Raw genomic sequence first — 57671 nt, forward strand, 5'->3', positions numbered from 1 at the left:
CCGGGATGAAGCGCGCCAGCACCAGGGTCTTGCCGCCGTGGCGCTCGTAGAAATCATGGGTCTTCTGCAGCGCGGCGCGATCGAGGAAGCGCTCCAGCACGGGGATGTGCGTATCGAACACCTTGGGCCCGATAGCACGGCCGATCAGGTAGTTCACGGTATTGCCGGCGGTGGCCGCCACCAGCAGCAGCACGATCAGCCCCGCCAGGCTCATCTCGCCCGAGGCCGCGAAGGCGCCCGCGATGAACAGCAGCGAATCGCCGGGCAGGAAGGGCAGGATCACCAGGCCGGTTTCGCAGAACACGATCAGGAACAGCACCAGGTACACCCAGGCGCCGTATTGCCGGATGAACTGGCCCAGGAACGCATCGATGTGCAGAACCAGACCGAAAAAGTGAATCAGCGTATCCAAATGCGTTTCCTTCGATTTCGAGACATGACGGGAACGATGGCGCCGGGCTGCGGCGCGACCGCGGAATGATACCGAAAGAACCTGAGGGTTCCGTGAAAAAAGCCCCCGGAGGCGGCGCCCGGTGCGGCGGCGACAGCCTCGCTATAATCGCGGCATGTCCGAATTCACCGATTCCGCCGCCGACGACGCCAGCGCTGCCGCGCCCGCCCCCAGCCCGCGCCCGCTGCGCGCGATCCAGCCGCTGCCCGACCAGCTGATCAGCCAGATCGCGGCCGGCGAGGTGGTCGAGCGCCCCGCCTCCGTGGTCAAGGAGCTGCTGGAGAACGCGATCGACGCCGGCGCCAGCAGCCTGCGCATCGTGCTCGAGGAAGGCGGCGTCAAACGGATCTCGATCACCGACGACGGCTGCGGGATTCCCGCCGACGAACTGCCGCTCGCGCTGATGCGCCATGCCACCAGCAAGATCCGCTCGCTGCACGAGCTCGAGTCGGTCGCCACGCTGGGCTTTCGCGGCGAGGCGCTAGCCTCGATCGCCTCGGTCGCCGAGATGTCGATCACCAGCCGCACCGAGGACGCCGCGCACGCCACCCGCATCGACGCCGATACGGGCGCGCTCTCGCCCGCGGCCGGCACGCGCGGCACCACCATCGAGGTGCGCGAACTCTACTTCAACACGCCGGCGCGCCGAAAGTTCCTGAAAAGCGAGCAGACCGAATTCGGCCACTGCCTGGAAATGATCCGCCGCGCGGCGCTGGCGCGGCCCGAGGTGGCGATCTCGGTGCTGCACAACGGCCGTGCCGTCGAGCACTGGAACGCCAGCGAGCCGGCGGTGCGTGTCTCGAAGATCCTCGGCGAGGGTTTCGCCACCGCCCACCTGCCGCTCGACGAGCGCGCCGGGCCGCTGGCCGTCTACGGCTGCGCGGGCCTGCCGACCGCCAGCCGCGGCCGCGCCGACCAGCAATATTTCTTCGTCAACGGCCGCTTCGTGCGCGACAAGCTGCTGACTCACGCGGTGCGCGCCGCCTACGAGGACGTGCTGCACGGCGATCGCTACCCGTCCTACGTGCTGTTCCTCGACCTGCCGCCCGAGGCGGTCGACGTGAACGTGCATCCTTCGAAGATCGAGGTGCGTTTCCGCGATTCGCGCTCGATCCACCAGTATGTGTTCCATGCCGTGCAGCGCGCGCTGGCGCGGCACGCCGGTGCCTCGCCGGAAACCACCGCGGGCGGGCACGCCGCGCACCTCGCGCCGGCCCAGCCGGGCAGCCCGGCCTCGTTCGAGCGCACGCCGCTTGGCGCGGGCGCCGGCTCGGAAGGCGGCGAGGCGGGCAGCGAGGCTGGCGGCACGGCATCGGCCGACGGCGCGGGCGGCTTCGGCGGCGGCGCCTCGGGCGGCTTTGGCGCCTCCCGCTTCGGCGCTGGGGCCTCCAGCAGCGGTGGTTTCGGCGGTGGCGGTGCTGGCGGCGGCAGCGCCCGCCCGGTTTCGGGCAACACCTGGATGCGCCAATCGCGCATGACGCAAGGCACCCTGCCCGTCGCGCAGCCGCTCGCGCTCTACGACGCCCTGTTCGGCCGCAAGGCCGGCAAGGCCGGCGACGGCAGCGCGGGCGCGAGCGTGGCCGAGCCGGCCCCGGCACCGTTCGGCGCGACGCCGGGCAGCCTGCCCGCCGGCGGCGCGCACGACCAGCAGCCGCTCGGCTTCGCACTCGGCCAGGTCCACGGCATCTACGTGCTGGCGCAGAACGCGCAGGGCCTGGTGATCGTGGACATGCACGCGGCGCACGAGCGGATCCTCTACGAGCAGTTCAAGACCGCGCTGGCCAACCGCAGCATCGCGGTGCAGTCGCTGCTGCTGCCGGTGACGATCACGGCCACGCCGGTCGAGATCGGCACCGCCGACGAGGAGCGCGAGACGCTCGACGCGCTCGGCTTCGACCTGGCGATGCTCTCGCCCACCACGCTGGCGATCCGCGCCGTGCCGGCCCTCCTGAAGGATGCGGACTTGCCGACGCTGGCGCGCGCGATCCTGGCCGACCTGCACGAATTCGGCGGCTCGCGCGTGCTGACCGAGCGCCAGCACGAGTTACTGGGCACGCTGGCCTGCCATCACGCGGTGCGCGCGAACCGGCGTCTCACGCTCGACGAGATGAACGCGCTGCTGCGCCAGATGGAGGCGACCGAACGCGCCGACCAGTGCAACCACGGCCGCCCGACCTGGTACCAGCTCACGCTCGGCGATCTCGACCGCCTGTTCATGCGCGGACAATGAACATGACGAACCGTCGCGCGCCGCTCACGGTGGCGTGCCTGCTGGGCCCGACCGCCTCGGGCAAGACCGCCGCGGCGCTGGCGCTGGCCGAGCACCTGCCGATCGAGATCGTCAGCGTCGACTCGGCCCTGGTCTATCGCGGCATGGACATCGGCACCGCCAAGCCCAGCCGCGAGGAACGCGAGCGCGTGCCGCACCACCTGATCGACATCATCGACCCGGCCGCCGCCTACTCGGCCGCCGAATTCCGTGCCGACACGCTGCGCCTGGTCGAGGAGATCATCGCGCGCGGGCGCATCCCGCTGCTGGCGGGCGGCACCATGCTCTACTACAAGGCGCTCACGCAAGGGCTCAACGCCCTGCCGGCCGCCGATCCCGAACTGCGCGCGCGACTCGACGAGGACGCCGCGCGCGAGGGCTGGCCGGCGCTGCATGCGCGGCTCGCCGGGGTCGACGCGGCCACCGCCGCGCGGCTCGCGCCGAACGACGCGCAGCGCATCCAGCGCGCGCTCGAGGTGTTCATGCTGAGCGGGCAGCCGATGTCGGCGCTGCTGGCGGCGCCGCGCGAGGACGCGGCGGCCGCTCGCTACCGTTTCGTGCCGGTGGCGCTCGAACCGTCGGACCGGGCGGTGCTGCACGCGCGCATCGCCACGCGCTTCGACGCGATGCTCGCGGCCGGTTTCATCGACGAGGTGGAACGGCTGCGCCGCCGCGAGGACCTGCACCTGGGCCTGCCCTCGATGCGCTGCGTCGGCTACCGGCAGGCCTGGGAATACCTGGACGGCGCGACCGATCACGCGACCATGCGCGACAAGGGCGTGTTCGCGACGCGCCAGCTCTGCAAGCGGCAGCTCACCTGGCTGCGCTCGATGCCGGAGCGGGTGGTGGTCGACTGCTGCGCCGAGGATGCGCCGGCGCGCGCGGTGGCCGCGCTCGAGCGCGTGCTGGAGGCGAACGCCGGCTAACGCCCGGCTCCGCTCGATTCGATCCGCCAAACGAAAAGGGCCGCGATTCGAAATCGCGGCCCTTCGTATTCCTGCCGGGTGGATGGACGATCGGCGGCACCGCAACGCGCCGCCCGGTTCGTCCTTCCGCTACCTCAGACAACCACCGTCTGCGCCTCGCCTTCGCGGCTCGCGCGCACGCGGCCGATCTTCCAGACCTGCTCGCCGGCGGCGCTCAGTTCCGCCACGGCCGCGTCGGCATCGGCGGCCGACACGATCACGGCCATCCCGATCCCGCAGTTGAACACGCGGTGCATTTCCGCGTCGGCCACGCCGCCGTGCTCCTGCAGCCACTGGAACAGCGGCGGCAGGGTCCAGGCGCGCTGGTCGAGCTCGGCCGTCAGGCCTTCGCGCAGCACGCGCGGGATGTTCTCGACCAGGCCGCCGCCGGTGATGTGGGCCATGCCCTTGACCGTCAGCTTGGCCATCAGCGCGAGCAGCGGCTTGACGTAGATGCGGGTCGGCGCGATCAGCGCGTCGGCCAGCGTGCGGCCGTCGAACGGCGCGTTCAGGTCCGGGTTGGCGCGCTCGATGATCTTGCGCACCAGCGAGAAGCCGTTCGAGTGGATGCCGCTCGAGGCCAGGCCCAGCACCACGTCGCCCTCGGCGATGGTGCTGCCGTCGATGATCCTGCTCTTCTCCACCGCGCCGACCGCGAAACCGGCCAGGTCGTATTCGCCGTCCGGGTACATGCCCGGCATTTCCGCGGTCTCGCCGCCGATCAGCGCGCAGCCCGACAGTTCGCAGCCCGTCGCGATGCCCTTGATGACGGTGGCCGCGGTATCGACGTCGAGCTTGCCGCAGGCGAAGTAGTCGAGGAAGAACAGCGGCTCGGCACCCTGCACCAGGATGTCGTTGACGCTCATCGCCACCAGGTCCTGGCCGACCGTGTCGTGGCGGTTCAGGTGGAAGGCCAGCTTGAGCTTGGTGCCCACGCCGTCGGTACCCGACACCAGCACCGGCTCCTGGTAGCGCTTGGGCACCTCGAACAGCGCGCCGAATCCGCCGATCCCGCCGAGCACGCCGTCGCGCAGCGTTTTCTTCGCAAAGGGCTTGATCTTGTCGATGAGGGCATCGCCCGCGTCGATGTCGACGCCCGCGTCACGGTAGGAAAGACTTTGGGCGTCGGGAGCGGATTTCGGAGAAGTCATGGGGGAATGCGAGAAGGTCGGTAAAATGCGATTTTACCCGAAGCCGGACGCCCGGCCGAATTCCCGCGCCGATCTTTCGACGGAAACCATCGTGTCCGAATCGTCCCCGTTTTCATCGCCGTTCGCGCGGCCGCCGGCCAGCACCGGCGCGATGCCGCGCCAGCCAGGGCCGGCCCGTGCCGGCGGCATGTCGACGACGACGGACGCGGCCGCGAAACGAAGCCCGGCACGTGCCTGCCGCCGTCGCCCGGCACCCGCCCGGCCCGCCCGACGTTGGGCCGCCACGACAGCCGCGCGGCGCCACGGCTCCGATCGCTTCCCCCTGCCTGCCGCCGCACGGCGCGAGCCCGACCTCAACCGCCCCGCATCGTGACCGCCACCCGTCAACTGACGCTCGACCTCGGCACCCCGCCGCCGCGTACCTTCGAGAACTTCACCATCGGGGCCAACGACGAGCTCGTCTCGCGGCTGCGCCGGCTCGATCTGGCGCTCGCGGCGGGCCCGGTGGCCGACCGCTCCTTCTATGTCTGGGGCGAGGCCGGCAGCGGCCGCAGCCACCTGCTGCAGGCGCTGGTCTACGACACCTCCTACGGCAGCGCGCGCTACCTGACGCCGCAAAGCCCGCTCGGCGCGATCGCCTTCGACCCGCGCGTCTCGCTGTACGCCGTCGACGACATCGACGCGATGAGCGACAACCAGCAGATCGCCCTGTTCAACCTGTTCAACGAGGTGCGCGCCCACCCGTCCAGCGCCTTCGTCGGCGCGGGGCCGGCCGCGCCGCTCGCGCTCGACGTGCGCGAGGACCTGCGCACGCGCCTGGGCTGGGGCCTGGTGTTCCATCTCGCGCCGCTGTCCGACGCCGACAAGGCGGCGGTCTTCAAGCGCGCCGCGCGCGACCGCGGCATCGCCATCGCCGACGACGTGCCCGCCTACCTGCTCACGCACTACCGGCGCGACATGCCGAGCCTGATGGCCCTGCTCGACGCGCTCGACCGCTTCTCGCTCGAACAGAAACGCGCCGTCACGCTGCCGCTGCTGCGCACGCTGCTGGCCACGCTGGAGCGCGAGGCGGGCGGTTCCGGCCAGATCAAGTAGCTTCAAGTAAAATGCCCCTCCATGACAAATCTGGCACTCTTTGACCTCGATCACACCTTGATCCCGACCGACAGCGACCACGAATGGGGTCGCTTCATGATCAAGCTCGGTCTCGTCGACGCGGAAAGCTTCAAGCGTCAGAACGACCGTTTCTACGCCGACTACAAGGCCGGCACGCTCGACATCCACGCCTACCTGGCCGCCGCGCTGGCGCCGCTGGCGAAGCACCCGCGCGCGCAACTCGACGCCTGGCACGAGCAGTACATGCAGGAAGTGATCCGCCCGGCGATGCTGCCGGCCGCGCTCGAGCTGGTGCGCCGGCATCGGGAGGCGGGCGACCTCTGCTGCATCGTCACCGCCACCAATGCCTTCGTGACGCGCCCGATCGCCGATGCCTTCGGCGTCGAGACCCTGATCGCCTGCGAGGTCGAGACGGTCGACGGCCACCCGGCCTCCGACCTCACCGGCCGCGCCACCGGCATGCCGAGCTTCCGCGAGGGCAAGATCGCGCGCACCGAGGCCTGGCTCGCCTCGCTCGGCAAGAGCCTGGCCGATTTCGAGCGCAGCTACTTCTACAGCGACTCGCACAACGACATCCCGCTGCTCGCGAAAGTCACCGACCCGGTCGCGACCAACCCCGACGACACGCTGCGCACGCATGCCCGCGAGCAGGGCTGGCGCATCCTCGATCTATTCCAACCTTCGTGATCAAGAAACTCATCCGCAAGCTGCTCGGGCAGGACGATAGCGCCGCCCGCGACGATTCCGCCCCCGCCGAGGCCGCGCCGTCCGAACGCGCCGCCCCGCGCGCGCCGGCCACCGCCACCAAAAAAGCGAGCGCGCAGAAGCAGGCCGCGCGTGACGCCGCGAAAGTGGCCGAGCGGCGCACCGACCCCACCATCGTGCCGGCCGCCGTGCACGGCATCGATCCCTCGCTGATCTCGCGCAACGCGGTCCGTGTGACCGACACGCTGCAGCAGGCGGGTTTTCGCGCCTTCATCGTCGGCGGCGCGGTACGCGACCTGCTGTTCGGCATCGCGCCCAAGGATTTCGACGTCGCCACCGACGCCACCCCGACCGAGGTGCAGCGCCTGTTCCGCCGCGCGCGCCTGATCGGGCGCCGCTTCCAGATCGTGCACGTGCAGTTCGGCCAGGAGCTGATCGAGGTCTCGACCTTCCGCGCGCTGGTCGACGCACCGGCCGAGGCACCGCCCGCCGACGCGCCGCCGCCGCGCCGCATGAAGCGCGACGAGCTGGACCGGCGCACCCACGCGGTGGACGCCAGCGGCCGCGTGCTGCGCGACAACGTCTGGGGCGAGCAGCACGAGGACGCGGCGCGCCGCGACTTCACGATCAACGCGATGTATTACGACCCCGCGACGCAGACCGTGCTCGACTACCACGACGGCATGGCCGACATGCGCGCACGCTTGTTGCGCATGATCGGCGATCCGGCCACGCGCTACCGCGAGGATCCGGTGCGCATGCTGCGCGTGGTGCGCTTCGCGGCCAAGCTCGGCTTCAACATCGAGCCGCACACGCGCGATCCGATCAAGCCGCTGGCCGACCTGATCAACAACGTGCCGGCCGCGCGCCTGTTCGACGAGATGCTCAAGCTGCTGCTCTCGGGCCACGCGCTGGCCTGCCTGAAGCAACTGCGCGGCGAAGGCCTGCACCACGGGCTGCTGCCGCTGCTCGACGTGGTGCTCGAACAGCCCCAGGGCGAGAAGTTCATCACGCTGGCGCTGAACAACACCGACGCGCGCGTGCGCGCCGGCAAGTCGGTCTCGCCCGGCTTTTTGTTCGCGACCCTGCTCTGGCACGACATGCGCCAGCGCTGGAACCAGTACGTCGCCAACGGCGAGTTCCCGGTGCCGGCCCTGCAGCGCGCGATGGACGACGTGCTGGAGATGCAGACCGAGAAGCTGGCGATCCACAAGCGCTACTCGGCCGACATGCGCGAGATCTGGGGCCTGCAACTGCGCCTCGAGAAACGCTCGGGTCGCAGCGCGATCCGGCTGCTGGAACACCAAAGATTTAGAGCGGGGTATGATTTCCTCCTGCTGCGCTGCGAGTCCGGCGAACTGGACGAATCGGTGGCGCAGTGGTGGACGGATTTCATCGACGGCGATGCCGCGGCACGCGAGACGCTGCTCACCCAGGGCACGTCGCGCGACAAGGCGCCTGGCTCACCAGGGGCCGCCGGGCCCCGCAAGCGCCGCCGCCGCGGCGGCGCGCGCAACCGCCGGCCGGAAGACGGCGCCGCGCAGCCGCAACCGGCCGAAGCGCCGGATGCGGACGACTGAGCCGTCGGACGACGCAGGAAGTGGATGCCATGACGCTTGCTTATCTCGGCCTCGGCGCGAATCTCGGCGATGCGCGCCAGACATTGAAGGATGCGGTGGTCTGCCTCGCGCAGCAATGCGCGGTCACCGTGCTCGGCAAATCGAGCCTGTACCGGACGGCGCCGATCGACGCCGGCGGTGACGACTACTACAACTGCGCGGTCAAGATCGAGACGCGTCTGGCGGCCCGCGAATTGCTCAGGCTCTGCCAGCAGATCGAGCACCACTTCGGCCGCGAGCGGCCGTTCCACAACGCGCCGCGCACGCTCGACATCGACATCCTGCTGTACGGCGATCACACCATCGACGAACCCGACCTGGTGGTGCCGCATCCGCGCCTGACCGGGCGCGCCTTCGTGCTGGTGCCGCTGGTCGAGCTCGACCCGGCGCTGGCGATCCCGATCCACGGCCACGCGCAGGCCTTCCTGACCGCGGTGGCCGACCAGCGCATCGAGAAGGTGCAGACCTGCCAGTGCCTGATGGCGATGAAGGCCGCGAACGACAAAAGCCGCTGCCGATGAACGCGACCCCGCTGACCGTCACGCCGCCCGACCCGCGCCCGCCGCACCGCTACATCGCGATCGAGGGGCCGATCGGCGTAGGCAAGACCTCGCTGGCGGCATTGATCGCCGAACGCTGGGCGATGCGCCCCCTGCTCGAGCGACCGCAGGACAATCCTTTTCTCGAACGCTTCTATCGCGAGGGCGCGCGCTACGCGCTGCCCGCGCAGCTGTCGTTCGCGCTGCAGCGCGCGCAGCAGGCGCAGGAGCTGGCGGCCGCCCAGGCGGCGGGCCTGGCGATCGTGGCCGACTACATGCCGCAGAAGAACGAGATCTTCGCGCGCCTGACGCTGGGCGACGACGAATGGCAGCTCTATCGCGCACTGGCCGAGCGCGTCGACGTGCCGGCCCCGGCGCCGGACCTCGTGGTCTACCTGCAGGCCAGCCCCGAGGTCCTCTACGCGCGCATCCAGAAGCGCGGCATCGCGATGGAGCTGCAGATCGGCGACGCCTACCTGCGCTCGCTGTGCGACGCCTACAACGAATTCTTCTATCACTACGACCGCACGCCGGTCCTCACCGTCGCCGCGGAACACCTGAATCCGCTCGACTCGCCGGACGACCTTGCACTGCTGATGACGCGCATCGAGACCATGCGCGGCCGCAAGGAATCCTTCGTCAAGGGCGGCGCCGACCGCTGATCAGCGTCGTCGCGCCGCCTGTCTTTCCTCACGAACCGGATCTCCCATGACCTATCTCCAGGAATCGAGCCGCGCGGCCATCACCGTGCCCAAGCTGCAACAGATGCGCGCGGCCGGCGAGAAGATCGCGATGCTGACCTGCTACGACGCGAGCTTCGCCTCGCTGCTCGATCGCGCCGGCGTCGACGCGCTGCTGATCGGCGATTCGCTCGGCAACGTGCTGCAAGGCCAGACCACCACCCTGCCCGTCACGCTCGACGAGATCGCTTATCACACGGCCTGCGTGGCGCGCGCCCAGCCGCGCGCGCTGATCGTCGCCGACCTGCCGTTCGGCACCTACGGCACGCCCGAGCAGGCCTTCGAGAGCTCGGTCAAGCTGATGCGAGCCGGCGCGCAGATGGTCAAGCTGGAGGGCGGCGAATGGCTGGCCGAGACGGTGCGCTTCCTGGTCGAGCGCGCGGTGCCGGTCTGTCCGCACCTGGGGCTCACGCCGCAATCGGTGCACGCCTTCGGCGGCTTCAAGGTGCAGGGCAAGACCGAGGCGGGCGCGGCCCAGCTGCTGCGCGATGCCAAGGCACTGGAGCAGGCCGGCGCGCAGCTGATGGTGCTCGAGGCGGTGCCGACCCTGGTGGCCTCGGAGCTGACCGAACTCGTCAGCACGCCGACCATCGGCATCGGCGCCGGTCTCAACTGCTCGGGCCAGGTGCTGGTGCTGCACGACATGCTGGGCATCTTCCCCGGCAAGCGCCCGCGCTTCGTGAAGGACTTCATGCACGGCCAGCCGAGCATCCTGGCGGCCGTCGAGGCCTATGTGCGCGCGGTCAAGGACGGCAGTTTCCCCGGGCCCGAGCACTCGTTCTGAGTTCTCGGCAGGCCGGCACGGCGGCGATAAAAAAGCGCGGCACCCTCGAAAGGTGCCGCGCTTTTTCCTTGGCCGGTCGGCGCGTCGCGCCGCGCGTTCAGATCCGACGCAATCTCGCCTCGACCGCGCCGCGCAAGGCGTTGCAGATCAGCAGGCCATCGGCGCGCGCCAGCTCGTCCGGCCTCAGGACGCGCTCGCTCGCACCGAGCGCCGGGTCCGCCAGCAACGCACCGCGCATCACGCCCGGCAGCAGGCCGCTGGCCAGCGGCGGCGTGAACCAGCGGCCGTCGAGCTTCACGAAGACGTTGCTGCGGCCGCCCTCGGTCAGCTCGCCGCGCTCGTTGACGAACAGCATGTCGAAGGCACCGGCCGCCTCGGCCTCGCGCCAGGCGCGATCGTATTCGGCGCGGCGCGTGCTCTTGTGCGCGAGCAGCGGGTCCGAGGAGGCGGTCGGCGCGAAACCGTGCTCGGATGCCAGCAGCACCTCGATCACCGAAGCCGCCAGCGGCGCGAGCGGCGCCGACGTCAGTTCGAGCGAGCCATCCTTCGAGAGCGCCGCGCGCAGGCGATGCGGGCCGTCGGCGTCGAAACCGTCGACGCGCGCGCGGACCTGCTGCTCGATCGCGGCCGCGTCGAAGGCGAAGCCGAGCGCCTCGGCGCTGCCGCCCAGCCGCGCGAGATGGCGATCGAGATGACGCACGCCCTCGGCACGCGTCGCATACAGCGTTTCGAACAGTTGCAGGCCGGGATCGGCGTCGGTCAGGAAACGAGCCTTCAATTCGCACTCCGCGTATTCGTCAGGGGCACGGCTGTCGAGCACGATGCCCGCGCCGACGCCCATTGTACCGGCGCGATATCCATCGACGCTTGGCGCCTCGAGCGTCAGCGTGCGGATCGTCACCGCCAGGCAGAAGTCGCCGCAAGCGCCCGCCGGCGCCGCGTCGAGCCAGCCCAGCATGCCCGTGTAGAGCCCGCGCGGCGTCGATTCGATCGCGTCGATCAGCGCCATGGTGCTGTGCTTGGGCGCGCCCGTGATCGAGCCGCAGGGGAACAGCGCGCGCAGCATATCGGCGAAACCCGTCTCGGGCCGCGCCTCGGCCTCGACGGTCGAGGTCATCTGCCAGACCGAGGCATAAGGCTCGACCGTGAACAACGCCGGCACGCGCACCGAACCGGTACGCGCCACGCGCGAGACGTCGTTGCGCAGCAGGTCGACGATCATCAGGTTCTCGGCGCGATTCTTCGCATCGCCGGCCAGGAATTCGGCAGCATGCGCATCGGCGGCCGGGTCGGCCGAGCGCGGCGCGGTGCCCTTCATCGGCCGCGTGCGCAGCCGCGTGCCCTGCTTCTCGACGAACAGCTCGGGCGAGCAGGACAGGATCCAGCGCCCGCCCGGCAGCGCGACCAGCGCGCCGTAGCGCACCGCCTGGCGCGCGCGCAGCCGCCGATACAGCGCCGGCGGCGAGCCCCAGGCGTCGAAGCCGAGCCGGTAGGTGTAGTTGACCTGGTAGGAATCGCCGGCGCGCAGCGCGGCGTGGATCGCGTCGATCGCCGCATCGAACTCGGCGCGCGTGACGCTCTTGCGCAGGCGCGCGATGCCGGCCGGCGAAGGCTCGGCCGCCGCGCCGTCGCGCGCGGCGAGCCAGGCATCGGCCTCGTCGCGCGACAGTCGCGTGAGCGTGGAGAACAGCAGGAAGCGCAGCGGCGCGTCGCCGGCCTGGCCGCGTTCGAGATTGCGGCCGAACTCGTAGTCGCCGAGCACCACTGCATGCAGGCCGCGCGCGAGATCCTCGGCCACCGCCGCGCAGCAGGCGTCGAGCCGCGCCGGATCGGTGCACACGTGCTCGTGCGAGAAGCCCATGTACAAACGACTCGACCGCGCAGCCGCGGTCGAGTCGCAATCGTCGAGGAGCGCGAACGGCGCGCCCTCCCGCACGTCCATCATCTCGCCGGCACCGCTGTCGTCACTCGAAGAAGCTCTTCACGCGATCGAACCAGCTCTTGCTCTGCGGGCTGTGGCGCCCGCCGCCCTCGGCCAGCGACTGCTCAAACTGACGCAGCAGATCGCGCTGTCCGTCGGTCAGCTTGACCGGCGTCTCGATCTGCACGTGCACGTAGAGATCGCCGGCGATGCTCGAGCGCAGGCCCTTGATGCCCTTACCGCGCAGACGGAAGGTCTTGCCCGACTGCGTGCCTTCCGGCACCGTGAACGAGGCGCGGCCGGCCAGCGTCGGCACCTCGATCTCGCCGCCCAGCGCCGCGGTGGTGAACGGAATCGGCATCTGGCAGTGCAGGTCGTCGCCATCGCGCTCGAACACCGAGTGCTGCTTGATGTGGATCTCGACGTAGAGATCGCCGGAGGGCCCGCCGTTGATGCCGGGCTCGCCGTTGCCGGACGAGCGGATCCGCATGCCGTCGTCGATCCCGGCCGGGATCTTGACCTCGAGCGTCTTGGTTTCCTTCACCTTGCCCGAGCCGTGGCAGTGCACGCAGGGCTCGGGGATGTAGGTGCCGGTGCCATGGCACTTCGGGCAGGTCTGCTGGATGCTGAAGAAGCCCTGCGACATGCGCACCGTGCCCTGGCCGTGACAGGTCGGGCAGGTGTCGGGCTTGGTGCCCGGCTTGGCGCCGCTGCCATGGCAGATCTCGCAGGAGACCCAGCTCGGCACGCGGATCTGCGTGTCGTAGCCGTGCGCGGCCTGCTCCAGCGTGATCTCCATGCTGTAGCGCAGGTCGGCGCCGCGATACACCTGCGGGCCGCCCCGGCCGCCGCGGGCGCCGCCGCCAGCGGCCTGCCCGAAGATATCGCCGAAGATGTCGCCGAAGGCATCGGCGAAACCGCCGAAGCCCTGCGCGCCGGCACCGCCCATGTTCGGATCGACGCCCGCGTGGCCGTACTGGTCGTAGGCGGCTCGCTTCTGCTCGTCCGAGAGCATTTCATAGGCTTCCTTCGCCTCCTTGAAACGCTCTTCCGCATCCTTGCTGTCCGGATTGCGGTCCGGGTGGTACTTCATCGCGAGCTTGCGATATGCCTTCTTGATTTCGTCGTCGCTCGCATTCTTCGCGACGCCCAGAACCTCGTAGTAATCCCGTTTCGCCATATCGGTTCAATGCCGCCACGCGCTCGGCACGGGCGGCTCCTCTCGCTTCCAGTAAAGTCTTGCGACCGTGGAACGGCGCTCGCGCGCCGCCCCGCCATAAAACGAATGTGCCCGGAGGGCCGCGAGGCCCGCCAGGCGCAGGGTGATCCGGTCCGTCCGGCAGTGACGGACCGAATCGGTAGCGGCCGTGCCGCGCGGCACGGCCGCGGCCCGACTCAGTCCTTCTTCACTTCCTTGAAGTCCGCGTCGACCACGTCGTCGGCGGCGTTCGCGGCACCCGCCTGGGCACCCTCGGCCGCGCCGGCACCGGCGGCGGCGCCTGCCTGCTGGGCCTGCATGTCGGCGTACATCTTTTCGCCGAGCTTCTGCGAGGCCTGCGACAGCGCTTCCACCTTCGCGTCGATCGTCGCCTTCTCGGCCGAGCCGTCCTTCAGCACGTCTTCCAGCTCCTTGAGCGCGGCCTCGATCTTCTCCTTCTCGCCTGCGTCGAGCTTGTCGCCGTACTCGGCCACCGCCTTCTTGGTGCTGTGGACCAGCGCATCGCCCTGGTTGCGCGCATCGGCACGCTCACGCAGCTTCTGGTCTTCCGCGGCGTTCGCCTCGGCGTCCTTGATCATCTTGTCGATCTCGGCGTCCGACAGGCCCGAGTTCGCCTTGATGGTGATCTTGTTTTCCTTGCCGGTCGCCTTGTCCTTCGCGCCGACGTGCAGGATGCCGTTCGCGTCGATGTCGAAGCTCACCTCGATCTGCGGCACGCCGCGCGGTGCCGGCGGGATACCTTCCAGGTTGAACTCGCCGAGCAGCTTGTTGCCGGCCGCCATCTCGCGCTCGCCCTGGTAGACCTTGATGGTCACCGCGCCCTGGTTGTCGTCCGCGGTCGAGTAGACCTGGGCGTGCTTGGTCGGGATCGTGGTGTTCTTGTTGATCATCTTGGTCATCACGCCGCCGAGCGTCTCGATGCCGAGCGACAGGGGGGTCACGTCGAGCAGCAGCACGTCCTTGCGGTCGCCCGACAGCACCTGGCCCTGGATCGCGGCGCCCACGGCGACGGCTTCGTCCGGGTTCACGTCACGGCGCGGTTCCTTGCCGAAGAACTCCTTGACCTTGTCCTGCACCTTCGGCATGCGGGTCTGACCGCCGACCAGGATCACGTCGTCGATGTCCGAGACCTTCACGCCGGCATCCTTGATGGCGGTACGGCACGGCTCGATGGTGCGCTCGACCAGGTCCTCGACCAGCGCTTCCAGCTTGGCGCGCGTGATCTTCAGGTTCAAGTGCTTCGGGCCCGAGGCGTCGGCCGTGATGTACGGCAGGTTGATCTCGGTCTGCTGGCTCGAGGACAGCTCGATCTTGGCCTTTTCCGCGGCTTCCTTCAGGCGTTGCAGCGCGAGCACGTCCTTCGACAGGTCGACGCCCTGCTCCTTCTTGAACTCGCCGATGATGTAGTCGATGATGCGCTGGTCGAAGTCCTCGCCGCCGAGGAAGGTGTCGCCATTGGTCGACAGCACTTCGAACTGCATCTCGCCGTCCACGTCGGCGATCTCGATGATCGACACGTCGAAGGTGCCGCCGCCGAGGTCGTACACGGCGATCTTGCGGTCGCCCTTCTCGGCCTTGTCCAGGCCGAAGGCCAGCGCGGCCGCGGTCGGCTCGTTGATGATGCGCTTGACCTCGAGGCCGGCGATGCGGCCCGCGTCCTTGGTGGCCTGGCGCTGGCTGTCGTTGAAGTAGGCCGGCACCGTGATCACGGCTTCCGTGACCGGCTCGCCGAGGTAGTCCTCCGCGGTCTTCTTCATCTTGCGCAGCACCTCGGCCGACACCTGCGGCGGCGCCAGCTTCTCGTCGTGCGCCTCGACCCAGGCGTCGCCGTTGTCGGCCTTGATGATCTTGTAGGGCATCAGGCCGATGTCCTTCTGCACTTCCTTCTCTTCGAAGCGGCGGCCGATCAGGCGCTTCACCGCGAACAGCGTGTTGCGCGGGTTGGTCACCGACTGGCGCTTGGCCGGCGCGCCGACCAGCACTTCGTTGTCGTCCATGTACGCGATGATCGACGGCGTGGTGCGGGTACCTTCCGAGTTCTCGATGACCTTGACCTGGTTGCCTTCCATCACGGCCACGCACGAGTTCGTGGTGCCGAGGTCAATACCGATGATCTTTCCCATTTTTCGTAATCTCCAGAAATGCTGTTTGCTGCGGTTTTCGGGCCGTTTTTGCCCGGTTTGCCGCGCCGAATTCGACTCTGCACACGAAATAGGTGCGACCGCGCCGTTTTCAAGACCCCGAAAGCGATGCGGCCATTCAATTTTTTCAATCGCCGGCGGCGGCCGGCCAGGGAGCGGTAATCCGATGCCCGCGGGAGCGAATCCCCGGATCGAACCCCGTTATTGACACCCCTGAGTCGATACTTGTCTGATGCTTTCCTGGCGCGGCTCGCGGCGGCCATCATGGACGCGGCCCGCCGGGATGCCGGAGGGCCGTGGACAGGAGGCGGCGGGCGCGGCGCCCGGCCGGCGCCTTACTTCGGCTGCGCGACCGTCACGAGCGCCGGTCGCAGCACGCGGTCGGCGATCGTGTAACCCTTTTGCAGCACGCTGACGACGGTATTCGGCTCCTGCTCGGCCGGCACCATCGAAATCGCCTGGTGCTGATGCGGATCGAATTTCGCGCCAACCGGATCGATCACGTTGACGCGGCCCTTCTCGAGCGCGCTCTGCAACTGGCGCAGCGTCAGCTCGACGCCTTCGCGGATCTTGGCGATGTCGTCGGACTTGTCGCCGACGGCGGCTTCCAGGCTGTCGATCACGGGCAGAAGGTGCTCGGCGAAGCCCTCGATGGCGAACTTGTGCGCCTTGGCGACGTCGTCCTGCGCGCGCCGGCGCACGTTCTCGGTCTCGGCCTTCGCCCGCAGGAAGCTCTCCTGCAGCTCGGCGACCTTGGCTTGCGCTTCGGCGAGCGCGGCGTCGGCGGCCGCTGCCTGCGGCGCGTCGCCGGCCGGTGCCTGGGCAGCCGTTGCGTCGCGGCCGGTCTCGTCGGCCGGTTGACCAGCCGGATTCTCTTGCGTGTTTTCCATGTCGCTGAAATCGAATTGAATGATGAAAGCCGGATCGACGATACGCGCCACGTGACGGGCACGCGGCACGCATCGCCGGACAACGGCGACGTAGTTGGGGCCGAAGACAACAACTTCAAGAGGGTCTTTCGGCCAGGGGTGCGGCGTCGAGCCGCGGATCGGCCCGGCATCGGGCTTGGGCGCCGCCCGCTCGGCCAATCGTGGCGGGCTGTCGCGCCGTGGCGCCGAAACTGCCGGTAACAACCGTTACCGCGGCCCCACTGGATCGGCTTCGGGCGCTGCACTACACTGCCATCAGGCTGCCCGAACGCAGGTTAACCCTGAGCTATCGTCAGACTTTCCACTGCCTGACGATCGGCGCGAAACCCGCCCCGGCCGCCGCCCATCGCCCTCGGCTCACGCCGGCCTCGTTCCCCAGGGGAGTACCGTGAAACTGACCTTTGCCATATCGGTGGTCGCGCTGGTACTCGTGGCCGGCACCACCACCATCTGCCTGTCGGGTGCCGTCACCGACCGCACCACCGAATACGGCAGCGCGCGCGCCACCTTCGAGCAGATCTTCAGCGTTCACCCGAAAGTTTGTCGATGATGCGGCGATCGCGCTTGGTCGGCCGGCCATGCAGCTCGGCGGCCGGCTCGCGATAATGCCGCCGCCGCTCGAGTTCGGCAAGCCGTTTCGCCCGCCCTTGCGCGGTTTCCGCATACAGCGTCTGGGCGATGCTGGCCGGCCCGCGCGTGTCGCAGATGCCGAGCACGTCGAGCTCCCAGACCGCGGTCTCGATGGTGATTTCCACGCGGTCGCCCACCCGCACGTCCTTCGAGGGCTTGACCGCCGCGCCGCCGATTCGCACCCGCCCCTTCTCGACGGCATCGGCCGCCAGCGAGCGCGTCTTGAAGAAGCGCGCGGCCCACAGCCACTTGTCGATGCGCAGCTTGGCGCCGGGTTCGGTCGAAATCCGGTAATTCATCAGCTTAATCCCGTTTCGTGACGCTCATGCGGCCGTCTCCGCGGGCGCGGCCACGCGCACCGGCCAGCCCTGCAGGTTTTCCGCGACGATCTGGCCCAGCGCCGAAACCCAGGCGGGCGAGGCGTTCAGGCAGGGAATCCGGTGGAAGCTCCCACCGCCGCCGTGCAGGAACTCGTCGCGCACCTCCATGCCGATCTCCTCGATGGTTTCCAGGCAATCCGAGGTGAAGCCGGGGCAGAACACGTCGGCCCGCTTCACCCCGGCCGCGCCCAGCTCGCGCAGGGTGGGCGCGGTATAGGGCTGCAGCCACTCGGCCTTGCCGAAGCGCGACTGGAAGGTCACCCGGCATTCGAGCGGCCCCAGGCCCAGCTCGGCCATCAACAGCGCGGCGGTTTGCTGGCACTGGTCGTGGTAGGGATCGCCCAGGTCGAGCGTGCGCTTGGGCACGCCGTGGAAGCTCAGCACCAGCTTGTCGCCGGCCGCGAAATCGGGGCTGCCGTGCTCGGCCCAGTAGTGCCGCACCTGCTCGGCCAGCGCGTGGATATAGGCCGGGTGGTCGGCGTAGTGCCGCACCGTGCGGATCTCCGGCTGGTTGCGCATGCGGGCCAGCGCGGCGAAGGCCGCGTCGAAGGCGGTGGCCGTGGTCGAGGCCGAGTATTGCGGATAGAGCGGCATCAGCAGCACGCGCTCGACGCCCAGACGCTTCAACTGCCCGAGCACGGTGCCGATGTCGGGCGTGCCGTAGCGCATCGCGTAGTCGACCAGCACCTGGTAGCCGTTGGCGGCGAACAGCGGCCGCAGCCCCTCCACCTGGCGCTCGGTGTGCACGCGCAGCGGCGAGCCTTCCGGCATCCAGACCGTGGCGTACTTCTTGGCGGAGGCGCGCGAGCGCAACGGCAGGATCAGGCCGCGCAGGATCGGCTGCCAGGCCAGGGCCGGAATTTCGACCACGCGCGGGTCGGACAGGAATTGCGCGAGATAGCGGCGCACCGCGCTCGCGGTCGGCTCGTCGGGCGTGCCGAGATTGATCAGCAGGACCGCCGTGCGATGCGCCGCGGCCTGCTGCGAAGGGGGTTCGAGATCAAAACGCATGAACGGGGATGTGCATGGGCACCGGATCGAACGGCCCCCATTATAACGAGGGCACTCGTCGCGGCACCGCAGCCGGCAGAATGCCCGCCGCGCCGATGAGGACAATAGCCGGGCTCGATCGGCCCGGCCGGCGGCCACCGACCTACTGGTTGCCGCTCAAGGTCAGCGACAGCAGGCGCGCGGTGATGTCGACGATCGGGATCACCCGGTTGTAGGCCATCCGGGTCGGCCCGATCACGCCGAGCGTGCCGACGATCTGGCCGTTCACCTCGTAGGGCGCGGTCACCACGCTCATTTCGTCGATCGGCACCAGGGTCGACTCCCCGCCGATGAAGATCTGCACGCCCTGGGCATGGCTGGACACGTCGAGCAGCTGCAGCAGGCTGGTCTTCTGGTCGAACACGTCGAACAGCTTGCGCAGCCGCGCCATGTCGGAGGACAGGTCGGCCACCTCCAGCAGCTTGCGCTCGCCGGAGATCAGCACCGTGTCCTCGTCGTCGGACGTCTCGGTGCTGGCCGTGACGGCCGCGTGCATCAGCGCCGTCATGTCGTCGCGCAGGGTGTCGATCTCCTCGCGCAGCCGGCGCCGCACCTCGTCGAAGGACAGCCCCGCGAAGTTCGCGTTGATGTAGTTCGAGGCCTCGGTCAGCTGGGACGGGGAGTAGTCGCGCTGGGTCGCCATCATGCGGTTCTGCACGTCGCCCTCGGGGGTGACGATGATCAGCAGGATCCGCTTGTCGGACAGCCGCATGAACTCGACCTGCTTGAACACATGGCTGCGGCGCGGCGTGAGCACCACGCCGGCGAACTGGGACAGGTTGGACAGCACGCTGGCGGCCGCGGCCACCACCTTCTGCTGCGGCTCGCCGGCCTGCAGGGTGGTCTGCACCAGGCGCGTGACGGCCGCGTCGTCGATCGGCGACTCCACCGTCAGCATGGTGTCGACGAACAGGCGATAGCCGCGCGGGGTGGGAATCCGCCCCGCCGAGGTATGCGGGCTCGACACCAGGCCGAGCTCCTCGAGGTCCGACATCACGTTGCGAATGGTGGCCGGGCTCAGTTCGAGGCCGGAATACCGCGACAGCGTGCGCGAGCCGACCGGCTGACCGTCGGCGATATACCGTTCGATCAGGGTCTTGAGGAGGGTTCGGGCGCGGGGATCTAACATGGTCGAAAATTCTAGCCTAAGCGGGCGGCGCCCGCGAGCGTTCCGGCACCAGGCCATGCCTGGCCTCCCGGACGGTTCCTTTTCGTCATCCAGCTATGGTGTAATGCCGCCATGACTACCGGCAACCAGTTCCAGACCGTCGCGCTCGTCGGGCGCAGCAATACGCCCGGCATCGCCGAACCGCTCGCCGCGCTCGCCGCCGCCATCGCGCAGCGCGGGCTCGAGGTCGTGTTCGAGGCCGCCACGGCGACAGAATACGGCATCACCGGCCATCCGGCGCTGACCCCCACCGAAATCGGCGCGCGCGCCGACGTCGCGATCGTGCTCGGCGGCGACGGCACGATGCTCGGCATCGGCCGCCAGCTCGCCCCCTACAAGACCCCGCTGATCGGCATCAACCACGGCCGGCTCGGCTTCATCACCGACATTTCCGCCTCGGAGATGCTCGAGCTGGTGCCGTTGATGCTGGCGGGCAGCTTCGAGCGCGAGGAGCGCACCCTGCTGGAGGCGCGCATCGTGCGCAACGGCGAGCCGATCTATCACGCGCTGGCCTTCAACGACGTGGTGGTGAACCGCAGCGGCTTCTCCGGGATGGCCGAGCTGCGCGTCTCGGTGGACGGCCGCTTCATGTACAACCAGCGCTCGGACGGCCTGATCGTCGCCACCCCGACCGGCTCGACGGCCTATGCGCTGTCCTCGGCCGGCCCGATCCTGCATCCGCAACTGCAGGGCATCGTGCTGGTGCCGATCGCCCCGCACGCGCTGTCGAACCGGCCGATCGTGCTGCCCGACGACGTCAAGGTCGGGATCCAGATCATCGGCGGGCGCGACGTCAACGTGAATTTCGACATGCAGTCGTTTACCGCGCTGCAACTGAACGACACCATCGAGGTGCGCCGCTCGCGCCACACCGTGCCGTTCCTGCACCCGGTCGGCTACAGCTACTACACCACGCTGCGCAAGAAGCTGCACTGGAACGAGCATCCGTCGCACGACGACGATCCCGAATCCTGACGCGGCGGCGCCCTCCATCATGCTTCGCCATCTCTCGATACGCGACTTCGTCATCGTCGCCGCGCTCGACATCGAATTCGACAGCGGCTTCACCGTGTTCTCCGGCGAAACCGGCGCCGGCAAATCGATCCTGATCGACGCCCTGGCGCTGGCGCTCGGCGAGCGCGGCGACGCCAGCGTGGTGCGCACCGGCTGCCAGCGCGCCGACCTGTCCGCCGAATTCACGCCGCACGACCGCGTCGCGCAATGGCTCGACGCGCATGCCTTCGAGGCCGAGGACAGCGTCATGCTGCGCCGCGTGATCGACGCCAACGGCCGCTCACGCGCCTTCATCAACGGCACCAGCGCGACGCTCTCGCAACTGCGCGAGCTCGGCGAGATGCTGGTCGACGTGCATGGCCAGCATGCCCACCAGTTGCTGATGCGGCCCGACGCGCAGCGCGAGCTGTTCGACACGCATGCCGGCCTGAGCGCCGACGCGGCCGTGGTGGCGCGCGGCTGGCGCGCCTGGCGCGACGCGCTGCACCATATCGAGGTGGCCCAGACGCACGAGCGCGAGCTGCAGCTCGAACGCGAGAAGCTGGCGTGGCAACTGGCCGAGCTCGACAAGCTGGCGCCGCAGCCCGGCGAATGGGACGAGGTGAACGCCGAGCACCAGCGCCTGACGCATTCGGCGAGCCTGATCGACGGCGTGCAGGGCACCCTGCTGGCGATCTCCGAATCGGACGAGGCGATGCTGACCCAGCTGGGCGCGATCATCTCGAAGGTCCGCCAGCTGGCCGCGATCGACCCGACGCTCAACGACGTGCTGGCCTCGCTCGACCCGGCCGAGATCCAGCTGCGCGAAGCCTCCTATTCGCTGTCGCATTACGCGCAGCGGCTCGAACTCGATCCCGAGCGGCTGGCCCAGGTGGAGGCGCGGCTGGACGCGCTGCACACGGCCGCGCGCAAGTTCCGCCTGCCGCCCGAGACGCTGCACGACGAACACGCGGCGCGCCGCGAGCAGCTCGCCGCGCTCGACGCGGCGGCCGACCTGTCGGCGCTGCAGGAAACCGCCGAGCGCGCCCGGCAGGCCTACCTGGCCGATGCGCGCACGCTGTCGGAGGCGCGCGCCCAGGCCGCCGACGCGCTGGGCGGCGCGGTGACGGCCGCCATGCAGGAACTGTCGATGGCGGGCGGCAGCTTCGAGGTCGGCCTGCTGCCGCTGGCCGAGGGCGGCGCGCACGGGCTCGAGCAGATCGAGTTCCGCGTCGCCGGCCACCCCGGCGTGCCGCTGCGCCCGCTGGCGAAGGTCGCCTCGGGCGGCGAGCTGGCGCGCATCAGCCTGGCGCTGGCGGTGATCGCCAGCGCGGCCAGCCTCACGCCCACCCTGATCTTCGACGAAGTGGATACCGGCATCGGCGGCGGCGTGGCCGAGGTGGTCGGCCGCCTGCTGCACCAGCTCGGCCGAGACCGCCAGGTGCTGTGCGTCACCCACCTGCCGCAGGTGGCCGCGCGCGGCGACCATCACTTCCAGGTCGCGAAGGCGCAGGACCCGGGCGGCGGCACCGTGTCCTCGGTCACCCCGCTCGACCGCGCGAGCCGCGTCGAGGAAGTCGCGCGCATGCTTGGCGGGCTCGAGATCACCGCCACCACGCGCAAGCACGCCAAGGAAATGTTGGCCGCCTGAGGCCGACCTGCCCCGCCTCGCGCGGATGTCTGCCGCTGTCAGGCGTGCCGTGACGACCGCCCCCGCCCTGGCACCGCGCCAGCTCCCGTCATCCTGGCCGGCACCCGCCGGCGGCGGCTCGGAGCGCTTCCCCCGCTCAGGCCGGCCGCGCCGCGATCGGCTCGACCTCGTCGAGCCCGGCACGCGCGAGCCAGTGGCAATAGCCGCCGAGGCTGCCGCGATCGATGGTGGCCGGGTCGATGCCGTCGTACTCGCCGGCGCGGAACGCGTGCTTCGAGAAATATTCCTCGATATGCCAGGCATGGATGTGCAGCACGTCCCCGCCCAGGCGTCGCGTCGCGTGCGGGAAATGGTCGAGCAGGCCGATCGAGCAGCGCTGCGGGTAGGTCTGCCGCAAGGCCAGCTCGCCGGCGTACATGGTCAGCACGTTCTTGCACCAGCCCGGCCACTGCCCGTCGTGCTCGGCGAATTCCTCGGCCAGCAGCCGCCTGCAGTAATCCATCTGCGCCACCAGGAAGTGCCGCACCATCTCCGACGGGCCATACACCGAGGCGCCCACGTTGTGCAGGCCCGCATGCGGAAAGCCCCAGCGCGCGCTGCACTCGACCAGCTTGCGGCGCACCGAATCCTCGTAGGCATAGGCGCCGAACCCGAAGCACAGGCCGCTCGGCACGAAGCTCGCGAAGGCCGGCGTGACGAAGGTATCGCAGTCGGTCTTGAGCACCAGCTCGAAGCCGGCGCAGGCATCCAGCACGTCCGGCGCGCACAGGTTGGCGACCGAGTTGATATAGGGGTAGCCGGCCCATTCGGCATCCGTTCGAGCATGAGGCAGCGCGGGTATCACGACCAGGCGCGGATCGGCCGGCAGATGGTCGACCACCTCGGGATGACAGACCACGATCAGCGCGCCGCCGTCCAGCGAGCGCGTATGGATCAGACTCTTGTAGAGCCAGAAGAACTCCTCGACCATCTGGCTGTTGTGGTCCACATAAACCAGGATCGCCTTTTTCATTTTGAATTCTGGATCGGGAGAAGGTCGCCGCATCGTATCACCGGCCTTTTGCGCCCGCCAGCGGCCGCGCCATCTGGCAGCAGACCCATCCGACCAGAGGAATCGGGCCTCGCGCCGATCCCGACGCGAGGCCCGATGCTTCCTGCCCGCCGGCCTTCAGCCGGCCACGCTCACTGCGGCTCGACCGGCGTCACGCCGCCGAACACGCGCTCCCACAGCGCCGCCACGGCGGCCCGCTCGGCCGCGACGGTCTCGCCAGGCACGCGTGCCTTCTCCATCCCGTCGAGCCGCAATTGATGCTGGCGCTTGCGATAGAGCCGGTAGGCCGCGCCCACCGTCTCGGCCTCGGTGTCGTCCATCAGCCCGAAACGCGCCACCTCTCGCAGCAGCGCGATGTTGCCGGTGTTGCGGATCAGCTCGGGATCGCGCGCCGCGTGCAGCAGCACCCAGTACTGCACGATGAACTCGATGTCGACCATCCCGCCGCGGTCGTGCTTCAGGTCGAACAGCTCGGTGTGGTTCGGATGGCCGGCCGCCACCTTGTCGCGCATGCCGACGATCTCGCGCGCCAGCATCTCGCCCTCGCGCGGCGTGGTCAGCACCTGCTCGCGGATCGCCTCGAAGGCCGCGCCGATTTGCGCGTCGCCGGCGCTGAAGCGGGCCCGCGTGAGCGCCTGGTGCTCCCAGACCCAGGCCGTGTTGGCGCCATCGCCCTCGCGCAACTGGTAGCGGCGGAACGCGTCGAGGTCGGTGACCAGCAGGCCCGCCTCGCCGTTCGGCCGCAGCCGCAGGTCGAGGTCGAACAGCGCGCCCGCGCCGGTGGGCGTGGTCAGCCAGGTGATCAGGCGGCGCGTGTAGGTGGTGTAGATGTCGGCGGCGCGCTCGTCGGGATCGTCGTAGAGGAAGATCACGTCGAGGTCGGAGGCGTAGCCGAGCTCCTTGCCGCCGAGCTTGCCGTAGGCGATCACCGCGAAGCGCGGCCGCTCGATGTGCCGCTTGGCGAGCTGCGACCAGACCACCTCGAGCGTGACGTCGAGCACCGCGTCGGCCAGCTCCGAGAGCCGGTCGCTGACGTGCTCCACCGACAGCTTGCCGGCCAGGTCGATCAGCAGGATCCGGAACACCTCGGCGTGCTGCGCGTGGCGCAGCAGGTCCATCTGCTGCTCCATGCCGTCGGCCGCGGCCAGGCGCGCGCGCAGCGCGTCCTTGAAGGCGGGCCAGTCGAACGGGCTGGCGATCGCCTCGTCGTCGAGCAACTCGTCGAGCAACTGCGGATGGCGGATCAGGTAGCCGCCGCCCCAGCGCGTCGCGCCCAGCACCGACAGCACGCGATCGAGCGCGGCGGGGTACTCGGTGAGCAGCGCCAGGTAGGCACCGCGCCGCCCGACCGTCTCCAGCAGGTCGAAGAAGCGGATCACGGTTTCGTCGCGATGCGCGACGTCGATGCCCGAGGCGGCGTCGAGCGCGCGCTGCGCGACGCGGTCGAAGCGCTGCCGGCTGCTTTCGGGCAGGCCCGCGTAGCGCGAGGAGCGCCATACGCCGCGCAGCCGCGCCAGCACCGTGTCCGGATCGACGAAGCCGAGGCCGGCCAGGCGCGCGTTCAGCGCCTCGTCCTCGCCGTCGTCGGCCAGCGCGCCGCTCCAGACCCAGGCCGCCGCGCCCTCCTCGCCATTGCCGTTGCCGCAGGGATCGCCCGCCAGCCGGTTCGAGAAGATCTGGTCGAACTGCGCCTCGACGAAGCCGCGGTGCCGGTCCAGCTCGGCGAGCAGCGCGGCGTAGTCGACGAAACCGAGCGAGGCGGCCAGCGCCGCGCGATCCTCGGCCTCGACCGGCATCGCGTGGGTCTGCGCATCGTTGCGGTACTGCAGGCGGTGCTCGATCACGCGCAGGAAGCGATAGGCCTCGGCGAAGCGCTCGGCCACCTCGGCCGCGATCAGGCCGCGCGCGCTCGCATGCTGCAGCACGGCCAGCGTCGGGCGCACCCGGAAATCGGCGTCCTGGCCGCCGCGGATCAGCTGGAACACCTGCGCGCTGAACTCGATCTCGCGGATTCCGCCGCGCCCGAGCTTGATGTCGTCGGCCTTGTCGGGGCGCATCGAGGCGCGGCGCTGCGCCTCCTGGCGGATCTGGCGGTGCAGCGAGCGGATCGCGCCGATCACGCCGAAGTCGAGATAGCGCCGGTAGACGAAGGGCTTGACGATCGCCTCGAGCTGCCCGGCCAGGCGCCGCGCCGACTCGCTGCCGGGCTCCGACACCAGCCGCCCCTTGATCCAGGCGTAACGCTCCCACTCGCGCCCCTGCACGTAGAAATACTCCTCCAGCATGCCGAGGCTGCACACCAGCGGGCCGGAGTCGCCGTTCGGGCGCAGTCGCATGTCGACGCGGAACACGTAGCCGTCGGCGGTGGTGTCGGACAGCACGCCGATCAGGCGCCGGCCCAGCCGCGTGAAGTATTCCTGGGTGGCCAGGGCCGCACGCGTGCCGCCGGCGGTCTCGCCGTCGTCCTCGTAGACGAAGATCAGGTCGATGTCGGAGGAGACGTTCAGTTCGCGCCCGCCCAGCTTGCCCATGCCGACCACGCCGAGCGTCAGGCGCTCGCCCCCGGGCCCGCGCGGCTCGCCGTAGAGCGCCTCGAGCTCGGTCGAGAGCACCGCCAGCGAACGCTGGATGGTGGCCTCGGCCAGGTCGGTCATGGCGCCGGTCACCTCGGCGACGTCGGCCGTGCCGGCCAGGTCGCGCTCGGCCACCGCGCCGAACACCTCGATGCGCAACTGCCGCAGGGCGCGGCGCAAGGGCTCCTCGCCGATCGGCGCGGCCGCGCCCTCGGGCCGGCCGAGCAGCTCGTCCAGGCGTGCGTCGATCGACGCGCGCGTGATCGGCGCGGCGGCCCAGGCGGCGATCCGCGCGGCCAGCTCGGGGCGCGCGGCGACCGCGCGCGCCAGGTAACGGGAATAGGCAGTGCTGCTCAGGGCGGTGGCGTCGGTCATGGCGGCGGCACGATGGGAAGGCGGTGGGGGCGCGACAGGCGCGCGAAAAATGCCGGCAGTAACAGGCCGCGGCAGGGCAACGGCAGGGCCGCGGCAGCTTCGGTGCCTCGCAGCAAGGGCTTAGGCAGAGGCTTCACGGCAAGGCTCCCGGCGGGCTTCACGCTGCCCCGCGGGACGCGGCAGGCGTGAAGCCCGCCGGCCGCAACGGCTTCGGCGGCACGCCCGGCAGCCTGCTTCGCGAAACCTGCGCCAACTCGCGACCGCGCCAGCCCGCAAGCCGGCCAAATGGGCGCGTCGGCAAACCCCTGTGTTACATTTCAGCGTCAGTCCGCAACGCTACCACACCGCCGCCCGTCCGCCGCATGCCCGACCGTCAGGAATCCGCCGCCAGCAGTCAAGAAGCCGGACCTCCCAAGCACGATCATCCGGTGCTGCGCCGCGTGTTCCGCGTCGTCCTGATCGGCGGCGCGACGTTCTACTTCGTGGCCGCCGGCAGCTACCTGGGCCTGCGCTACGCGCTGCTGCCGCAGGTCGACAAGCTGCGGCCCCGCATCGAATCCTTCGTTTCCGACAAGCTCCACGCCGAAGTCCGGATCGCCCGCCTGGCGCCGCACTGGTCCGGCATGCAGCCCGGCGTCGACGTCACCGCCCTGACCATCCGCGGCAAGGACGGCACCACCGCCCTGACCATCCCGCATGCCACCGCCGCGATCTCCTGGCGCTCGCTGGTGCGGCTCTCGCCGACGCTCTCCAGCCTGGTGGTGGACGCGCCGGACCTGCTGATCGCGCGCCGACGCGACGGCACGCTGAGCATCGCCGGGGTGGACGTGCCGACCACCCGCAAGGGCGGCAACGACGCCTTCAGCACCTGGCTGCTGCGCCAGCAGGCGATCGTGCTGCGCGAAGGCACGCTGCGCTGGCGCGACGCCGAGCGCGACGCGCCCGAGCTGACGCTGACCGGGATCCGCCTGGCGGTGCTCAACGACGGCCTGGTGCACCGCCTGGCGCTGCAGGCGCCCGCCAACGGCACCCTGCTGGCCGGCCCGCTCGATTTCCGCGCGCGCTTCACCCACAAGCCGCTGGCCGCGATCGGCCGGCCCGCCAACTGGACCGGCGACGCCTACGTCTCGACCGGCCCGGTCGACCTGCCGACCCTGGCGCGCTACGCGCCGCTGCCGCTCAAGGCCTATGCCGGACGCATCGACAACACCATCTGGATCGGCTTTCGCGACGGCCGGCTGCTCGACGCGCACGGCAGCCTGAGCGGCGCCGACGTCGCGCTGCGGGTGCGCCCAACCCAGCCGCGCCTGGACATCCCGGTGGCCGGCTTCGGCTGGGACCTCGCGCTGGCGCCGGGCCGCGACTACACCCTCAAGCTCTCGAACCTGCACGCCGAGCTGGGCCAGCCGCCGCTCGACGACGGCACGCCGCTGTCGCGCGCGCTGTCCTTCGCCACCCTCACGGCGCGCTACCGCGTGCCCGACGCCAGCCACGGCCAGTTGATCCAGGTGGCCGGCGACCGCGTCGACCTGGGTATCCTGGCCGAATTCATCCGCGGCCTACCGCTGCCGGCGCGCTTTCGCAACGAGCTGGTGCGCATCGACCCGCGCGGCCTGATCGCGAACTACGTGATGGAAGCCGAGCGCGCCGCGCCGAGCAAGGCCGAACTGGCCGACGACGAGACCGCCCATGCCACGCCGATCGTGCGCTACCGCCTGACGGGCGACCTGCAGGGGATCAGCGTCGAGGCCCAGGAACCGGGGCCGGGGCTGTCGCCGCGCGGCCATCCGCGCGCCGGGATCCCCGGCTTCGAGAACGTCTGGGGCCACGTCGACGCGAACGAGCGCGGCGGCAGCGCCAGCATCGACACGGTCAAGGCGGCCGTCACCGTGCCCGGCGTGTTCGAGGACCCGCGCCTGCCCTTCGACCGCCTGCGCGCGCAGACCTCCTGGACCATCGCCGCGGCCGCCGCGCCGGGCGAGCGGCGCCCGCGCGTCGACGTCAAGCTGCCGCTGCTCTACGTCGAGAATCCCGATGCCGAGATCACCGTCAGCGGCGGCTATTCGAACCCCGGCCACGGCCGCGGCATGCTCGACCTGAAGGCCGATTTCGGCCGCGCGGCGATCCCGCGCATCGTGCGCTACCTGCCGACCAGCATGTCCGAACACCTGCACCAGTATCTCGGCCACGCGCTGCAGGCGGGCGTGGTCTCGAAGGGCGCGACCATCATCGCCCAGGGCCCGCTCGAGACCTTTCCCTACGAATACGCGCCGAACGACGGCGTGTTCCACATCGTCGCGCCGTTCACCGGCGGGCGCTTCGAGCCGACCCCGCAGCCGCCGCGCAAGCTCGCCAACGGCACGCCCAGCGTCTGGCCGGCACTGGACGGCATCGACGGCGTGTTCGAGCTGCGCAACAACAAGCTGCGCTTCGACATTCCGCGCGCCCACTACAAGGGCGTGCAACTGAGCAAGGTGATCGGGCGCATCGACGACCTCGGCCACCCGGCCGAGTCGCCGTTGCTGATCGAGGGTCGCGCGCACGGCCCGCTGGCCGACCTGATCGACTATACGAACCACAGCGCGCTGGGCGGCCTGTCGGGCCACGTCGGCGAGAAGCTGCGCGCGCAGGGCCCGGCCTCGCTGGCGCTGAAGCTGACCATCCCGCAGCACGTCAAGCACCCGCATACGCGGGTCGAGGGCGCGCTCGCGTTCGGCGGCAACACGCTGGAATCGGACGGCCTGCCGCCGCTCTCGCAGTTGCGCGGCACGGTGCGCTTCACCCAGCAGAGCGCCGAGCTGGACCGGCTCTCGGCGCGCCTGCTCGGCGGCGCGGTGCACGCCAACGGCCGGTTCCGGCGCAACGACGGTTATGCCTTCGACGTGGACGGCCGGATCGCCGTTGATTCGGCCCGCGGACTCAACCTGCACGGGCCGGCCGCCGCGCTGCTCGGCCGCGTGGTGGGCGACGCGCCGTACCGGCTGTCGGTGCGCGGCGCCAAGGGCGGCCTGCCCGAGATCACCGCCTCCTCGGACCTGACCGGGCTCGCGCTGGACTTCCCGGCGCCCTTCACCAAGCCGGCCGGCACGCCGATGCCGTTCAGCTTCACGCTCGCGCCGCTGCCGCCCGAGGACGGCCGCGCGCTGGAGCAGGCCGAGCTCAAGCTCGGCCCGGTGGCCGCCACCTACGTGCTCGACGCCACCCGTGGCGAACCGGTGCGGGCCGTGCGCGGCGCGCTCGGCATGAACCGCATGCCGGACCTGCCGCGCGAGGGCGTGACGGCCGCCGTCGACGCCACCGCGCTCGACGCCGATGCCTGGATCGCCTTCGCCAAGACCTTGCGCGGTACGCAGGCATCGGCCGCGGCACCCGCGGCGGCCACCACGCCGCCGGCCGCGCTGGCGCGGCCGGCGCCGCGCATCGACCTGGCGAGCTTCGCGCCGAAGCGCTTCGCCCTGCACTTCGGCACGCTCAAGCTGATCAAGCGCAACTGGGAGAACGTGATCGTCGGCGCCTCGCATGTCGACGACCTCTGGCAGGCCAACGTGGCCTCGAACCAGGTTTCGGGCTACCTGTCCTGGTCGCCGCACGGCGACGCCGGCGCGGGCCAGGCCGGCGCCCCGGGCGGCGCCGGCGTGCTGAACGCGCGCCTGGCCAAGCTGGTGGTGCCCGACAGCGCCGACCACGACCTGGTGGGCGGCGCCATGACAATACCGACCGATCGCGCGATGCCCGCCATCGACCTGGTGGTCGACCAGGTGGTGGCGCGCGGCCATGACATCGGCCGGCTGCAGGTCAATGCGCACAACTTCGAGGAAAACGGCGTGCCGGTCTGGCAGCTCGACAAGCTCGAGCTGGCCAACCCGGCCGCCAAGCTGACCGCCACCGCCAACTGGCGCACCTCCCGGCGCGCGCTGGCGCGCGGCGCCGACGAGGACGACGCGCCGCGCCGCACGGTGTTCGACTTCAAGCTGGCGGTCGACGACGCCGGCGCCCTGCTCGACCGGGTCGGGCTGCCGCGCACGATCGCCAACGGCAAGGGGACGCTGGCGGGCAAGGTGGGCTGGCGCGGCGGCCCGACCGCGATCGACTATCCGAGCCTGGGCGGCCAGCTCTCGCTCGACCTCGAGCACGGCCAGATCCTCAAGGTCGACCCGGGCGCGGCCAAGCTGCTCGGCGTGCTGAGCCTGCAGGGGCTGGCGCGCTTCCTGACGCTCGATTTCCGCGACGTGATCGGCAAGGGCCTGCCCTTCGAGACCATCGAGGGCACCAGCCAGATCACCAACGGCATCGCCACCACCGACGACTTCCGCATGATCACCGCCCCGGCGCGCGTGACCGTGAAGGGCAAGGTCGACCTCGCCCACGAAACCCAGGATCTGCACGCGCACATCGCGCCCAAGGTCAGCGCCAGCGCCGCGGCGATCGGCGCGGCGGTGATCAACCCGCTGCTCGGCCTGGGCGTGCTGGCCGCCAACCTGGCGCTGTCGCAGACGCTCTCGCACGCCTTCGCGTTCGATTACGTGATCACCGGCTCCTGGGCGCATCCGCGGATTCAGCGGGTCGGGGGCGATCGCGGTAAGATGGACCGCACGCCCGCCGACGCGGACGCGGCCCGCCCCTGATTGCGGCACGCGCCCGACCCGAGCCTGCGGCGGGACGCACCCTTATTTCATTGCGACATTCACCGATGACCGACCGAACCGATCGCCCGGCGCAGTTGACGGTCGCCGCGCTGCAGATGGTCAGCACGCCCGACGTGGTGCGCAACCTCGACGAGGCCGGCCGCCTGATCGCCGAGGCCGCGGCCGGCGGCGCGCAGCTGGTGCTGCTGCCCGAATATTTCTGCTTCATGGGCCGTCGCGACACCGACAAGCTGGCGATCGCCGAGCCCTACCAGGACGGCCCGATCCAGCGCTTCCTCGGCGATGCCGCGCGGCATCACGGGGTCTGGGTGATCGGCGGCACGCTGCCGCTGGCCGCGCCCGAACCCTCCCGCGTGCTGAACAGCACCCTGGTGTTCGATCCCGAGGGCCGCGAGGCGGCGCGCTACGACAAGATCCACCTGTTCAATTTCGAGAAGGGCGAGGAATCCTTCGACGAGGCGCGCACCATCCGCCCCGGCGAAACGGTCCAGGCCTTCGAGGCGCCGTTCGGGCGGGTCGGTCTGTCGGTCTGCTACGATCTGCGCTTTCCGGAGCTGTACCGCCGGCTCGGCGACTGCGCGCTGATGGTGGTGCCCTCGGCCTTCACCTACACCACCGGCCGCGCGCACTGGGAAACCCTGCTGCGTGCGCGGGCCGTCGAGAACCAGTGTTACGTGCTGGCCGCCGCGCAGGGCGGCACGCACGAGAACGGCCGCCGTACCTGGGGCCACAGCATGCTGATCGATCCGTGGGGCGAGATCGTCGCCGTGCGCGACGAAGGCCCGGGCGTGGTGGCCGGCGCGCTCGACCCGGCCCGGATCGCCGAGGTGCGCCAGAGCCTGCCGGCCTGGCGGCATCGCGTGCTCGGCTGACGCCGCCCGCGCCCCGAATCCGAGAACTCCCCCGAGACACCCGTTAAGAACCCCGATACCGCATGAACATCATCGAACCCGGCATCCGCAATCTCGCCCTCGCCAAGGACATCCTGCTCACGCCCTACGGGCTCGACGAATCCCTGCTCACGCGCACGCTCGCCGACATCTTCACGCATCGCGTCGACTATGCGGACCTGTACTTCCAGGCCACCCGCAGCGAGGCCTGGAGCCTGGAGGAAGGGATCGTCAAGTCGGGCAGCTTCAGCATCGACCAGGGCGTGGGCGTGCGCGCCGTGGCGGGCGACCGTACCGCCTTCGCCTATTCGGACGACCTCTCGCCCGAGGCGATCCGCCAGGCGGCCAGTGCCACCAAGGCGATCGCCGCGGCCGGCGGCGGGCGCCGCAAGATCCAGGTGGCCTCGTCGCTGACCGGCGTGTCGGGCCGCGACCTCTACCTGCCGTCCGATCCGCTCGCCTCGCTCGACGCGACCGCCAAGGTCAAGCTGCTGGAGCGCATCGAGCAGATGGCGCGCGGCCGCGACCCGCGCATCACCCAGGTGATGGCGGGCCTGGCCGGCGAATACGACGTGGTGCTGGTGGCGCGCAGCGACGGCGCGCTGGCCGCCGACATCCGCCCGCTGGTGCGCGTCTCGGTGACGGTGATCGCCGAGCAGAACGGCCGCCGCGAGATCGGCTCGGGCGGCGGCGGCGGGCGCTTCGACTACGGCTACTTCAGCGACGAGGTGCTGTCGAAGTACGTCGACGACGCAGTGCACGCGGCGCTGGTCAACCTCGACGCGCGCCCGGCCCCGGCCGGCGCGATGACGGTGGTGCTCGGCTCGGGCTGGCCCGGCGTGCTGCTGCACGAGGCGATCGGCCATGGCCTGGAGGGCGACTTCAACCGCAAGGGCTCGTCGGCCTTCGCCGGCCGGATCGGCGAGCAGGTGGCCGCCAAGGGCGTGACCGTGGTCGACGACGGCACCCTGCCGAACCGCCGCGGCTCGCTGAACATCGACGACGAGGGCAACCCGACCCAGTGCACCACGCTGATCGAGGACGGGATCCTGAAGGGCTACATCCAGGACACGCTGAACGCGCGCCTGATGAAGATGCCGGTGACCGGCAACGCGCGCCGCGAATCCTACGCGGCGCTGCCGATGCCGCGCATGACCAACACCTACATGCTCAACGGCGACAAGGACCCGCAGGAAATCATCGCCTCGGTCAAGAACGGCCTGTACGCGGTGAACTTCGGCGGCGGCCAGGTCGACATCACCAACGGCAAGTTCGTGTTCTCGGCCTCCGAGGCCTACATGATCGAGAACGGCAGGATCACCTACCCGGTCAAGGGCGCCACGCTGATCGGCAGCGGCCCGGAATCGCTCAAGTACGTCAGCATGATCGGCAACGACATGAAGCTCGATTCCGGCGTCGGCGTATGCGGCAAGGAGGGTCAGAGCGTGCCGGTCGGGGTCGGCCAGCCGACGCTGCGGATCGATTCGATGACAGTCGGCGGCACGGCCTGAATCCGCGGGAAATTTGCGTCGCCTTGCGGATTTTCCGCAGCGCGGCGCAGCTTATCCGCAGGAAATCGTGACCGAGCGCGGATCATCCGCGTTTTTCATCGCCCCCGCTTGCATTGTCCGTGCCACCCGGGTATAAAGTTTCAATCACTTCCACGACGCATATCCGCACCGTCATGTCCGCCAAGTTTTACTTTTACTTTTTTTGGTATCTCAGACCGTTGGCGGATCGAGAGGAGTGATGGCGCGCAAAGCGCAAACCGAATTCCCAGAAAACCGCCGGCGAACCCGGCGGTTTTTTTTCGTCCCGCCGGTTCCGCAGTCCGGCTCCCGATGAACCACCGGCCGCCCAAACCACACCGATATCCGCAACGGCCGAACGCACGCCCGAACCGGCGACGCCACACTGGAGAACAAGCATGCCCCCGCACAACACCGACGATGTCCGTATCCGCGAACTGAAGGAGCTGACGCCGCCCGCCCACCTGATCCGCGAATTCCCCTGCTCGGAAGCCGTGGCGGAGCTGATCTACTCGACGCGCCGCTCGCTGCACCGGATCCTGCACGGCATGGACGATCGTCTGGTGGTGGTGATCGGCCCCTGCTCGATCCATGACCCCGCGGCCGCCGTCGACTACGCGAAGAAGCTGATCGAGCTGCGCCGCCAGCACCGCGACGATCTCGAGATCGTGATGCGCGTCTACTTCGAGAAGCCGCGCACCACGGTGGGCTGGAAGGGCCTCATCAACGATCCGCACCTCGACAACAGCTTCAAGATCAACGAAGGCCTGCGCACCGCGCGCGAGCTGCTGCTGCAGATCAACGAGCTGGGCCTGCCGGCCGGCACCGAGTTCCTCGACATGATCAGCCCGCAGTACATCGCCGACCTGGTCTCGTGGGGCGCGATCGGCGCGCGCACCACCGAATCGCAGGTGCATCGCGAGCTGGCTTCGGGCCTGTCCTGCCCGGTCGGCTTCAAGAACGGCACCGACGGCAACGTCAAGATCGCGGTCGACGCGATCAAGGCCGCCTCGCAGCCGCACCATTTCCTGTCGGTCACCAAGGGCGGCCACTCGGCGATCGTCTCGACCGCCGGCAATGAGGACTGCCATGTGATCCTGCGCGGCGGCAAGGCGCCCAACTACGACGCCGAGAGCGTCAACGTCGCCTGCGCCGATATCGGCAAGGCCGGCCTCGCCGCGCGCCTGATGATCGACGCGAGCCATGCCAACAGCTCGAAGAAGCACGAGAACCAGATTCCCGTGTGCGCCGACATCGGCCGCCAGCTCGCCGCCGGTGACGAGCGCATCGTCGGCGTGATGGTCGAGTCGCACCTGGTGGGCGGCCGCCAGGATCTCACGCCGGGCTGCCCGCTGACCTACGGCCAGAGCATCACCGATGCCTGCATCGGCTGGGACGAGAGCGTCAAGGTGCTCGAGGGCCTCGCCGAGGCGGTGCGCGCGCGGCGCGTGGCACGCGGCAGCGGCAACTGATGCCGCGGCGCGCCGATGCAGCTTGCCGGCGCGCGGATGAACGAGAATCGCCCGGGCGTGCCATTGGCCGCCCGGGCGATTTTTTTGCGGCATTGCGGCGCCGGGGGTTCAGGCCGGCGGCGCCGCAACCGCCGCGATCACTCGATCGCGCCGGAACCGAAGATCTCCGTGTGGACGCGCTCCGGCGCGACGCCGAGCGCCACCAGCGCATCGCGCTGCGCCGTCATGAAGGCGACCGGGCCGCAGAGATAGTAGTCGGCATCGGGCAGGATCGCCGCGCGCAGCAGCTCGGGCGTGAGCCGGCCTTCGCGATCGTGATCGACGCCGGGCCGGTCGTCCGGGCCCACCAGCTCGTAGACCACCTGGCGCGTCGCGTTCGAATGACGCGCCACCAGCGCGTTGAGCCAGTCGCGGAACGCGTGGACACGCCCCGAGCGGCAGGCATGCAGGAAGTGGATCCTGCGCGGGCTGCCGGCTTCGCTCAGCGCCGAGGCCATCGACACCATCGGCGTGATGCCGACCCCGCCCGAGATCAGCACCACCGGCGTGGCCGCCTCGCGCGCCAGCGTGAAGTCGCCCATCGGCGCCGTCACCTCGACGATCGCGCCCTCCTCCACCCCCTCGTGCAGCAGCGTCGACACCTTGCCGGCCGGCACCGGCTGGTCGCCGCCCTCGCGCCCGGCCTCGCGCTTGACCGAGATCCGCAGCCACTTGCCGTGCGGTGCGTCGGACAGGCTGTACTGGCGCGGCTGATCCACGCCGAGATCGCCGACGTAGCGCTTGACCGTGAGGTACTGGCCCGGCTCGAAGCGCGGTGCCGCGCCGCCGTCGGTCGGCGCCAGGTAGAACGAGGTGATCTCGTCGCTCTCGCGCACCTTGCGCGCGACCCGGAACGGCCGGTAGCCACTCCAGGGCGCGGCCTCGTAGAGCTTCGCCTCGATGCCGGCGAGCACCTGGGCGAGCTGCGCATAGGCCGCCTTCCAGGCCTCGAGCGTGGCCGCGTCGACGGCATCGCCCAGCACCTCGACGATCGAGGCCAGCAGGTGCTCGCCAACGATCGGGTAATGCTCGGGCCTCACCGACAGGCTCACGTGCTTGTTCGCGATGCGCGACACCGCGCTGCCGAGCGCGCCGAGATTATCGATATTGGCGGCGTAGGCGTAGACGGCCCTGGCCAGCGCCTCGGGCTGGCTGCCGCCGGCGCGCTGGTGCGTCTGGTTGAACAGGTTCTTCAGTTCGGGGTGGTGGCGGAACATGCGGGCGTAGAAATGCCGCGTGATGGTGCTGCCATGGGCGGCCAGCACCGGGGCGGTCGCCTTGACCCGGGCCATCTGTTCGGCGGTGAGCGTCGTCATCTTCTTCTCCGTGGGGACTCGTCTAAAGATGCGTTTACAATACATCTTTAAAGTCGCACGTCGATGTGGACAAATTGACGCACCATTCAAGCCGGTGCAACGGCGGCGGCAGGCCGATCAGCCGGCCGCCGCTTCGGGCTCACTCGGGCCGGCCGCGCTCCCAGAGCACGTCGCTGCCGCCCGCCGCGCGGTTCAGCACGCGCGCCAGCACGAACAGCAGGTCGGAAAGCCGGTTCACGTAGCGGCGCGGCGTGGCCGCGACCTCGCCGACGGCGCCGAGCGCGACGATCGAGCGCTCGGCGCGACGGCAGACGGTGCGGCAGACGTGCGCGAGCGCGGCCGGGCGCGAGCCGCCCGGCAGGATGAACTCCTTGAGCGGCGGCAGTTGCGCGTTGTAGTGCGCCAGCCAGTCGTCGAGCCGCGCCAGGTGCGCGTCGGTCATCGCGACGTGCCCCGGAATGCAGAGCTCGCCGCCCAGGTCGAACAGGTCGTGCTGGATCGCCGCCAGCGCGCCGCGGATCTCCTCGGGCAGCGGCTCGGCCAGCAGCACGCCGAGCTGCGAATTCAGCTCGTCGACATCGCCGATCGCGGCGATCCGCGCATCGTCCTTGGCGACCCGGCTGCCGTCGCCCAGGCCCGTGGTGCCGTCGTCGCCGGTGCGGGTCGCGATCTTGCTCAGGCGGTTGCCCATGATGGTGGTCCTCGTCGTGTCGGGCCGCGCGGCACGAGCGTGCGCGGCCATGGATGGTGGCATCGATCCCGGCTCGGGACCGGCGCGACGGCGCGGGCTGCGCCCGGCGCGCCGCCGGGCGGGCTCGGCCGCCATGCCGGGATTATCCCAGCCCGGGCGGCTGGCCGCGCGCCGCCGGGCTTTGCGCGTAGAATGATTCGCCAGTCGTCGAGGCGGCCTCATGCCGCAGGGCATCGCGCCCGTCACCCGTGGCGGATGACGCCGGCAGCCCGGTTGCGCCGCGGCAGGACCTAGGCCGGCACGCGCCACGGTCGCCGCCGCCGGCTCCGGCCGTCACACGCCGCACGCCGCCCGCCTCGCACGCCACGAATCGACAAGCTGCCCCAGGAGACACGCGTGAACCACCCCGCCCCGCCGGCCTCGCTGCGCCGCCCGTTCCCCGATGCGCTGCGCGAGGCGCTCGCCGCCGCCTTCGGCGAACGCGTCTCGACCTCCGAGGCGGTGCGCGAGCACCACGGCCGCGACGAATCCCCCTTCGATCCCGAACTGCCCGACGCGGTGGTATTCGCCGAGAACGCCGACGAGGTCCGCACCGTGGTCACGCTGTGCGCGCAATACGAGGTGCCGGTGATCCCCTACGGCGCCGGCTCCTCGCTCGAAGGCCACCTGCTGGCGGTGCGCGGCGGCGTCTCGCTCGACGTCTCGCGCATGAACCGCGTGCTGTCGATCGACGCCGATGACCTGACCGTCACGGTCGAACCCGGCATCACGCGCAAGGCCCTCAACGAGAGCCTGCGCGACACCGGCCTGTTCTTCCCGATCGACCCCGGCGCGGACGCCAGCATCGGCGGCATGACGGCCACCCGCGCCTCCGGCACCAACGCCGTGCGCTACGGCACCATGCGCGAGAACGTGCTGGGCCTCACCGCCGTGCTCGCCGACGGCCGCCAGATCCGGACCGGCAGCCGCGCCCGCAAGTCCTCGGCCGGCTACGACCTGACGCGCCTGCTGGTCGGCTCGGAAGGCACGCTCGGCGTGATCACCTCGATCACGCTGCGCCTGCATCCGCTGCCCGAGGCGGTATCGGCGGCGATCTGCACCTTCCCCTCGATGGGCGACGCGGTGCGCAGCGTGATCGAGACGATCCAGACCGGCGTGCCGATCGCGCGCGTGGAGTTCATCGACGCGCTCGGCATCCGCGCCATCAACCGCCATTCGAACTTCACGCTGAACGAGGCGCCCACCCTGTTCTTCGAATTCCACGGTACCGAGGCCGGCGTGCGCGAGCAGGCCGAGCGCGTGCAGGAACTGGCCGCCGCCAACGGCGGCCGGGACTTCGAATGGGCCACCCGCCCCGAGGACCGCACGCGGCTGTGGTCGGCGCGGCACAACGCCTTCTTCGGCATGCTGCAGCTCAAGCCGGGCTGCCGCGCGGTGACCACCGACGTCTGCGTGCCGATCTCGCAACTGGCCGCCTGCGTCGAGGAAACCGAGGTCGACCTGCGCGCCTCGACCCTGCCCTGCCCGATCGTCGGCCATGTCGGCGACGGCAACTTCCACGTCGCGATCCTGCTCGACCCGGACAAGCCCGAGGAGCTGGAGGAAGCCGAGCGGATCAACCAGCGCATCGTCGAGCGCGCGCTGCGCATGGGCGGCACCTGCACCGGCGAGCACGGCGTGGGCCTGCACAAGATGCGTTTCCTGGCCGCCGAGCACGGCGAGGAGGCGATCGACGCGATGCGCGCGATCAAGCTCGCGCTGGACCCGCGCAACCTGATGAATCCCGGCAAGATCTTCAGCCTCGACCGCGCATGAGGCGCGCACCCGCCGACCAGGAGCCGAGATGAACACGATCGCCCAAGGCCAGGCCCAGGCAGGCGGCGCGAGCAGCGGTGCCGCGCACGCGGCCGGCAGCAACGCAATGGCCGACGCCGCCACCCGCGCGCAACGCCAGCGCGAGGTGGTGCAGGCCCTGATGGCGGTGCTGCCGAGCCATTGCCTGCTGTACCGCGACGAGGACACCGCCGCCTACGAATGCGACGGGCTGGCCGCCTACCGGCGCCTGCCGCTCGCGGTGGCGCTGCCCGAGACCGAATCGCAGGTGCAGCGCATCGTGCAGATCTGCCGCCGCCTGAACGTGCCGATCGTGCCGCGCGGCGCCGGCACCAGCCTGTCGGGCGGCGCGCTGCCGAACCAGAGCGGCATCGTGGTGTCGCTGGCGCGCTTCACGCGCATCGTCGAGGTCGATTCCTACGCGCGCACCGCCACGGTCCAGCCCGGCGTGCGCAACATCGCCATCTCCGAGGCCGCCGCGCCCTACGGGCTCTACTACGCGCCCGATCCGTCCTCGCAGATCGCCTGCACGATCGGCGGCAACGTCGCCGAGAACTCGGGCGGCGTGCACTGCCTCAAGTACGGCCTGACGGTCCACAACGTGCTGCGCGTGCGCGCCGTGACGATCGACGGCGACGTGGTGGAGTTCGGCTCGCTGGCGCTCGACACGCCCGGCCTCGACCTGCTGGCCGTGATGATCGGCAGCGAGGGCATGTTCGCGATCGTCACCGAGATCACCGTGAAGCTGATCCCCAGGCCGCAGACGGCGCAACTGGTGATGGCCAGCTTCGACGACGTGGTGAAGGGCGGCGAGGCGGTGGCCGCGATCATCGCCGCCGGCATCGTGCCGGCCGGGCTGGAGATGATGGACAAGCCGGCCACCCGGGCCGTGGAGGCCTTCACGCAGGCCGGCTACGACCTGGACGCGGCCGCCATCCTGCTGTGCGAATCGGACGGCACGCCCGACGAGGTGGCCGAGGAGATCGCGCGCGTCACCTCGGTGCTGCGCGCCAGCGGCGCGACGCGGATCCAGGTCTCGCGCTCGGAGGCGGAACGGCTGCGCTTCTGGTCGGGCCGCAAGAACGCCTTCCCGGCCGCCGGGCGGATCTCGCCCGACTACTACTGCATGGACGGCACCGTGCCGCGCCGCGCGATCGGCCCGCTGCTGGCGCGCATCGAGCAGATGGAGGGGCAATACGGGCTGCGCTGCATCAACGTGTTCCATGCCGGCGACGGCAACATGCATCCGCTGATCCTGTTCAACGCCAACGATCCCGACGAGCTGCACCGCGCCGAGCTGTTCGGCGCCGACATTCTGGAGAGCTGCGTCGAGCTGGGCGGCACGGTGACGGGCGAGCACGGCGTGGGGGTCGAGAAGCTGAACTCGATGTGCGTGCAATTCTCGCCGGAGGAGCGCGACGCGTTCTTCGCCGTGAAGCGCGCCTTCGACCCGGCCAGCCTGCTCAATCCCGACAAGGGCATCCCGAGCCGCGCGCGCTGCGCCGAATACGGCCGCATGCACGTGCGCGGCGGGTTGCTGCCGCGCCCGGATCTGCCGCGTTTCTGAGGAAAGCGGCCGGCCGGGCTGCTGGACGGCCGGCCCGGGTCGCGCTGCCGGCCGGGATTCCGGCCCTGGAGAGCGAACCTGCCGATCCGCCCGCGCCTGGCGGCCGAACCGGCGTGTCGCGCCGCCAGGCGCCAGGTGCGCGCGGACCTTCGCAAGCTCGCCACCGCGCCGAGCGAGCGCCAAACCCGGCCCGCGCCGGCCCCCCGCCCCGCCGCCCTCGCGCGCTGTCTCTAGGGGGATCGCCCGACTGTCGCCGCTTATGGCGCCGGTACAATCGAAGCACAAGAAATTTCAGGACGAGGCGACACCGGATGGAACAGGACGAGATCGTCGCGAACTGGGCCGAACGCATCCGCAGCGCGGGCGCGCAGGGTCGCTCGCTGCGGATTCGCGGCGGCGGCACCAAGGACTGGTACGGCCAGTCGCTCGACGGCGAGATACTCGATACGCGCGCCTGGCACGGCATCGTCTCCTACGACCCCGCCGAACTCGTGATCACGGCACGCGCCGGCACGCCGCTGGCGGCCATCGAGGCGGAGCTGGCCGCGCACAACCAGATGCTGCCCTTCGAGCCCCCTCACTTCGGCCGCCACGCCAGCTTCGGCGGCGCCATCGCGGCCGGCCTGTCGGGCCCGCGGCGCGCCAGCGCGGGCGCGGTGCGCGACTTCGTGCTCGGCGTCACGCTGATGAACGGGCGCGGCCAGGTGCTGCGCTTCGGCGGCCAGGTGGTGAAGAACGTCGCCGGCTACGACGTGGCGCGCCTGATGGCCGGCTCGCTGGGCACGCTCGGGCTGATGCTGGACCTGTCGGTGAAGGTGCTGCCGGTGCCGGTCGCCGAGCTGACGCTGAAGTTCGACATGAGCGCGACCGACGCGGTGCGCAAGCTCAACGAGTGGTCGGGCCACCCGTTCCCGGTCAGCGCGAGCGCCTGGCGCTTCGGCACCCTGGTGCTGCGCCTGTCGGGCGCCGAGGCGGCCGTCAAGGCGGCCAAGGGTGCGCTGGGCGGCGAGGCGGTGGACGCGGTGGAGGCACAGCGCTTCTGGCATGGCGTGCGCGAGCAGAACGACCCGTTCTTCAACGCGATGCTGCCCGGCCATGCGCTCTGGCGCCTGTCCCTGCCCTCGATCACCGAGCCCATGCACCTGCCCGGCTCGCAGATGATGGAATGGGGCGGCGCGCAGCGCTGGTGGATCACCGACGCCGACGCCACCACGGTGCGCATGAGCGCCAGGCAGGCCGGCGGCCACGCCACGCTGTATCGCGCCAGCGCCGGCTACGATCGCGGCGGCGGCGTGTTCACGCCGCTGGCCGGGCCGCTGCTGGCGATCCACCGCGGCCTGAAGGCCGCCTTCGATCCGGACCGCGTGTTCAACCGCGGCCGGCTCTACCCCGATTTCTGAGCCGCCCATGCAGACCAAGCTCGCCGATTTCATCCGCGACACGCCCGACGGCGCCGAGGCCGAATCGATCCTGCGCAAGTGCGTGCACTGCGGTTTCTGCACCGCCACCTGCCCGACCTACCAGTTGCTCGGCGACGAGCTCGACGGCCCGCGCGGGCGCATCTACCTGATCAAGCAGATGCTGGAAGGCGCGCCGGTGACGCGCAGCACCCAGCAGCATCTGGACCGCTGCCTGACCTGCCGCAGTTGCGAGAGCACCTGCCCGTCGGGCGTGCAGTATGGACGGCTGGTCGAGATCGGCCGCCAGCAGCTCGAGACACGCGTGCCGCGCACGCTGTCGCAGCGCCTGATGCGGCGCGCGCTGGCCAGCTTCGTGCCGAACGGCGCGCTGTTCGCGCCGGCGATGCGCATCGGCCAGCAGGTGCGCCCGCTGCTGCCCAAGCGCCTGCGCGACAAGGTCCCGCCGCGCACCCGGCCGCTGGCCTGGCCCACCGCGCGCCACGAGCGTCGCATGCTGATGCTGGCCGGCTGCGTGCAGCCCTCGATGATGCCGAACATCAACATCGCCACGGCGCGCGTGCTCGACGCGCTCGGCATCGAGACCGTGATCGCGCCCGAGGCGGGCTGCTGCGGCGCGATCCGTCTGCACCTGAACTACCGCGACGAGGCGCTGGCCGACGCGCGCCGCAACATCGACGCCTGGTGGCCGCACATCGAGGCCGGCGCCGAGGCGATCGTGATGAACGCGAGCGGCTGCGGCGCCACCGTGCTCGAGTACGCGCACCTGCTGCGCGACGATCCCGCCTATGCCGACAAGGCCCGGCGCGTGGTCGAGCTGACCCGCGACGTGTCCGAGCTGCTGGCCGGCTTCGAGACGCGCCTGGTGGCGCTGGCGAAACGGCGCGGCATGCAGATCGTCGCCTACCATCCGCCCTGCACGCTGCAGCATGGCCAGCAGTCGCGCGGCAAGGTCGAGCGCCTGCTCGAGGCGCTCGGCGTCGAGCTGCGCGTGCCGGCCGACAGCCATCTGTGCTGCGGCTCGGCCGGCACCTACTCGCTGACCCAGCCCTCGCTGTCCTACAAGCTGCGCAAGCAGAAGCTGGCCCGGTTGGCCGAGCTCGATCCGCAACTGATCGTCTCGGGCAACATCGGCTGCCTCGCTCACCTGCAAAGCGGCACCGCGACGCCGGTGATGCACTGGATCCAGCTCGTCGAGCAACTGCTCGACGACTGAGGCGCCGCCGCCCCGGCTCGCCCCCAGCCGGCCCCGGTTTGCGCGCCCTCTCGCCGGCCGTGTTCCGGCGCGGCGGCGCCAGGGCCGGGCATCCTCCACCGGCCGCGAGGCGATCCGTATAATGAGGCGCGCCATGCCTTGCATGGCCTCACCGTCCATCGTCCGCCCTGCCCCGCGTATGTCCGATCTCGCCGCCAGCCTCGCCTCCGTTCACCGCCGCATCGACGACGCGGCCCGCTCCGCCGGCCGCGCGCCGGGCGAGGTGGTGCTGCTCGCGGTGTCGAAGACCTTCCCAGCCGAAGCCGTGCGCGAAGCGCATGCGGCCGGCCAGCGCGCGTTCGGCGAGAACTACGTGCAGGAGGCGCTCGACAAGATCGCCGCGCTCGCGGATCTTCGCGCCTCGCTCGACTGGCACTTCATCGGGCCGCTGCAATCGAACAAGACGCGCGTGGTGGCCGAGCAGTTCGACTGGGTGCATTCGGTCGACCGGCTCAAGATCGCGCAGCGCCTGGCCGAGCAGCGCCCGGCGCACCTGCCGCCGCTCAATGTCTGCGTGCAGGTCAACGTGAGCGGCGAGGACAGCAAGAGCGGCGTCGCGCCGGCCGAGGCGGCAGCGCTGGCGCGCGAGGTGGCCGCCTTGCCCGCGCTGCGGTTGCGCGGCCTGATGGCGATCCCCGAGCCGGCCGGCGAACTCGCGGCGCAGCGCGTGCCGCACCGGCTGCTGCGCGAGCTGTTCGACACGCTCAAGGCCGAGGGTCTGGCGCTCGACACGTTGTCGATGGGGATGTCGGCCGATCTCGAGGCGGCCGTGCTCGAGGGCGCCACCATCGTGCGCGTCGGCACCGCGATCTTCGGCGCGCGCGACTACGGCACGCCGCGCGCGTCCTGACCGATTTACGAACCTTCCTGTTTCCTGGTCCAACCATCATGAAAATTGCATTCATCGGCGGCGGCAACATGGCAGCCGCCCTGATCGGCGGTATCGTCAAGCGCGGCACCGCGGCGCCCGGCGATCTCTACGTGATCGATCCCAACGCGGATACCCGCACGCGCCTGCGCGAGGAACGTGGCGTGGCCACCGGCGAGACCATCGACGCCACGCTGGCCGGCTACGACGCGATCGTGCTGGCGGTCAAGCCGCAGGTGCTCAACGAGGTGGCCAAGGCGCTCGCGCCGCATCTCGGCCGGGCGCTGGTGATCAGCATCGCGGCCGGCATCCGCGCCACCGACCTGTCGCGCTGGCTGGGCGGCTACGCGCGCATCGTGCGCACCATGCCGAACACGCCGGCGCTGGTCGGCATGGGCGTGACGGGCCTGGCCGCGCTGGATGGAGTCGACGCGGCCGGCCGCGAGCTGGCCTCGGCCGTGCTCGGCGCGGTCGGCGAGACGGTCTGGTTCGACGACGAGGCGCGCCTGGATGCCGTGACGGCGATCTCCGGCAGCGGCCCTGCCTACGTGTTCTATTTCATCGAGGCGCTACAGGAAGCGGCGCGCCAGCTCGGCCTGAACGAGGAACAGGGCCGCGCGCTGGCGGTGGCGACCTTCACCGGCGCCGCGCAACTGGCCGCGCAATCAGGCGAGCCGGCCGGCGTGCTGCGCGAGCGCGTGACCTCCAAGGGCGGCACCACGGCCGCGGCGCTGGCCGCCTTCGACGCGCAGCAGCTCAAGGACCGGATCGTGAGCGGCGTGCTGGCCGCCGATGCGCGGGCCCGCGAACTCGGCGACGAACTCGGCCGCAACTGAGCCCGGCCTTCGAGTGAGGCGCCGATCTTCGGAGCGGCGCGCGTCCATCAACGACAAAGCGGCCTCATGGGCCGCTTTGTCGTTTCCGGGACACGCGCGGGCGCTGCGCTCAGAACGCCGTCACCGCGTAATGCAGGGCGATCCCGACGAACAGCGCGCCGCCGAGCCAGTTGTTATGGCGGAATGCCGCGAAGCACTTCATGCGGTCGCGATCCTTGATCAGCGTGTAGTGATAGACCGCGCAACCCACCGCCGCCGCCCAGCCCAGCCAGTACACCGGGCCGAACTGCTGGGTGAGGCCGATCCAGGCATAGATCGCGAACACCGCCGCGTAGCAGAGCATGATCGCCAGCACGTCGTAGCGGCCGAAGGTGATCGCCGAGGTGCGCATGCCGATCTTGAGGTCGTCGTCGCGATCGACCATCGCATAGGCCGTGTCGTAGGCGACCGACCAGAACACGTTCGCGGCCAGCATCACCCAGGCGATCAGGGGCACGGTGTTCTGGATCGCGGCGAAGGCCATCGGGATGCCGAAGCCGAAGGCGATGCCGAGATAGGCCTGCGGGATCGCGAAGAAGCGCTTCAGGAAGGGGTAGGTGCCGGCCACGAACACGGCCACCACCGACAGCCACTTGGTCAGGCCGTTGAGCGGCAGGATCAGCAGGAAGGAGACGATCGCCAGGCCGACCGCGATCGCCACCGCCTCCCAGGCGCGGATCTTGCCCGAGGTCAGCGGTCGGTCGACGGTGCGCTTCACGTGGCGGTCGAAGTCGCGATCGGCGTAGTCGTTGATCGCGCAACCGGCCGAGCGCATCAGCAGCGTGCCGAGGATGAAGATCACCAGCAGCGACGGCGCCGGGCGCCCTCCCGAGGCGATCCACAGCGCGTTGAGCGTGGGCCAGAGCAGCAGCAGGCTGCCGATCGGCTTGTCCATCCGGACCAGCTTCAGGTAGAGGGGGAAACGGGCAAACATGGGAAATTCCGCATCTCGAGCAATGGCGGCATTGTAGAGCGCGGCCCCGGATGCCGCAAAAACGCAAGGCGCTTCACGCCCGCCTGCCGACGTGGCGCGACACCGCGCCGCCTTTCAGCCGTATCTACCAAGGCGGGCGATTTGGCCCCGATCGACTCGTCCGGAAAGCTGAAACTGATACCAAAAACACAATAACAATCGGAGCCTATTATTTCTTTGCAATTCCGCGCTCGACCCGGAATGAAACGCCTACGCCTCGGCAGCGCTCTCGCCAGTCAATTTCCTACCCAAGAACCATGACGGGGCAAAATTCAACTCGAAAATTTCCTATCGAGAATTAATTTTACGGTAATCTATCGCAACATAATATGCTAACTATTATCCGATGGAGATAACAATGGATCGTGATTTCCCAGAATTGGCCGCCAAACATATTGCCGGAGCGCGCCTGTATGCAAATCGGTTCGATCTGATTTCGGATCTCCGCCTCGCCCCTGATTCCCATATCGCGGAAGTCGGCGTTGCATTGGGTACATTTTCGAAATTCATGATCGAAAAATTCAAACCCAAGCAATTTTGTGCGTTCGACCTGTTCCAGATTCATACCGCCGACACATTGTGGGGACGACCCACTCGCGAAGTCCTGCGCGGCATGACGCATCGTCAATTTTACGAGGCGGAAATGCAGAACAGCACCTCGCCGGTCATCACTCACGAGGGCTTGAGTTCGGAAACGCTACCGCGCTACCCCGACGAGTATTTCGACATGATCTACATCGACGCTGCTCATACCTTCGACGAAGTCAAGCTGGATGCCGAAATCTCTGCGGCCAAGATCAAGAAGGACGGGGTCTTGATCTTCAACGATTACATCATGCATGACCCGTTCATCCACGCGGACTACGGCATCGTTCCCGTGGTAAATGAAATGGTCGTCAATCATGGCTGGAGAGTGATCGGCTTCGGGCTGCAGAAGCACATGTTCTGCGACATCGCGATTCAACGCGGCTGACGCCCAGACATTCGGAGCGGATACCAAACTGGCCGCGGCGCAAGCGTGGGCCGGCGCCGCCGCCTCTCTCGAGCGATATGCTTGGCCCAATTGTCAATTGCCAATGCAAAGCAAGCCGACAAGATCGCTCGCGGCCCCTCGCACACGAACCTCGGCTCCTGAAATCTGGTCGATCCTGGCTCCGTCGGGGGCCTTGGACGCGGTAACGACACAGGTAAAGCTCCGGGCGGATGTATAGGCCGCCCTCCCCTTAAGCAGCAGTGTCGCGCCCCCGCCCTTCAACATCACGTTCTCGGCTACGACGTGGGCCGCGGCAAGGGCGGCTCCCGATGCTCGATATACCGGCAGCGCACCCACCCCGGTCGCGAAGATATCGCCATGGATCCTCGCATCGCCTTCGACCTGCAACTTGCTGACACCGTCGTCGGTTCCGCCGAGCAGCACGCGCCCGCCATACTTCGCAAGATTCATATTGAGTTTTGCCAAGGGATTCACGGCGTCATAGGCGTCGATCGCGACTTCCGACGCGCGATCCGAATACATAGCCATCGTCGCGCGGTGGTCCAACTCCAGTTGCACGGCGCCACCGCCCTTGGGTTTCAGCGTGACCGGGATCGAGGCATCACTGCCGGTCGCGTTCAAGGATGGGGACTGTCTGGCAGAAGCTCCCGCAATGTTGAGGGCATTTCCGCTGTTGACGGCCTGGAAAAAACTGTTCGCTCCCGTCAGATCGAAAGGTCGCGCGTAATTCGACTCGCTATCGACCTGAGCTCCGAAAATCCGGTTCTGGTCCGCGCCGTTGATCTCGGCCACGCAGGCCTCGGCGTCGCGAATGCCGTTGGTCGAACAGTTGAGTCCAAGCACCACGGAGTCCGAGGAATGATCGAAAACCAGTCCCCGGCGGCGACTATTGATGGATTCGATCCAAGTCGACGAAATTCTCGTGTTGGCCGAGTTGCGGATGTCGATCACGTCGCCGATTGAGTTATCGATGACATTTCCAAGAAACGAGAAATTCCCGGTGCCGTCGAGATGAATCACATTGATCGCGGCATTGTATGGATGCGAATTCTGCAACATCGTGGTTTGCGCTCCCGGCTCGGCCAGTAGGGCATATTTGACCGCGAACCCGCCGTCCATTTGAAAGCCGTCGATCGTCGAATCCGATGCATGCGGCCCGAGCACGATGCCGGCCAGACCGGCAGTCGCCGAATAAACACGGATGTTCTTGATCCGTACGTCGTGCATATACGTCGCCGTCCGTGGATTGCCGTCCAGTCGCACCGAGACATGATTGATCGGCACATTGCGAAACGACAGGTTGAGCAAGTCCAGCGTTTGCGAGTACGAAGTGTCGAGCGTGTCGGCACGGCCCTCCGTGCCATCGAAGCTCAGGTCCCGGATCGTTGCGTGCGAGTCGAAGTTCAGGGCGCGGGTGATCTCCGGATAACGGATCGAGCCCCCAGTTTGAATCAGGACGCTGTTCGGCCCGTCACCGTAGAGCGTGAAGCCCGTCAGTTGCGGAAGCACGAGTCCACTCTGCCGGTATCGGCCCGCCGGCACGTACACGCTCTTCGCCCCGGAATGGAGGGCGGCCTGAATGCACCCAGTGCTGTCGGTGCGACCTGTCCTGTCGCATCCGGGGAAATCGAGGATGCTCACCGTGTCCTGCAGCTTGTCGGAAATCGATCGAGAGAATGCACCGGAATACCGCTGCGTGACGGTCGAGTCAAGCTGGGCGTGTACCTGCCCGGCAGCAAGAACCCACAGCATCGCCGCCAGGCGGATCAATCGATCACGTACCGCTCGGGCTCCAACTCGACTCATGGCAAATGCGCTCCTTGGTTTCAGACCTGTTCTATCAGCGAAAGACGCTACGACCCGGTGCAACCTCGTCGGTTCGCTCGCCTCGACGAATCGGCTGTAAATGTGGCACCGATCTGAACCGGCATTCCATCCACACAAAAAAAACCTCCCGTCGAACGGGAGGTTTCACTGACCGCCGGCGCATCCGCGCCCGGCTGGTCGAACCGCTTGCCGCGATATGGGTCGCAGCCATCACTGCAGCAGCGATCGCAGCATCCAGGCGGTCTTCTCGTGCGTCTGCAGACGCTGCGTGAGCAGATCGGCGGTCGGCTCGTCGCCTGCCGAATCGGCATCGGGGAAGATCCCGCGCGCGGTGCGCACCACCGCTTCGTGGCCTTCCACCAGCTGGCGGATCATTTCCTCGGCCGCCGGCACGCCGCTGGCTTCCGGCACCACCGTCAGCTTGGCGAAATCGCCGTAGGTGCCCGGCGCCACCACGCCCAGCGTGCGGATCCGTTCCGCCACCGAGTCCACCGCGAGCCATAGCTCGTTGTACTGCTCCTCGAACATCAGGTGCAGCGTGTTGAACATCGGACCGGTGACGTTCCAGTGGAAATAATGCGTCTTCAGATACAGCGAAAACGTGTCAGCGAGCAGCTTCGACAGGCCTTCCGCGATCTTCTTGCGGTCCTTGTCGCTGATGCCGATGTTGATCTGCGTTCCGTTGCCCTTTTTGGCCATGTTGCTGACTCCTTATCAATGAGTTGAACCGGCGAAAACGCCTTGAGATGACTCGCCTGTTTCTGCCTGAAACGAGTGACTCCAGCGCGCCCAGTGTAACGTAGAAGATTCGAAAGGGACGGATGGCCGGCCCTTCAGGCCCCGTTCAAGTGGGCCATCGCCTGGGCGGCCAGCGTCACGAAGCCGGCAAAGGTGATCGCGAAACCGAAGGTCTGGCGGAAGGCGGAAGTGGCGGCGTGATTGACGGCCGCGGCGTGCGATTGCGCCGGGCGGCCGGCTTGCGGATTCTGGCCTTGCGTGTTCATGGCGTGTTCCTCGGGGGCGATATCGATCAGACGCCGAGCAGACGGTCAGCCAGATAGGCCAGGGCCAGCGGGCGCAGGTAGCGCACCAGGACGCGCGTCCTGGCGAGCATCGGGTCGTGCGCGGCCGGCTGGTGAGGCTTGTTCATGATGGCTCCGTCGTTCGGGATGAGGCGCCGGGCCTGCTGCAGTTCCGGCGCGGGCCACCTGTCGCGACCCATGGATGCCATCATAGAAAACCCTATCGTTAATGTGAATTTAATTGAATTTATTTATTCGATAGGTAAAGCCTTGGGCAAAACAAAACCGGGGCGCGAAGGCCCCGATCGGTCGGGTGCCGCATGCAACAGCGGCGGCCAGCCCCGGCCTCAGTTCAGCGTGGCGGGCATGTCGAGCTTGGCCACGCCGGGCAGATCGCAGGCGGCGATCGCCTCGCTGATCGCGTCGATGGCCGGCATGCGCGTGAAGCTCTTGCGCCAGACCAGCACCACGCGGCGATCCGGGATCGGCTCGTCGAAGGGCACGTAGGACAGCAGGTCGGAATCGGCGTTGTTGGCCAGCGGCCCGATCTCGCCCACCGACATGCGCGGCAGCACCGTGATGCCCACGCCGCTCGCCACCATGTGGCGGATGGTTTCCAGCGAGGACCCCTCGAAGGTCTTCTGGATGCCGTCGGCGGTCTGCGAGAAGTGCATCAGCTCGGGACACACGCCCAGCACGTGATCGCGGAAGCAATGACCGTTGCCCAGCAGCAGCATGGTTTCCTGCTTGAGGTCGGCCGCGTCGATCTTGCGGCGCTTGGACCAGGGATGGCTGGAGGGCAGCGCGACCACGAAGGGCTCGTCGTAGAGCGGGCGCACCATCAGGCCGGTTTCCGGGAACGGCAGGGCCATGATGGCCGCGTCGATCTCGCCCTGCTTGAGCAGCTCCAGCAACTTGAGCGTGTAGTTCTCCTGCAGCATCAACGGCATCTGCGGGACACGGTGGATCATCTGCTTGACGAGCGTGGGCAGCAGGTAGGGCCCGATGGTGTAGATCACGCCCAGCCGGAACGGCCCGACCAGCGGATCCTTGCCCTGCTTGGCGATTTCCTTGATGGCGAAGGTCTGCTCCAGCACGCGCTGGGCCTGGGTGACGATCTGGTCGCCGATCGGCGTCACGCTCACCTCGCTCGCGCCGCGCTCGAAGATCTGCACGTTCAGCTCGTCCTCGAGCTTCTTGATCGCAACCGAGAGCGTCGGCTGGCTGACGAAGCAGGCTTCGGCCGCGCGGCCAAAATGCCGCTCGCGAGCGACTGCGACGATGTACTTCAGTTCAGTAAGCGTCATTGTGGGTCAATCACAGGAATACAGGCGATAGCTTTAATTTATACACCGGATAGAAGCGTTCCGCCAGCGTTCTCGGCGGCAATTGCTTGTTGCGATGCAGCATAGATAAACGGGGACAGCCCGAACCTTGCCCGATATCCCGCGCCAGGCGCAGGATTCGGAGAAATCAGGCCTTCAGGAACTGCTCGCGCGCGCCGAGCCAGCGCGCCAGATGCTGGGTAACCACCTCGGGATGATGCGCGATCAAGGCCGCCGCGGCCTCGCGGGCCGGCTCGATCAGCCAGCCGTCCTGCTCCAGGTCGGCGAAACGCAGCATGGCTGCGCCAGATTGTCGCGCCCCGAGAAATTCGCCGGGGCCGCGGATCTCGAGGTCGCGCCGGGCGATCTCGAAGCCGTCGTTGGTCTCGCGCATGGTCTTCAGGCGCGCGCGGCCGGCGATCGACAGCGGGCCACTGTACATCAGCACGCAGGCCGACGCCGCCGTGCCGCGCCCGACGCGCCCGCGCAACTGGTGCAGCTGCGCGAGCCCGAAGCGCTCGGCATGCTCGATCACCATCAGCGAGGCGTTCGGCACGTCCACGCCGACCTCGATCACGGTGGTCGCCACCAGCAACTGCACCTCGTTGCGCGAGAACGCCTCCATCACGCTCGCCTTCTCGGCCGGTGAAAGCCGCCCGTGCACCAGGCCGACGTTGACGCCGGGCAAGGCGGCGGCGAGCGTCTCGTAGGTCTCCACCGCGGTCTGCAACTGCAGCGTCTCGCTCTCCTCGATCAGCGGGCAGACCCAATAGACCTGGCGGCCGCCCAGCGCCGCGTCGCGCACGCGGCCGATCACCTCCTCGCGGCGCGCATCGGCGACCAGCTTGGTGACGATCGGCGTGCGCCCCGGCGGCAGCTCGTCGATGGTCGAGACCTCGAGATCGGCGTAATACGTCATCGCCAGCGTGCGCGGGATCGGCGTGGCCGACATCATCAGCTGGTGCGGCTGGAAGCCCGCCGGGCCGTCCGCCTTGGCGCGCAGCGCGAGCCGCTGCGCCACGCCGAAGCGATGCTGCTCGTCGACGATCACCAGGCCCAGCCGCGCGAACTCCACCGTGTCCTGGATGATCGCGTGGGTGCCGATCACCAGTTGCGCGGTGCCGAGCGCGGCGGCCTCGATCGCCGAGCGCTTGTCCCGGGTCTTGAGGCTGCCGGCCAGCCAGGCCACCGTCACGCCGAGCGGCTCCAGCCAGCCGCGCAGCTTGCGCGCATGCTGCTCGGCGAGGATTTCGGTCGGCGCCATCAGCGCGGCCTGGTAACCCGCGTCGATCGCCTGCGCGGCGGCCAGCGCGGCCACCACCGTCTTGCCGCTGCCCACGTCGCCCTGCAGCAGCCGCTGCATGGGATGCGCGAGCGTGAGGTCGCGCGCGATCTCGTCGACCACGCGCGTCTGCGCGCCGGTCAGCGAGAACGGCAGCGCCGCGAACAGGCGCGCCACCAGCGAATCCTGGTCGGCGGCGGCGCGGCGCGGCATGGCCGGCGCCGCGCGCGTGCGGCGCTCCTCGTGGGCGCGCTTGAGCGAGAGCTGCTGCGCGAGCAGCTCGTCGAACTTGATGCGGATCCAGGCCGGGTGGGTGCCGTCGATCAGCGCGGTCTCGTCCGAATCGACGCCGGGGTGATGCAGCTGGCGCACCGCGTCGGCCAGTGCCGGCACGCCGAGCGGACGCAGGTACGCGGCCTCGATCTCGGCCGGCAGCAGTTCGGGCAGTGGCGTGCGCGCCAGCGCGTTGTCGATGGCCTTGCGCAGATAGGCCTGCGAGACGCCGGCCGTGCTCGGATAGACGGGCGTGAGCACCTGCGCCAGCGGCGTGTCCTCGTCGACCACGCGCACCGCCGGATGCACGATCTCGAGTCCGAAGAAACCGCCGCGGACGTCGCCGCGCACGCGCAGCCGCTGGCCGACCGCCATCTGCTTGACCTGCGAGCCGTAGAAGTTCAGGAAGCGCAGCACCAGCTCGCTGCCGTCCTCGTCGCGCAAGCGCACCAGCAACTGGCGGCGCGGGCGATAGGTGATCTCGTTGTCGTAGACCACGCCCTCGGTCTGCGCGAGCTCGCCGGGCAGCAGTTCGCGCATCGGCGTGAGGGTGGTCTCGTCCTCGTAGCGCATCGGCAGGTGCAGGACCAGGTCGATCGAACGCGTGAGGCCGAGCTTGGCGAGCTTGTCGGCGGTCTTGACGAGCTTGGGGGCGGCCTTGGCGGCCTTCTCCTTGCCCGCCTTCGCGGGCTTGTCGCCGGCGCCTTCGGCATCGCCCTGCGCCGCGTCCGCGTCGGCCGATTCACTCTCTACCGCCTTGCGCCGGCCGCGTCGGGCCGGCTTCGGCGCGGCGGCGTCGGCAGCTTCCACCGAAGGTTCGGCGAGCCGCCCGTCGGGCCCGCGCCGCGGCGTGCGCGAGCGCGCCGGCACGCGCGCCGCGTCGTCCTCGCGCCCGTGCTGCCCGTCGCGCGCGGGTTCGCTGCCGGATTCGGCATCGGCGGCGGCATCGGCGGGAACACTACGGCGGGAAGGTACGGGCATCGGGTCGGAATTCGGCAAGGGACAAGCAAGTACAATGGCGGCTTTTGACGTCGCATCGTCGCACGGCCCGGCGGCGCCCGCGAGCCGCGCGACCCCGCCATCATAGCGGCTCGCGCCGGCCATGACGCGGCTCGCGCACGGCTACGCCCCCATTTTCCATGTTCAAGCTTTCCGATTTCGATTTCGACCTGCCCCCCGAGCTGATCGCGCAGACCGCGCTGCCCGAGCGCAGCGCCAGCCGCCTGCTGGAGGTGGACGGCAGCGTCGCGCCCACGCGCCTGACCGACCGCCGCTTCACCGACCTGCCCGAGTGCATCGGCGCCGGCGACCTGCTGGTGTTCAACGACACCAAGGTGCTGAAGGCACGCTTCTTCGGCCAGAAGGCCAGCGGCGGCAAGATCGAGGTGCTGGTCGAGCGCGTGATCGGCCCGCGCACGGTGCTGGCGCAGATCCGCTCCAGCAAGAGCCCCGTCGAGGGCAGCACGCTGCGGCTGGCCGAGGCCTTCGAGGTGACAGTGGGCGAGCGCGTCGAGCCCTTCTTCACGCTGCACTTCCCCGAGGACTGCCTGGCGCTGATTGAGCGCCACGGCCGCCTGCCGCTGCCGCCCTACATCGAGCACGATCCCGACGCGACCGACGAGACGCGCTACCAGACGGTGTTCGCCAGCAACCCGGGCGCGGTCGCCGCGCCCACCGCCGGCCTGCACTTCGACGAGGCGCTGCTGGCCACGCTGCGCGCGCGCGGCGTCGAGACCGCCACGCTGACGCTGCATGTCGGCGCGGGCACCTTCCAGCCGGTGCGCGTCGACAACATCGCCGAGCACAAGATGCACAGCGAGTGGTACGAACTGAGCGACACGCTGGTGGCGCAGATCGCGGCCACGCGCGCGCGCGGCGGCAAGGTGGTGGCGGTCGGCACCACCTCGATGCGCGCGCTCGAGGCGGCCGCGCGCGACGCGCAACGCGAGGGCCGGGCGCTCGCGCCCACCCGCGCCGAAACCGACATCTTCATCACGCCGGGTTACGCGTTCCGCGTGGTGGACCGGCTGGTGACGAACTTCCACCTGCCGAAGTCGACCCTGCTGATGCTGGTCTCGGCCTTCGCCGGGGTCGAGACGATCCGCGACGCCTATCGCCACGCGATCGCCGAGCGCTATCGCTTCTTCAGCTACGGCGACGCGATGCTGCTGACGCGCCGCGATCCCGAATAAACCCGAAACGAGCGCCCCGCCCTCGTCTTCCAGAACGCGCCGCCGCGATTCCCGCGACGGCGCCCACCATGAGCGCCGGACTGTTCTCCGGTAGCAAGGAGCACCAAGCGATGACCGATCGCCAATCGGAACCCGTGCAAGCGCACGTTCCGCCCGAGAACGGGCTCAAGTTCGAACTGCTGACCACCGACGGCCACGCGCGGCGCGGCCGCGTCACGCTCAACCACGGCGTGGTGGAGACGCCGATCTTCATGCCGGTGGGCACCTACGGCACCGTCAAGGCGGTCCAGCCGCGCGAGCTGCACGAGATGCAGGCGCAGATCATCCTCGGCAACACCTTCCACCTGTGGCTGCGCCCGGGCCTCGAGACCATCGGCGCGCACGGCGGCCTGCATCGCTTCATGGGCTGGAACAAGCCGATCCTGACCGACTCGGGCGGCTTCCAGGTGTTCTCGCTGGGCGAGCTGCGCAAGATCACCGAGGACGGCGTGACCTTCGCCTCGCCGATCAACGGCGACAAGCTGTTCCTGTCGCCGGAAGTGTCGATGCAGATCCAGAAGGTGCTGAACTCGGACATCGTCATGCAGTTCGACGAATGCACGCCCTACGCCACCGACGGCGTGCCGACCACCCACAAGGAAGCGGCCGAATCGATGCGCATGTCGCTGCGCTGGGCCAGGCGCTCGCTCGACGAGTTCAACGGCCTGGGCAATCCCAACGCGCTGTTCGGCATCGTGCAGGGCGGCATGTTCGAGGACCTGCGCGACGAATCGCTGGCGGGCCTGGCCGAGCTCGACTTCCACGGCTACGCGATCGGCGGGCTGTCGGTCGGCGAGCCGAAGGAAGACATGATGCGCGTGCTGCAGCATGTCGGCCCCAGGCTGCCGGCGCACAAGCCGCATTACCTGATGGGCGTGGGCACGCCGGAGGACCTGGTGGAAGGCGTGGCCAACGGCGTCGACATGTTCGACTGCGTGATGCCGACCCGCAACGCGCGCAACGGCTGGCTGTTCACGCGCTTCGGCGACGTCAAGATCCGCAACGCGACGCACAAGAACTCGCTGCGCCCGCTCGACGAGAGCTGCGGCTGCTACACCTGCCGCAACTTCACGCGCGGCTACCTGCACCACCTGCACCGCGTGGGCGAGATCCTCGGCGCGCAGCTCAACACGATCCACAACCTGCACTACTACCTGACGCTGATGAGCGAGATCCGCGAGGCGATCGAGACGCACAGCTTCGAGGCCTTCCGCCTGCGCTTCGCGGCCGACCGCGCGCGCGGCGTGGAGCAGCGCGAGTAGTGGGAACGGCGGCGCGGCGGGCGGCGAAACGGGCGGCGGCATGCTCGAAGCCCGCGGTTTCGTCATACCCTTGTCGGACGATGTCGCCATGCTCGCCGCCGTGCGTTTTCGGCCAAGGCGCCGGCCACGGCGGCGCCGACACATTACAATCTGCTTTCGCGAATCGGGGCGAATGCGCGGGAAATACGGGGCAAATCCCCGGGTGACGGCTTAACAGCTTGATCCCAAAGCGCATTTGCCATGCTGTCGCGGTTTTCGCCGGTGGTAGAATGACCGGCTATTTTTCTGATTTTCCCCAACGGAGAGACCAACGTGTCGTTGTCCATTATCAGCAATGCATTCGCGCAAGGCGCTGGCGGCAGCGCCGAATCGAGCCTGATGAGCTTCCTGCCGCTCATCCTGATGTTCGCGGTGCTCTACTTCATCATGATCCGTCCGCAGATGAAGCGTCAGAAGGAGCATCGCAACATGCTCGCCGCGATGGCCAAGGGCGACGAAGTCGTGACCAACGGCGGCCTGGTCGGCAAGGTCACCAAGGTCGGCGAAGCCTACGTCGGCGTCGAGGTGTCGGAAGGCACCGAGATCACGGTCCAGAAGTCGGCCGTGACGACCATCCTGCCGAAGGGCACGATCAAGTCGCTGTAAGTCGCACTTCGAGCGTCCGGCATTCCGGCAGGCCCGCGCATTCGTCGCGCGGGCCGCGCGGGAGCCGGACGCGACGCTTTTCAAGCCAACTATCCCGTTCGGCCCTTTCATGAATCGTTACCCAATCTGGAAATATGTCGTGATGGTCGTCGCGCTCGCGATCGGCCTTCTGTACACATTGCCCAACTTCTACGGCGAAGCGCCGGCGGTGCAGGTGTCGAGCGGCAAGGCCACGGTCAAGATCGACTCGGGCACCCTCAGCCAGGTGCAGGCCGCGCTGGCCGCCGCCCAGGTCACGCCGGACGACATCACCTTCGACAATTCGGCGAACAACGCGAACATCCGCGTGCGCCTGAAGGACACCGATACCCAGCTGCGCGTGAAGGATCTCTTGCAGAAGGCGCTCAACAGCGACCCGAGCGATCCGCAATACGTCGTCGCGCTGAACCTGCAGAGCGCCTCGCCGCGCTGGCTGACCGCGCTGCACGCGCTGCCCATGTACCTCGGCCTGGACCTGCGCGGCGGCGTGCACTTCCTGCTGCAGGTCGACATGACCGGCGCGCTGACCAAGAAGCTCGACTCGGACGCCTCCGACGCGCGCTCGCAACTGCGCGACAAGGGCATCCGCGACGGCGGCGTGAACCGCGTCGACCTCTCGGTGGTCGCCAACTTCGCCGACCAGGACACCGCCGAGCAGGCGCGCCGCTTCCTCGCCGGCTCGATCACCGAACTGCAATGGGCCACCCAGCCCGGCGGCGGCGGCTACCAGGTGGTCGGCACCTTCTCGCCGGCCGTGCAGGCCACCGTCGAGGACGCCGCGCTCAAGCAGAACCTGACCACCCTGCACAACCGCGTCAACGAACTCGGCGTGTCCGAGCCGATCCTTCAGCAGCAGGGCCGCGACCGCATCGTGGTCGAGCTGCCGGGCGTGCAGGACACCGCCAAGGCCAAGGACATCATCGGCCGCACCGCCACGCTCGAAGCGCGCCTGGCCGACCCGGTCAACCTGCACCCGAAC

General features: G+C 69.2%; 45 protein-coding genes (2 of these 45 cut by a window edge). 26 read left to right on the forward strand and 19 right to left on the reverse strand.

Going from position 1 to position 57671, the window contains the following annotated elements; all coding sequences use genetic code 11:
* Positions 1-412: the 5' portion of a VTT domain-containing protein gene (locus tag FB600_RS20680; RefSeq protein WP_013696736.1), read on the reverse strand. Its footprint begins 272 nt before the window's first position; 412 of the gene's 684 nt are visible here — the first part of the coding sequence; the start codon lies at positions 410-412; its stop codon lies off the left edge, out of view.
* Positions 413-566: 154 nt separating this feature from the next.
* On the opposite strand from FB600_RS20680, the gene mutL reads away from it, so the two are divergent.
* Entirely contained in the window at positions 567-2681 is a 2115-nt protein-coding gene (gene mutL, locus FB600_RS20685) for a DNA mismatch repair endonuclease MutL (protein ID WP_145757305.1), read from the forward strand.
* Positions 2678-3646, forward strand: a complete 969-nt coding sequence (gene miaA, locus FB600_RS20690) for a tRNA (adenosine(37)-N6)-dimethylallyltransferase MiaA (RefSeq protein WP_098181303.1) — start codon at positions 2678-2680, stop codon at positions 3644-3646. Before mutL ends, miaA begins: the two co-directional genes overlap by 4 nt.
* Before the next feature lie 134 nt (positions 3647-3780).
* Here the strand turns inward: miaA and purM are convergent, their stop codons facing one another.
* Positions 3781-4836 carry a phosphoribosylformylglycinamidine cyclo-ligase gene (gene purM / locus FB600_RS20695; RefSeq protein WP_145757306.1) on the reverse strand — a complete coding sequence of 352 codons (1056 nt, stop codon included), beginning with the start codon at positions 4834-4836 and terminating at the stop codon, positions 3781-3783.
* 369 nt (positions 4837-5205) lie between these two features.
* On the opposite strand from purM, the gene hda reads away from it, so the two are divergent.
* From hda to panB, 6 genes are read left to right on the forward strand one after another with little or no spacing between them, the layout of a single operon-like run.
* A complete protein-coding gene (gene hda / locus FB600_RS20700) occupies positions 5206-5931 on the forward strand; it encodes a DnaA regulatory inactivator Hda (protein ID WP_013696732.1) in 726 nt (241 codons plus the stop codon).
* Positions 5932-5952: 21 nt separating this feature from the next.
* Positions 5953-6639: an HAD family hydrolase gene (locus tag FB600_RS20705; RefSeq protein ID WP_098181305.1), complete on the forward strand. Its 687-nt coding sequence runs from the start codon at positions 5953-5955 to the stop codon at positions 6637-6639.
* Positions 6636-8237, forward strand: a complete 1602-nt coding sequence (gene pcnB, locus FB600_RS20710) for a polynucleotide adenylyltransferase PcnB (RefSeq protein ID WP_145757307.1) — start codon at positions 6636-6638, stop codon at positions 8235-8237. Before FB600_RS20705 ends, pcnB begins: the two co-directional genes overlap by 4 nt.
* 29 nt (positions 8238-8266) lie before the next feature.
* Entirely contained in the window at positions 8267-8797 is a 531-nt protein-coding gene (folK, locus tag FB600_RS20715; protein ID WP_036048161.1) for a 2-amino-4-hydroxy-6-hydroxymethyldihydropteridine diphosphokinase, read from the forward strand.
* Positions 8794-9477 carry a deoxynucleoside kinase gene (locus tag FB600_RS20720; protein ID WP_013696728.1) on the forward strand — a complete coding sequence of 228 codons (684 nt, stop codon included), beginning with the start codon at positions 8794-8796 and terminating at the stop codon, positions 9475-9477. The genes folK and FB600_RS20720 overlap by 4 nt, the downstream gene beginning before the upstream one ends.
* 46 nt (positions 9478-9523) lie before the next feature.
* The gene (gene panB, locus FB600_RS20725; RefSeq protein WP_013696727.1) at positions 9524-10339 is read left to right on the forward strand and encodes a 3-methyl-2-oxobutanoate hydroxymethyltransferase; all 816 of its coding nucleotides are present in this window, start codon (positions 9524-9526) and stop codon (positions 10337-10339) included.
* A 97-nt stretch (positions 10340-10436) separates the two neighbouring features.
* On the opposite strand, the gene pabB is transcribed toward panB, so the two are convergent.
* From pabB to grpE, 4 genes are all read right to left on the reverse strand, one after another.
* Positions 10437-12284, reverse strand: coding sequence for an aminodeoxychorismate synthase component I (gene pabB / locus FB600_RS20730; protein ID WP_145757308.1), 1848 nt, complete (start codon positions 12282-12284; stop codon positions 10437-10439).
* A gap of 19 nt (positions 12285-12303) precedes the next feature.
* Positions 12304-13440 (reverse strand): molecular chaperone DnaJ, encoded by a 1137-nt coding sequence (gene dnaJ, locus FB600_RS20735; RefSeq protein ID WP_036029634.1) that lies wholly within the window; start codon positions 13438-13440, stop codon positions 12304-12306.
* A 215-nt stretch (positions 13441-13655) separates the two neighbouring features.
* Complete coding sequence (dnaK, locus tag FB600_RS20740; RefSeq protein WP_036029636.1) at positions 13656-15602, reverse strand: molecular chaperone DnaK; 1947 nt, start codon at positions 15600-15602, stop codon at positions 13656-13658.
* Positions 15603-15955: 353 nt separating this feature from the next.
* Positions 15956-16510 (reverse strand): nucleotide exchange factor GrpE, encoded by a 555-nt coding sequence (gene grpE / locus FB600_RS20750; protein ID WP_013696723.1) that lies wholly within the window; start codon positions 16508-16510, stop codon positions 15956-15958.
* Between the two features lie 427 nt (positions 16511-16937).
* Here grpE and FB600_RS37290 point away from each other — a divergent pair, with 427 nt between their 5' ends.
* On the forward strand, positions 16938-17099 hold the full coding sequence (locus tag FB600_RS37290; RefSeq protein ID WP_013696722.1) for a hypothetical protein: 162 nt from the start codon (positions 16938-16940) through the stop codon (positions 17097-17099).
* Here the strand turns inward: FB600_RS37290 and FB600_RS20755 are convergent.
* The 3 genes from FB600_RS20755 to hrcA all read right to left on the reverse strand — a co-directional run bounded on the left by FB600_RS20755 (position 17071) and on the right by hrcA (position 19738).
* A complete protein-coding gene (locus FB600_RS20755) occupies positions 17071-17478 on the reverse strand; it encodes an RNA-binding S4 domain-containing protein (protein ID WP_096749702.1) in 408 nt (135 codons plus the stop codon). The two genes, FB600_RS37290 and FB600_RS20755, sit on opposite strands and share 29 nt — an antisense overlap.
* A gap of 24 nt (positions 17479-17502) precedes the next feature.
* Positions 17503-18570 carry a ferrochelatase gene (hemH, locus tag FB600_RS20760; RefSeq protein WP_096749703.1) on the reverse strand — a complete coding sequence of 356 codons (1068 nt, stop codon included), beginning with the start codon at positions 18568-18570 and terminating at the stop codon, positions 17503-17505.
* 142 nt (positions 18571-18712) lie between these two features.
* On the reverse strand, positions 18713-19738 hold the full coding sequence (gene hrcA / locus FB600_RS20765; protein ID WP_013696719.1) for a heat-inducible transcriptional repressor HrcA: 1026 nt from the start codon (positions 19736-19738) through the stop codon (positions 18713-18715).
* Positions 19739-19849: 111 nt separating this feature from the next.
* Between hrcA and FB600_RS20770 the strand changes: the two genes are divergently transcribed.
* Both FB600_RS20770 and recN read left to right on the forward strand, forming a co-directional pair.
* Positions 19850-20752: an NAD kinase gene (locus FB600_RS20770; protein ID WP_025098493.1), complete on the forward strand. Its 903-nt coding sequence runs from the start codon at positions 19850-19852 to the stop codon at positions 20750-20752.
* Between the two features lie 19 nt (positions 20753-20771).
* Positions 20772-22421: a DNA repair protein RecN gene (gene recN, locus FB600_RS20775; protein WP_013696717.1), complete on the forward strand. Its 1650-nt coding sequence runs from the start codon at positions 20772-20774 to the stop codon at positions 22419-22421.
* 136 nt (positions 22422-22557) lie between these two features.
* Here recN and FB600_RS20780 read toward each other — a convergent pair whose 3' ends face one another.
* Entirely contained in the window at positions 22558-23433 is an 876-nt protein-coding gene (locus FB600_RS20780) for a hypothetical protein (RefSeq protein WP_145757309.1), read from the reverse strand.
* A 170-nt stretch (positions 23434-23603) separates the two neighbouring features.
* Positions 23604-26420 (reverse strand): bifunctional [glutamate--ammonia ligase]-adenylyl-L-tyrosine phosphorylase/[glutamate--ammonia-ligase] adenylyltransferase, encoded by a 2817-nt coding sequence (gene glnE / locus FB600_RS20785; protein ID WP_096749706.1) that lies wholly within the window; start codon positions 26418-26420, stop codon positions 23604-23606.
* 362 nt (positions 26421-26782) lie between these two features.
* On the opposite strand from glnE, the gene FB600_RS20790 reads away from it, so the two are divergent.
* The 4 genes from FB600_RS20790 (at position 26783) to aroG (ending at position 34957) form a co-directional block, all read left to right on the forward strand.
* Positions 26783-31045 carry a YhdP family protein gene (locus FB600_RS20790; protein ID WP_145757310.1) on the forward strand — a complete coding sequence of 1421 codons (4263 nt, stop codon included), beginning with the start codon at positions 26783-26785 and terminating at the stop codon, positions 31043-31045.
* A gap of 65 nt (positions 31046-31110) precedes the next feature.
* Complete coding sequence (locus FB600_RS20795) at positions 31111-31938, forward strand: carbon-nitrogen hydrolase family protein (RefSeq protein ID WP_096749708.1); 828 nt, start codon at positions 31111-31113, stop codon at positions 31936-31938.
* 62 nt (positions 31939-32000) lie between these two features.
* On the forward strand, positions 32001-33467 hold the full coding sequence (gene tldD, locus FB600_RS20800; protein WP_096749709.1) for a metalloprotease TldD: 1467 nt from the start codon (positions 32001-32003) through the stop codon (positions 33465-33467).
* Positions 33468-33883: 416 nt separating this feature from the next.
* A complete protein-coding gene (gene aroG / locus FB600_RS20810) occupies positions 33884-34957 on the forward strand; it encodes a 3-deoxy-7-phosphoheptulonate synthase AroG (RefSeq protein WP_013696710.1) in 1074 nt (357 codons plus the stop codon).
* A gap of 137 nt (positions 34958-35094) precedes the next feature.
* Here aroG and hmpA read toward each other — a convergent pair whose 3' ends face one another.
* Together hmpA and FB600_RS20820 are read right to left on the reverse strand one after the other, a co-directional pair.
* Positions 35095-36312, reverse strand: a complete 1218-nt coding sequence (gene hmpA / locus FB600_RS20815; RefSeq protein ID WP_098154536.1) for an NO-inducible flavohemoprotein — start codon at positions 36310-36312, stop codon at positions 35095-35097.
* A 139-nt stretch (positions 36313-36451) separates the two neighbouring features.
* Positions 36452-37003 (reverse strand): cob(I)yrinic acid a,c-diamide adenosyltransferase, encoded by a 552-nt coding sequence (locus FB600_RS20820; protein WP_025098502.1) that lies wholly within the window; start codon positions 37001-37003, stop codon positions 36452-36454.
* A gap of 396 nt (positions 37004-37399) precedes the next feature.
* Here FB600_RS20820 and FB600_RS20825 point away from each other — a divergent pair, with 396 nt between their 5' ends.
* From FB600_RS20825 to proC, 6 genes are all read left to right on the forward strand, one after another.
* Complete coding sequence (locus FB600_RS20825; RefSeq protein ID WP_098181312.1) at positions 37400-38818, forward strand: FAD-binding oxidoreductase; 1419 nt, start codon at positions 37400-37402, stop codon at positions 38816-38818.
* A 106-nt stretch (positions 38819-38924) separates the two neighbouring features.
* A complete protein-coding gene (locus FB600_RS20830) occupies positions 38925-40403 on the forward strand; it encodes an FAD-linked oxidase C-terminal domain-containing protein (protein WP_029950115.1) in 1479 nt (492 codons plus the stop codon).
* A 311-nt stretch (positions 40404-40714) separates the two neighbouring features.
* Entirely contained in the window at positions 40715-41803 is a 1089-nt protein-coding gene (glcE, locus tag FB600_RS20835; protein WP_047835615.1) for a glycolate oxidase subunit GlcE, read from the forward strand.
* A 7-nt stretch (positions 41804-41810) separates the two neighbouring features.
* Positions 41811-43037: a glycolate oxidase subunit GlcF gene (gene glcF, locus FB600_RS20840; protein WP_145757311.1), complete on the forward strand. Its 1227-nt coding sequence runs from the start codon at positions 41811-41813 to the stop codon at positions 43035-43037.
* Positions 43038-43215: 178 nt separating this feature from the next.
* Positions 43216-43926, forward strand: coding sequence for a YggS family pyridoxal phosphate-dependent enzyme (locus FB600_RS20845; RefSeq protein ID WP_096749713.1), 711 nt, complete (start codon positions 43216-43218; stop codon positions 43924-43926).
* Positions 43927-43964: 38 nt separating this feature from the next.
* Positions 43965-44780: a pyrroline-5-carboxylate reductase gene (proC, locus tag FB600_RS20850; protein ID WP_145757312.1), complete on the forward strand. Its 816-nt coding sequence runs from the start codon at positions 43965-43967 to the stop codon at positions 44778-44780.
* A gap of 109 nt (positions 44781-44889) precedes the next feature.
* On the opposite strand, the gene ubiA is transcribed toward proC, so the two are convergent.
* On the reverse strand, positions 44890-45753 hold the full coding sequence (gene ubiA, locus FB600_RS20855; RefSeq protein WP_036048206.1) for a 4-hydroxybenzoate octaprenyltransferase: 864 nt from the start codon (positions 45751-45753) through the stop codon (positions 44890-44892).
* A gap of 397 nt (positions 45754-46150) precedes the next feature.
* Between ubiA and FB600_RS20860 the strand changes: the two genes are divergently transcribed.
* Complete coding sequence (locus tag FB600_RS20860; protein WP_080741965.1) at positions 46151-46765, forward strand: class I SAM-dependent methyltransferase; 615 nt, start codon at positions 46151-46153, stop codon at positions 46763-46765.
* Positions 46766-46858: 93 nt separating this feature from the next.
* On the opposite strand, the gene FB600_RS20865 is transcribed toward FB600_RS20860, so the two are convergent.
* The 5 genes from FB600_RS20865 to recG all read right to left on the reverse strand — a co-directional run bounded on the left by FB600_RS20865 (position 46859) and on the right by recG (position 53496).
* The gene (locus FB600_RS20865) at positions 46859-48592 is read right to left on the reverse strand and encodes a right-handed parallel beta-helix repeat-containing protein (protein WP_036048208.1); all 1734 of its coding nucleotides are present in this window, start codon (positions 48590-48592) and stop codon (positions 46859-46861) included.
* A gap of 231 nt (positions 48593-48823) precedes the next feature.
* Positions 48824-49312, reverse strand: a complete 489-nt coding sequence (locus tag FB600_RS20870) for a Dps family protein (RefSeq protein ID WP_013696698.1) — start codon at positions 49310-49312, stop codon at positions 48824-48826.
* Positions 49313-49446: 134 nt separating this feature from the next.
* On the reverse strand, positions 49447-49617 hold the full coding sequence (locus FB600_RS37295) for a hypothetical protein (RefSeq protein ID WP_164467510.1): 171 nt from the start codon (positions 49615-49617) through the stop codon (positions 49447-49449).
* Positions 49618-49982: 365 nt separating this feature from the next.
* Positions 49983-50942: a hydrogen peroxide-inducible genes activator gene (locus FB600_RS20875; protein WP_013696697.1), complete on the reverse strand. Its 960-nt coding sequence runs from the start codon at positions 50940-50942 to the stop codon at positions 49983-49985.
* A 166-nt stretch (positions 50943-51108) separates the two neighbouring features.
* Complete coding sequence (gene recG, locus FB600_RS20880; RefSeq protein WP_096749715.1) at positions 51109-53496, reverse strand: ATP-dependent DNA helicase RecG; 2388 nt, start codon at positions 53494-53496, stop codon at positions 51109-51111.
* A 158-nt stretch (positions 53497-53654) separates the two neighbouring features.
* Here recG and queA point away from each other — a divergent pair, with 158 nt between their 5' ends.
* From queA to secD, 4 genes are all read left to right on the forward strand, one after another.
* The gene (gene queA, locus FB600_RS20885; RefSeq protein ID WP_059999969.1) at positions 53655-54707 is read left to right on the forward strand and encodes a tRNA preQ1(34) S-adenosylmethionine ribosyltransferase-isomerase QueA; all 1053 of its coding nucleotides are present in this window, start codon (positions 53655-53657) and stop codon (positions 54705-54707) included.
* Between the two features lie 110 nt (positions 54708-54817).
* Positions 54818-56008: a tRNA guanosine(34) transglycosylase Tgt gene (gene tgt, locus FB600_RS20890; RefSeq protein WP_036029698.1), complete on the forward strand. Its 1191-nt coding sequence runs from the start codon at positions 54818-54820 to the stop codon at positions 56006-56008.
* 318 nt (positions 56009-56326) lie between these two features.
* Positions 56327-56653, forward strand: a complete 327-nt coding sequence (gene yajC / locus FB600_RS20895) for a preprotein translocase subunit YajC (RefSeq protein ID WP_013696693.1) — start codon at positions 56327-56329, stop codon at positions 56651-56653.
* Positions 56654-56762: 109 nt separating this feature from the next.
* A protein-coding gene (secD, locus tag FB600_RS20900; protein WP_145757313.1) for a protein translocase subunit SecD crosses the window boundary here: on the forward strand, positions 56763-57671 show its start. It continues 1134 nt past the right edge of the window; 909 of the gene's 2043 nt are visible here — the first part of the coding sequence; its start codon is at positions 56763-56765; its stop codon lies beyond the right edge, outside the window.

Origin of the sequence: Burkholderia sp. SJZ089, from assembly GCF_007828315.1 — a bacterium.
In the GTDB taxonomy this organism is placed as follows: Bacteria; Pseudomonadota; Gammaproteobacteria; order Burkholderiales; family Burkholderiaceae; genus Burkholderia; species Burkholderia gladioli.

What these genes read in the sequence shown, in the direction of transcription:
- mutL (WP_145757305.1), top strand. Translation starts at nt 567, where the DNA reads ATGTCCGAATTCACCGATTCCGCCGCCGACGACGCCAGCGCTGCCGCG.
- miaA (WP_098181303.1), top strand. Translation starts at nt 2,678, where the DNA reads ATGAACATGACGAACCGTCGCGCGCCGCTCACGGTGGCGTGCCTGCTG.
- purM (WP_145757306.1), bottom strand. Translation starts at nt 4,836, where the DNA reads ATGACTTCTCCGAAATCCGCTCCCGACGCCCAAAGTCTTTCCTACCGT.
- FB600_RS20705 (WP_098181305.1), top strand. Translation starts at nt 5,953, where the DNA reads ATGACAAATCTGGCACTCTTTGACCTCGATCACACCTTGATCCCGACC.
- folK (WP_036048161.1), top strand. Translation starts at nt 8,267, where the DNA reads ATGACGCTTGCTTATCTCGGCCTCGGCGCGAATCTCGGCGATGCGCGC.
- FB600_RS20720 (WP_013696728.1), top strand. Translation starts at nt 8,794, where the DNA reads ATGAACGCGACCCCGCTGACCGTCACGCCGCCCGACCCGCGCCCGCCG.
- panB (WP_013696727.1), top strand. Translation starts at nt 9,524, where the DNA reads ATGACCTATCTCCAGGAATCGAGCCGCGCGGCCATCACCGTGCCCAAG.
- pabB (WP_145757308.1), bottom strand. Translation starts at nt 12,284, where the DNA reads ATGATGGACGTGCGGGAGGGCGCGCCGTTCGCGCTCCTCGACGATTGC.
- dnaJ (WP_036029634.1), bottom strand. Translation starts at nt 13,440, where the DNA reads ATGGCGAAACGGGATTACTACGAGGTTCTGGGCGTCGCGAAGAATGCG.
- dnaK (WP_036029636.1), bottom strand. Translation starts at nt 15,602, where the DNA reads ATGGGAAAGATCATCGGTATTGACCTCGGCACCACGAACTCGTGCGTG.
- grpE (WP_013696723.1), bottom strand. Translation starts at nt 16,510, where the DNA reads ATGGAAAACACGCAAGAGAATCCGGCTGGTCAACCGGCCGACGAGACC.
- FB600_RS20755 (WP_096749702.1), bottom strand. Translation starts at nt 17,478, where the DNA reads ATGAATTACCGGATTTCGACCGAACCCGGCGCCAAGCTGCGCATCGAC.
- hemH (WP_096749703.1), bottom strand. Translation starts at nt 18,570, where the DNA reads ATGCGTTTTGATCTCGAACCCCCTTCGCAGCAGGCCGCGGCGCATCGC.
- hrcA (WP_013696719.1), bottom strand. Translation starts at nt 19,738, where the DNA reads ATGTTAGATCCCCGCGCCCGAACCCTCCTCAAGACCCTGATCGAACGG.
- FB600_RS20770 (WP_025098493.1), top strand. Translation starts at nt 19,850, where the DNA reads ATGACTACCGGCAACCAGTTCCAGACCGTCGCGCTCGTCGGGCGCAGC.
- recN (WP_013696717.1), top strand. Translation starts at nt 20,772, where the DNA reads ATGCTTCGCCATCTCTCGATACGCGACTTCGTCATCGTCGCCGCGCTC.
- FB600_RS20780 (WP_145757309.1), bottom strand. Translation starts at nt 23,433, where the DNA reads ATGAAAAAGGCGATCCTGGTTTATGTGGACCACAACAGCCAGATGGTC.
- glnE (WP_096749706.1), bottom strand. Translation starts at nt 26,420, where the DNA reads ATGACCGACGCCACCGCCCTGAGCAGCACTGCCTATTCCCGTTACCTG.
- FB600_RS20790 (WP_145757310.1), top strand. Translation starts at nt 26,783, where the DNA reads ATGCCCGACCGTCAGGAATCCGCCGCCAGCAGTCAAGAAGCCGGACCT.
- FB600_RS20795 (WP_096749708.1), top strand. Translation starts at nt 31,111, where the DNA reads ATGACCGACCGAACCGATCGCCCGGCGCAGTTGACGGTCGCCGCGCTG.
- tldD (WP_096749709.1), top strand. Translation starts at nt 32,001, where the DNA reads ATGAACATCATCGAACCCGGCATCCGCAATCTCGCCCTCGCCAAGGAC.
- aroG (WP_013696710.1), top strand. Translation starts at nt 33,884, where the DNA reads ATGCCCCCGCACAACACCGACGATGTCCGTATCCGCGAACTGAAGGAG.
- hmpA (WP_098154536.1), bottom strand. Translation starts at nt 36,312, where the DNA reads ATGACGACGCTCACCGCCGAACAGATGGCCCGGGTCAAGGCGACCGCC.
- FB600_RS20820 (WP_025098502.1), bottom strand. Translation starts at nt 37,003, where the DNA reads ATGGGCAACCGCCTGAGCAAGATCGCGACCCGCACCGGCGACGACGGC.
- FB600_RS20830 (WP_029950115.1), top strand. Translation starts at nt 38,925, where the DNA reads ATGGCCGACGCCGCCACCCGCGCGCAACGCCAGCGCGAGGTGGTGCAG.
- glcE (WP_047835615.1), top strand. Translation starts at nt 40,715, where the DNA reads ATGGAACAGGACGAGATCGTCGCGAACTGGGCCGAACGCATCCGCAGC.
- glcF (WP_145757311.1), top strand. Translation starts at nt 41,811, where the DNA reads ATGCAGACCAAGCTCGCCGATTTCATCCGCGACACGCCCGACGGCGCC.
- FB600_RS20845 (WP_096749713.1), top strand. Translation starts at nt 43,216, where the DNA reads ATGTCCGATCTCGCCGCCAGCCTCGCCTCCGTTCACCGCCGCATCGAC.
- proC (WP_145757312.1), top strand. Translation starts at nt 43,965, where the DNA reads ATGAAAATTGCATTCATCGGCGGCGGCAACATGGCAGCCGCCCTGATC.
- ubiA (WP_036048206.1), bottom strand. Translation starts at nt 45,753, where the DNA reads ATGTTTGCCCGTTTCCCCCTCTACCTGAAGCTGGTCCGGATGGACAAG.
- FB600_RS20860 (WP_080741965.1), top strand. Translation starts at nt 46,151, where the DNA reads ATGGATCGTGATTTCCCAGAATTGGCCGCCAAACATATTGCCGGAGCG.
- FB600_RS20865 (WP_036048208.1), bottom strand. Translation starts at nt 48,592, where the DNA reads ATGAGTCGAGTTGGAGCCCGAGCGGTACGTGATCGATTGATCCGCCTG.
- FB600_RS20870 (WP_013696698.1), bottom strand. Translation starts at nt 49,312, where the DNA reads ATGGCCAAAAAGGGCAACGGAACGCAGATCAACATCGGCATCAGCGAC.
- FB600_RS37295 (WP_164467510.1), bottom strand. Translation starts at nt 49,617, where the DNA reads ATGAACACGCAAGGCCAGAATCCGCAAGCCGGCCGCCCGGCGCAATCG.
- FB600_RS20875 (WP_013696697.1), bottom strand. Translation starts at nt 50,942, where the DNA reads ATGACGCTTACTGAACTGAAGTACATCGTCGCAGTCGCTCGCGAGCGG.
- recG (WP_096749715.1), bottom strand. Translation starts at nt 53,496, where the DNA reads ATGCCCGTACCTTCCCGCCGTAGTGTTCCCGCCGATGCCGCCGCCGAT.
- queA (WP_059999969.1), top strand. Translation starts at nt 53,655, where the DNA reads ATGTTCAAGCTTTCCGATTTCGATTTCGACCTGCCCCCCGAGCTGATC.
- tgt (WP_036029698.1), top strand. Translation starts at nt 54,818, where the DNA reads ATGACCGATCGCCAATCGGAACCCGTGCAAGCGCACGTTCCGCCCGAG.